51 protein-coding genes and 1 pseudogene (2 of these 52 cut by a window edge) are annotated in these 57671 nt (G+C 55.6%); 37 read left to right on the top strand and 15 right to left on the bottom strand.

All coding sequences use genetic code 11. From position 1 onward, the window contains the following. The 22 genes from atpB to VSX58_RS16350 all read left to right on the top strand — a co-directional run. On the top strand, window positions 1–362 hold the 3' portion of the coding sequence (gene atpB, locus VSX58_RS16455; protein ID WP_327615642.1) for a F0F1 ATP synthase subunit A. Its footprint begins 442 nt before the window's first position; the window shows 362 of its 804 coding nt (coding positions 443–804); its start codon lies beyond the left edge, outside the window; its stop codon occupies window positions 360–362. A gap of 49 nt (window positions 363–411) precedes the next feature. Beyond that, window positions 412–651 (top strand): F0F1 ATP synthase subunit C, encoded by a 240-nt coding sequence (gene atpE / locus VSX58_RS16450; RefSeq protein WP_005976545.1) that lies wholly within the window; start codon window positions 412–414, stop codon window positions 649–651. A gap of 64 nt (window positions 652–715) precedes the next feature. Then, entirely contained in the window at window positions 716–1186 is a 471-nt protein-coding gene (gene atpF / locus VSX58_RS16445) for a F0F1 ATP synthase subunit B (protein WP_327615641.1), read from the top strand. 14 nt (window positions 1187–1200) lie between these two features. Then, a complete protein-coding gene (gene atpH / locus VSX58_RS16440; RefSeq protein WP_327615640.1) occupies window positions 1201–1734 on the top strand; it encodes a F0F1 ATP synthase subunit delta in 534 nt (177 codons plus the stop codon). 12 nt (window positions 1735–1746) lie between these two features. Further along, window positions 1747–3288 carry a F0F1 ATP synthase subunit alpha gene (atpA, locus tag VSX58_RS16435; RefSeq protein WP_327615639.1) on the top strand — a complete coding sequence of 514 codons (1542 nt, stop codon included), beginning with the start codon at window positions 1747–1749 and terminating at the stop codon, window positions 3286–3288. Window positions 3289–3340: 52 nt separating this feature from the next. Continuing rightward, window positions 3341–4204, top strand: coding sequence for a F0F1 ATP synthase subunit gamma (atpG, locus tag VSX58_RS16430; protein WP_327615638.1), 864 nt, complete (start codon window positions 3341–3343; stop codon window positions 4202–4204). A gap of 32 nt (window positions 4205–4236) precedes the next feature. Beyond that, on the top strand, window positions 4237–5619 hold the full coding sequence (gene atpD, locus VSX58_RS16425; protein ID WP_327615637.1) for a F0F1 ATP synthase subunit beta: 1383 nt from the start codon (window positions 4237–4239) through the stop codon (window positions 5617–5619). 28 nt (window positions 5620–5647) lie between these two features. Continuing rightward, window positions 5648–6061 carry a F0F1 ATP synthase subunit epsilon gene (locus VSX58_RS16420; RefSeq protein WP_327615655.1) on the top strand — a complete coding sequence of 138 codons (414 nt, stop codon included), beginning with the start codon at window positions 5648–5650 and terminating at the stop codon, window positions 6059–6061. Between the two features lie 227 nt (window positions 6062–6288). Then, window positions 6289–7659: a bifunctional UDP-N-acetylglucosamine diphosphorylase/glucosamine-1-phosphate N-acetyltransferase GlmU gene (glmU, locus tag VSX58_RS16415; protein WP_327619025.1), complete on the top strand. Its 1371-nt coding sequence runs from the start codon at window positions 6289–6291 to the stop codon at window positions 7657–7659. Window positions 7660–7846: 187 nt separating this feature from the next. Next, window positions 7847–9682 carry a glutamine--fructose-6-phosphate transaminase (isomerizing) gene (gene glmS / locus VSX58_RS16410; protein WP_327619024.1) on the top strand — a complete coding sequence of 612 codons (1836 nt, stop codon included), beginning with the start codon at window positions 7847–7849 and terminating at the stop codon, window positions 9680–9682. Between the two features lie 509 nt (window positions 9683–10191). Then, window positions 10192–11232: a phosphate ABC transporter substrate-binding protein PstS gene (pstS, locus tag VSX58_RS16405; protein WP_327619023.1), complete on the top strand. Its 1041-nt coding sequence runs from the start codon at window positions 10192–10194 to the stop codon at window positions 11230–11232. A 182-nt stretch (window positions 11233–11414) separates the two neighbouring features. Then, window positions 11415–12374, top strand: a complete 960-nt coding sequence (gene pstC / locus VSX58_RS16400) for a phosphate ABC transporter permease PstC (protein ID WP_327615633.1) — start codon at window positions 11415–11417, stop codon at window positions 12372–12374. Continuing rightward, window positions 12374–13261, top strand: a complete 888-nt coding sequence (gene pstA, locus VSX58_RS16395) for a phosphate ABC transporter permease PstA (RefSeq protein WP_327619022.1) — start codon at window positions 12374–12376, stop codon at window positions 13259–13261. Before pstC ends, pstA begins: the two co-directional genes overlap by 1 nt. 50 nt (window positions 13262–13311) lie before the next feature. Continuing rightward, on the top strand, window positions 13312–14088 hold the full coding sequence (gene pstB / locus VSX58_RS16390) for a phosphate ABC transporter ATP-binding protein PstB (RefSeq protein WP_327619021.1): 777 nt from the start codon (window positions 13312–13314) through the stop codon (window positions 14086–14088). 14 nt (window positions 14089–14102) lie between these two features. Beyond that, complete coding sequence (gene phoU, locus VSX58_RS16385; RefSeq protein WP_327615630.1) at window positions 14103–14834, top strand: phosphate signaling complex protein PhoU; 732 nt, start codon at window positions 14103–14105, stop codon at window positions 14832–14834. Between the two features lie 627 nt (window positions 14835–15461). Further along, window positions 15462–16991: an ABC transporter substrate-binding protein gene (locus tag VSX58_RS16380; protein ID WP_327619020.1), complete on the top strand. Its 1530-nt coding sequence runs from the start codon at window positions 15462–15464 to the stop codon at window positions 16989–16991. A gap of 66 nt (window positions 16992–17057) precedes the next feature. Further along, window positions 17058–17975: an ABC transporter permease gene (locus VSX58_RS16375; RefSeq protein WP_327619019.1), complete on the top strand. Its 918-nt coding sequence runs from the start codon at window positions 17058–17060 to the stop codon at window positions 17973–17975. Between the two features lie 9 nt (window positions 17976–17984). Further along, window positions 17985–18917, top strand: a complete 933-nt coding sequence (locus VSX58_RS16370; protein ID WP_327619018.1) for an ABC transporter permease — start codon at window positions 17985–17987, stop codon at window positions 18915–18917. 10 nt (window positions 18918–18927) lie between these two features. Further along, window positions 18928–19923, top strand: a complete 996-nt coding sequence (locus VSX58_RS16365; RefSeq protein ID WP_327619017.1) for an ABC transporter ATP-binding protein — start codon at window positions 18928–18930, stop codon at window positions 19921–19923. Further along, complete coding sequence (locus VSX58_RS16360) at window positions 19920–20783, top strand: ATP-binding cassette domain-containing protein (protein WP_327619016.1); 864 nt, start codon at window positions 19920–19922, stop codon at window positions 20781–20783. The genes VSX58_RS16365 and VSX58_RS16360 overlap by 4 nt, the downstream gene beginning before the upstream one ends. A gap of 31 nt (window positions 20784–20814) precedes the next feature. After that, window positions 20815–22251 (top strand): M20 family metallopeptidase, encoded by a 1437-nt coding sequence (locus VSX58_RS16355; RefSeq protein WP_327619015.1) that lies wholly within the window; start codon window positions 20815–20817, stop codon window positions 22249–22251. Window positions 22252–22473: 222 nt separating this feature from the next. After that, entirely contained in the window at window positions 22474–23403 is a 930-nt protein-coding gene (locus VSX58_RS16350) for a LysR family transcriptional regulator (RefSeq protein WP_327619014.1), read from the top strand. A gap of 22 nt (window positions 23404–23425) precedes the next feature. On the opposite strand, the gene VSX58_RS16345 is transcribed toward VSX58_RS16350, so the two are convergent. Further along, the gene (locus tag VSX58_RS16345) at window positions 23426–24385 is read right to left on the bottom strand and encodes a DMT family transporter (protein WP_327619013.1); all 960 of its coding nucleotides are present in this window, start codon (window positions 24383–24385) and stop codon (window positions 23426–23428) included. A 143-nt stretch (window positions 24386–24528) separates the two neighbouring features. Between VSX58_RS16345 and VSX58_RS16340 the strand changes: the two genes are divergently transcribed. Both VSX58_RS16340 and VSX58_RS16335 read left to right on the top strand, forming a co-directional pair. After that, the gene (locus VSX58_RS16340; protein ID WP_327619012.1) at window positions 24529–25014 is read left to right on the top strand and encodes an Lrp/AsnC family transcriptional regulator; all 486 of its coding nucleotides are present in this window, start codon (window positions 24529–24531) and stop codon (window positions 25012–25014) included. Window positions 25015–25235: 221 nt separating this feature from the next. Beyond that, a complete protein-coding gene (locus VSX58_RS16335) occupies window positions 25236–26252 on the top strand; it encodes a 1-aminocyclopropane-1-carboxylate deaminase (RefSeq protein ID WP_327619011.1) in 1017 nt (338 codons plus the stop codon). A 159-nt stretch (window positions 26253–26411) separates the two neighbouring features. Here the strand turns inward: VSX58_RS16335 and VSX58_RS16330 are convergent, their stop codons facing one another. Then, a complete protein-coding gene (locus VSX58_RS16330; RefSeq protein ID WP_327619010.1) occupies window positions 26412–26921 on the bottom strand; it encodes an Lrp/AsnC family transcriptional regulator in 510 nt (169 codons plus the stop codon). A 331-nt stretch (window positions 26922–27252) separates the two neighbouring features. Here VSX58_RS16330 and VSX58_RS16325 point away from each other — a divergent pair, with 331 nt between their 5' ends. The 3 genes from VSX58_RS16325 (at window position 27253) to VSX58_RS16315 (ending at window position 29675) form a co-directional block, all read left to right on the top strand. Beyond that, a complete protein-coding gene (locus VSX58_RS16325) occupies window positions 27253–28089 on the top strand; it encodes an ABC transporter substrate-binding protein (protein WP_327619009.1) in 837 nt (278 codons plus the stop codon). 114 nt (window positions 28090–28203) lie between these two features. Then, entirely contained in the window at window positions 28204–28941 is a 738-nt protein-coding gene (locus VSX58_RS16320) for an amino acid ABC transporter permease (protein WP_327619040.1), read from the top strand. 2 nt (window positions 28942–28943) lie between these two features. Further along, a complete protein-coding gene (locus VSX58_RS16315; RefSeq protein ID WP_327619008.1) occupies window positions 28944–29675 on the top strand; it encodes an amino acid ABC transporter permease in 732 nt (243 codons plus the stop codon). Between the two features lie 11 nt (window positions 29676–29686). Here VSX58_RS16315 and yieH read toward each other — a convergent pair whose 3' ends face one another. Then, complete coding sequence (gene yieH / locus VSX58_RS16310; RefSeq protein ID WP_327619007.1) at window positions 29687–30352, bottom strand: 6-phosphogluconate phosphatase; 666 nt, start codon at window positions 30350–30352, stop codon at window positions 29687–29689. A gap of 299 nt (window positions 30353–30651) precedes the next feature. Here yieH and VSX58_RS16305 point away from each other — a divergent pair, with 299 nt between their 5' ends. Then, complete coding sequence (locus tag VSX58_RS16305; RefSeq protein WP_327619006.1) at window positions 30652–31989, top strand: NCS2 family permease; 1338 nt, start codon at window positions 30652–30654, stop codon at window positions 31987–31989. A gap of 61 nt (window positions 31990–32050) precedes the next feature. Here VSX58_RS16305 and VSX58_RS16300 read toward each other — a convergent pair whose 3' ends face one another. The 3 genes and pseudogenes from VSX58_RS16300 to VSX58_RS16290 all read right to left on the bottom strand — a co-directional run bounded on the left by VSX58_RS16300 (window position 32051) and on the right by VSX58_RS16290 (window position 34544). Beyond that, window positions 32051–32779, bottom strand: coding sequence for a 4'-phosphopantetheinyl transferase family protein (locus VSX58_RS16300; RefSeq protein WP_327619005.1), 729 nt, complete (start codon window positions 32777–32779; stop codon window positions 32051–32053). Between the two features lie 759 nt (window positions 32780–33538). After that, window positions 33539–33996: pseudogene (locus VSX58_RS16295) on the bottom strand (organic hydroperoxide resistance protein). 149 nt (window positions 33997–34145) lie between these two features. Beyond that, window positions 34146–34544: a winged helix-turn-helix transcriptional regulator gene (locus VSX58_RS16290; protein ID WP_327619004.1), complete on the bottom strand. Its 399-nt coding sequence runs from the start codon at window positions 34542–34544 to the stop codon at window positions 34146–34148. An 87-nt stretch (window positions 34545–34631) separates the two neighbouring features. Here VSX58_RS16290 and VSX58_RS16285 point away from each other — a divergent pair, with 87 nt between their 5' ends. Next, entirely contained in the window at window positions 34632–35483 is an 852-nt protein-coding gene (locus VSX58_RS16285) for an SDR family oxidoreductase (protein ID WP_327619003.1), read from the top strand. Between the two features lie 165 nt (window positions 35484–35648). Here the strand turns inward: VSX58_RS16285 and fumA are convergent, their stop codons facing one another. Together fumA and VSX58_RS16275 are read right to left on the bottom strand one after the other, a co-directional pair. Then, the gene (gene fumA, locus VSX58_RS16280; protein WP_327619002.1) at window positions 35649–37295 is read right to left on the bottom strand and encodes a class I fumarate hydratase FumA; all 1647 of its coding nucleotides are present in this window, start codon (window positions 37293–37295) and stop codon (window positions 35649–35651) included. A 121-nt stretch (window positions 37296–37416) separates the two neighbouring features. Continuing rightward, complete coding sequence (locus VSX58_RS16275) at window positions 37417–38928, bottom strand: anion permease (protein WP_327619001.1); 1512 nt, start codon at window positions 38926–38928, stop codon at window positions 37417–37419. Between the two features lie 683 nt (window positions 38929–39611). Between VSX58_RS16275 and VSX58_RS16270 the strand changes: the two genes are divergently transcribed. The 4 genes from VSX58_RS16270 (at window position 39612) to VSX58_RS16255 (ending at window position 44520) form a co-directional block, all read left to right on the top strand. Beyond that, the gene (locus VSX58_RS16270) at window positions 39612–42389 is read left to right on the top strand and encodes a flavocytochrome c (RefSeq protein ID WP_327619000.1); all 2778 of its coding nucleotides are present in this window, start codon (window positions 39612–39614) and stop codon (window positions 42387–42389) included. Window positions 42390–42452: 63 nt separating this feature from the next. Then, window positions 42453–43418: an FAD:protein FMN transferase gene (locus tag VSX58_RS16265; RefSeq protein ID WP_327618999.1), complete on the top strand. Its 966-nt coding sequence runs from the start codon at window positions 42453–42455 to the stop codon at window positions 43416–43418. Between the two features lie 128 nt (window positions 43419–43546). Then, entirely contained in the window at window positions 43547–44113 is a 567-nt protein-coding gene (locus VSX58_RS16260; RefSeq protein ID WP_327618998.1) for an LOG family protein, read from the top strand. Beyond that, window positions 44110–44520 carry an NUDIX hydrolase gene (locus VSX58_RS16255; protein ID WP_327618997.1) on the top strand — a complete coding sequence of 137 codons (411 nt, stop codon included), beginning with the start codon at window positions 44110–44112 and terminating at the stop codon, window positions 44518–44520. The genes VSX58_RS16260 and VSX58_RS16255 overlap by 4 nt, the downstream gene beginning before the upstream one ends. 96 nt (window positions 44521–44616) lie before the next feature. Here the strand turns inward: VSX58_RS16255 and mnmE are convergent, their stop codons facing one another. The 5 genes from mnmE to rpmH form a co-directional block, all read right to left on the bottom strand. Then, complete coding sequence (mnmE, locus tag VSX58_RS16250) at window positions 44617–45981, bottom strand: tRNA uridine-5-carboxymethylaminomethyl(34) synthesis GTPase MnmE (protein ID WP_327618996.1); 1365 nt, start codon at window positions 45979–45981, stop codon at window positions 44617–44619. 130 nt (window positions 45982–46111) lie between these two features. Then, complete coding sequence (gene yidC / locus VSX58_RS16245; RefSeq protein WP_327618995.1) at window positions 46112–47746, bottom strand: membrane protein insertase YidC; 1635 nt, start codon at window positions 47744–47746, stop codon at window positions 46112–46114. A 2-nt stretch (window positions 47747–47748) separates the two neighbouring features. Next, complete coding sequence (yidD, locus tag VSX58_RS16240) at window positions 47749–48006, bottom strand: membrane protein insertion efficiency factor YidD (protein WP_009115145.1); 258 nt, start codon at window positions 48004–48006, stop codon at window positions 47749–47751. Next, window positions 47970–48329 carry a ribonuclease P protein component gene (gene rnpA, locus VSX58_RS16235; RefSeq protein WP_319605002.1) on the bottom strand — a complete coding sequence of 120 codons (360 nt, stop codon included), beginning with the start codon at window positions 48327–48329 and terminating at the stop codon, window positions 47970–47972. Before rnpA ends, yidD begins: the two co-directional genes overlap by 37 nt. Before the next feature lie 18 nt (window positions 48330–48347). Continuing rightward, entirely contained in the window at window positions 48348–48488 is a 141-nt protein-coding gene (rpmH, locus tag VSX58_RS16230; RefSeq protein ID WP_000831330.1) for a 50S ribosomal protein L34, read from the bottom strand. A gap of 651 nt (window positions 48489–49139) precedes the next feature. Here rpmH and dnaA point away from each other — a divergent pair. The 4 genes from dnaA to gyrB all read left to right on the top strand — a co-directional run bounded on the left by dnaA (window position 49140) and on the right by gyrB (window position 55261). Next, a complete protein-coding gene (gene dnaA / locus VSX58_RS16225; protein ID WP_327614835.1) occupies window positions 49140–50540 on the top strand; it encodes a chromosomal replication initiator protein DnaA in 1401 nt (466 codons plus the stop codon). Window positions 50541–50544: 4 nt separating this feature from the next. Beyond that, window positions 50545–51645: a DNA polymerase III subunit beta gene (dnaN, locus tag VSX58_RS16220; protein WP_327614834.1), complete on the top strand. Its 1101-nt coding sequence runs from the start codon at window positions 50545–50547 to the stop codon at window positions 51643–51645. 94 nt (window positions 51646–51739) lie between these two features. Further along, window positions 51740–52825, top strand: a complete 1086-nt coding sequence (recF, locus tag VSX58_RS16215) for a DNA replication/repair protein RecF (RefSeq protein ID WP_327614833.1) — start codon at window positions 51740–51742, stop codon at window positions 52823–52825. 18 nt (window positions 52826–52843) lie between these two features. Continuing rightward, a complete protein-coding gene (gene gyrB / locus VSX58_RS16210) occupies window positions 52844–55261 on the top strand; it encodes a DNA topoisomerase (ATP-hydrolyzing) subunit B (RefSeq protein ID WP_327618994.1) in 2418 nt (805 codons plus the stop codon). 162 nt (window positions 55262–55423) lie between these two features. Here gyrB and VSX58_RS16205 read toward each other — a convergent pair whose 3' ends face one another. Continuing rightward, window positions 55424–56620 (bottom strand): MFS transporter, encoded by a 1197-nt coding sequence (locus tag VSX58_RS16205; RefSeq protein WP_327618993.1) that lies wholly within the window; start codon window positions 56618–56620, stop codon window positions 55424–55426. Between the two features lie 220 nt (window positions 56621–56840). Continuing rightward, a protein-coding gene (locus VSX58_RS16200) for a methyl-accepting chemotaxis protein (RefSeq protein WP_327618992.1) crosses the window boundary here: on the bottom strand, window positions 56841–57671 show its end. The gene runs 1155 nt beyond the window's last position; only the last 831 of its 1986 coding nucleotides appear in the window; its start codon lies beyond the right edge, outside the window; its stop codon occupies window positions 56841–56843.

The following is a 57671-nucleotide window of genomic DNA, read 5'->3' as shown; positions in this document are numbered from 1 at the left end:
CTATGGCGCTCGGCGTTTTCATTCTTATCCTGTTCTACAGCATTAAAATGAAGGGTGTCGGCGGGTTCGTGAAAGAACTGACCATGCAACCGTTTAATCATCCAGTATTTATTCCTATCAACCTGATTCTTGAAGGTGTCAGCCTGCTGTCTAAACCGGTTTCCCTTGGTTTACGACTGTTTGGCAACATGTATGCGGGTGAGTTGATCTTCATCCTGATTGCCGGCCTGCTGCCGTGGTGGTCACAATGGGTGTTGAATGTGCCTTGGGCCATTTTCCACATTTTGATTATTACGCTTCAGGCTTTTATTTTCATGGTTCTGACGGTTGTTTATCTCTCGATGGCATCTGAAGAGCATTGATTTTCTTACAACACAATAACGTTTTAACTGAAACAAACTGGAGACTGTCATGGAAAACCTGAGTGTGGATCTGCTGTACATGGCTGCCGCGTTGATGATGGGTTTGGCGGCTATCGGTGCTGCGATCGGTATCGGCATTCTGGGTGGTAAGTTCTTGGAAGGCGCTGCGCGTCAGCCTGACCTGATCCCGCTGCTGCGTACACAGTTCTTTATCGTTATGGGTCTGGTCGACGCCATCCCGATGATTGCTGTTGGTCTGGGGCTGTATGTGATGTTTGCGGTGGCCTAAGCAGGCGTGTTTTCTGCTGGGGTTGATACATCGAACTATTTAACTTTGAAAGAGGCATTGTGCTGTGAATATTAATGCGACAATCCTCGGCCAGGCCATTGCGTTCGTCCTGTTTGTCTGGTTCTGCATGAAGTATGTATGGCCGCCGATTATGGCAGCCATCGAAAAACGTCAGAAAGAGATCGCTGACGGTCTGTCTTCTGCTGAACGCGCCAAAAAAGATTTGAACCTGGCGCAGGCCAATGTGACGGATCAACTGAAAAAAGCTAAAGCGGATGCGCAGGTCATCATCGAGCAGGCAAACAAACGCCGCGCTCAGATCCTGGACGAAGCCAAGGTTGAAGCGGAAGCCGAACGCGACAAAATTGTGGCGCAGGCTCAGGCTGAAATTGAAGCTGAACGTAAACGCGCTCGTGAAGAGCTGCGTAAGCAAGTCGCTATGCTGGCTATTGCCGGTGCCGAAAAAATTATCGAACGTTCCGTGGATGAAGCTGCCAACAGCGACATCGTTGATAAACTGGTCGCTGAACTGTAAGGAGGGAGGGGCTGATGTCTGAATTTATCACGGTAGCTCGCCCCTACGCCAAAGCAGCTTTTGACTTTGCGGTTGAGAGTCAGGCCGTTGAACGCTGGCAGACTATGTTGGCGTTTATGGCCGAGGTAGCGAGCAATGAAGAGATTTCCGAGCTGTTGTCCGGTGCTATCGCGCCGACGGAGCTGGCGAAAACTTTCACTGCCGTTTGCGGCGATCAACTTGATGAAGCCGGTCAGAACCTGATTAAGGTGATGGCCGAGAACGGACGTTTACCGGTGCTTCCAGAAGTGCTGGAACAGTTTATTCAACTGAGGGCAGCTCAGGAGTCGACGGTCGATGTCGACGTCGTTTCTGCCAATACGTTGAGTGAGCAGCAGCTAGCGAAGATCGCTGCTGCGATGGAACAACGTCTGTCACGCAAAGTGAAGCTGAATTGCAAAATTGATAAGTCTGTCATGGCCGGCGTGATTATCCGCGCGGGCGATATGGTGATAGATGGCAGCATTCGCGGTCGTCTGGAACGTCTGGCAGACGTCTTGCAGTCTTAAGGGGACTGGAGCATGCAACTGAATTCCACCGAAATCAGCGAACTGATCAAGCAGCGCATTGCTCAGTTCAATGTAGTGAGCGAAGCTCACAATGAAGGTACCATTGTTTCCGTCAGCGACGGGATCATCCGTATTCACGGCCTTGCCGACGTGATGCAGGGGGAGATGATCTCTCTGCCGGGTAACCGTTATGCGATTGCACTGAACCTGGAGCGCGACTCCGTTGGTGCGGTGGTTATGGGTCCGTATTCGGATCTGGCTGAAGGCATGAAGGTAAAATGCACCGGCCGTATTCTTGAAGTGCCGGTTGGTCGCGGTCTGCTGGGGCGCGTCGTTAACACGCTGGGCGCGCCGATTGACGGCAAAGGCCCGCTGGATCACGATGGTTTCTCCGCGGTTGAAGCGATTGCGCCCGGCGTTATCGAGCGTCAATCCGTCGATCAGCCGGTTCAAACCGGGTATAAATCCGTCGACGCCATGATTCCTATCGGCCGCGGTCAGCGTGAGCTGATCATCGGCGACCGTCAAACCGGTAAAACCGCGTTGGCGATTGACGCCATCATCAACCAGCGCGATTCCGGCATTAAGTGCGTCTACGTGGCCATCGGCCAGAAAGCCTCCACCATTTCCAACGTGGTGCGCAAACTGGAAGAGCACGGCGCGCTGGAAAATACCATCGTGGTGGTCGCTACCGCGTCGGAATCCGCCGCGCTGCAATATCTGGCGCCGTATGCCGGATGCGCCATGGGCGAATATTTCCGCGACCGCGGCGAAGATGCGCTGATTATTTATGATGACCTGTCCAAACAGGCCGTTGCCTATCGTCAGATTTCCCTGCTGCTTCGTCGTCCGCCAGGTCGTGAAGCTTATCCGGGCGACGTTTTCTACCTCCACTCCCGTCTGCTGGAACGCGCCGCGCGCGTCAATGCCGACTACGTTGAGGCGCTCACCAAGGGTGAAGTTAAAGGGAAAACCGGTTCTCTGACCGCGCTGCCGATCATCGAAACCCAGGCGGGCGACGTTTCCGCGTTCGTTCCGACCAACGTAATTTCGATTACCGACGGCCAGATCTTCCTGGAGTCCAACCTGTTCAACGCCGGTATCCGTCCCGCGGTTAACCCGGGGATTTCCGTATCCCGCGTCGGCGGTTCCGCGCAGACCAAGATCATGAAAAAACTGTCCGGCGGCATTCGTACCGCGCTGGCGCAGTATCGTGAACTGGCTGCGTTCTCGCAGTTTGCCTCCGATTTGGATGAAGCCACGCGTAAACAGTTAAGCCACGGTCAGAAAGTCACCGAGCTGCTGAAACAGAAACAGTACGCGCCGATGTCGGTTGCGCAGCAGTCTCTGGTGCTGTTTGCCGCGGAACGCGGTTATCTGGAAGACGTTGAACTGGCGAAAATCGGTAGCTTTGAAGCGGCGCTGCTGGCGTATGCCGATCGCGAGCATGGCGAACTTCTGCAACAAATCGACCAGACTGGCGCTTATAACGATGAGATCGAGGGGAAATTGAAAGGCATCCTCGATACTTTTAAAGCAACCCAGTCCTGGTAACGCCCGGCGGCCTGCTGTAAAGCGGGCCGCAAGGCTTTGAGGAGAAGCAAAGATGGCCGGCGCAAAAGAGATACGTAGTAAGATCGCAAGCGTCCAGAACACGCAGAAGATCACTAAAGCGATGGAGATGGTCGCCGCTTCCAAAATGCGTAAATCGCAGGATCGTATGGCGGCCAGCCGTCCTTATGCAAAAACCATGCGCAATGTGATTGGTCACCTTGCGCTGGGAAATCTGGAATATAAACATCCCTACCTGGAAGAGCGTGACGTTAAGCGCGTTGGGTATCTGGTGGTGTCTACCGACCGCGGCCTGTGCGGCGGGTTGAATATCAACCTGTTCAAAAAGCTGCTGGCGGAGATGAAGTCCTGGAATGAGAAAGGCGTCGATGTCGATTTGGCGCTGATTGGATCCAAGGCGGTCTCCTTTTTCGGTTCGGTAGGCGGAAATATTGTTGCTCAGGTTACCGGCATGGGCGATAACCCCTCTGTGTCGGAATTGATCGGCCCGGTGAAGGTCATGTTGCAAGCCTATGACGAAGGCCGCCTGGACAAGCTGTATATCGTGACTAACAGGTTCGTCAACACGATGTCCCAGGAACCGCTGGTGGTTCAGCTGCTGCCGTTGCCGCCTGCGGATGACGGCGAGCTGAAGAAAAAATCCTGGGATTATCTGTATGAACCCGATCCTAAGTCGCTGCTGGATATCCTGCTGCGCCGCTATGTGGAGTCTCAGGTTTATCAGGGCGTCGTAGAAAACCTGGCCAGTGAGCAAGCCGCCCGCATGGTTGCGATGAAAGCCGCGACCGACAATGGCGGCAGCCTGATCAAAGAGCTGCAGTTGGTATACAACAAGGCTCGTCAGGCCAGCATCACCCAGGAACTCACTGAAATCGTCGGGGGCGCCTCCGCGGTTTAAACCAGGTTTACGAATTACGTAGAGGATTCAAGATGGCTACTGGAAAGATTATCCAGGTAATCGGCGCCGTGGTGGACGTCGAGTTCCCGCAAGATGCCGTACCGAAAGTGTACGATGCGCTTGAGGTAAAGAACGGTGCTGAAAAACTGGTGCTGGAAGTGCAGCAGCAGTTGGGCGGCGGCGTTGTTCGCTGTATCGCGATGGGGTCTTCCGACGGTCTGCGTCGCGGGTTGGATGTAACTAACCTGGAACACCCGATTGAAGTACCGGTTGGTAAGGCAACGCTGGGTCGCATCATGAACGTACTGGGCGATCCGGTTGATATGAAAGGCGATATCGGCGAAGAAGAGCGTTGGGCGATTCACCGCGCGGCGCCAAGCTATGAAGAGCTGTCCAACTCACAGGAACTGCTGGAAACCGGCATCAAGGTTATCGACCTGATGTGCCCATTTGCCAAAGGCGGTAAAGTCGGCCTGTTCGGCGGCGCCGGCGTGGGTAAAACCGTAAACATGATGGAGTTGATCCGTAACATCGCTATCGAACACTCCGGTTATTCCGTGTTTGCCGGCGTGGGCGAACGTACCCGTGAAGGTAACGACTTCTATCATGAAATGACCGAATCCAACGTACTGGATAAAGTATCGCTGGTGTACGGCCAGATGAACGAGCCGCCGGGCAACCGTCTGCGCGTGGCGCTGACCGGTCTGACCATGGCGGAAAAATTCCGTGAAGAAGGGCGTGACGTACTGCTGTTCGTCGATAACATTTATCGTTATACCCTGGCCGGTACCGAAGTTTCCGCGCTGTTGGGACGTATGCCTTCGGCGGTAGGTTATCAGCCGACGCTGGCGGAAGAGATGGGTGTGCTGCAAGAACGTATCACCTCCACCAAAACCGGCTCCATCACCTCCGTTCAGGCGGTTTACGTTCCTGCGGATGACTTGACCGACCCGTCGCCGGCCACCACCTTTGCCCACTTGGACGCAACCGTGGTACTGAGTCGTCAGATCGCTTCTCTGGGGATTTATCCTGCGGTTGACCCGCTGGATTCCACCAGCCGCCAGCTGGATCCGCTGGTTGTCGGTCAAGAGCATTACGACGTTGCCCGTGGTGTGCAGTCTGTTCTGCAGCGTTACCAGGAACTGAAAGATATCATTGCGATCCTGGGTATGGACGAGCTGTCTGAAGACGACAAGCTGGTGGTATCCCGCGCGCGTAAGATTCAGCGCTTCCTGTCGCAACCGTTCTTCGTGGCGGAAGTCTTTACCGGTTCTCCGGGTAAATATGTATCGCTGAAAGATACCATTCGCGGCTTTAAAGGTATCATGGACGGCGAATACGACCACCTGCCGGAGCAGGCGTTCTACATGGTTGGTTCCATTGAAGAAGCAATGGAAAAAGCCAAGAAACTGTAACGCCTTGTAGGAGGGTGATATGGCTGCTATGACTTACCATCTGGATGTCGTTAGTGCGGAACAGGAAATGTTCTCCGGTCTGGTGCAAAAAATCCAGGTAACGGGGAGCGAAGGCGAACTGGGTATTTATCCGGGACACGCGCCGCTGCTCACTGCCATTAAACCCGGAATGGTTCGTATTGTTAAACAGCACGGTGAAGAAGAGTATATCTACCTTTCTGGCGGCATCCTCGAGGTGCAGCCGAACATGGTTACCGTACTGTCGGATACCGCCATCCGTGGGCAGGACCTGGATGAAGCGCGCGCGTTGGAAGCGAAGCGCAAGGCTGAAGAGCATATTCGTAACTCGCATGGCGATGTGGATTACGCTCAGGCTTCCGCCGAGCTGTCGAAAGCCATCGCGAAACTGCGCGTTATCGAACTGACCAAAAAAGCGATGTAACAGATAAGCGTTTGATAAAAAGCCAGTCAGCTTACTTAATGCTGACTGGCTTTTTTTATGGTGGGCTACCCTGCCCGCCCGCCGCAAGCAACGAACGTTGAAAATCGCGCCCGGCGTTTTTTATGTCCGCATGTGGGTAAAAATAGGTAGTAATTCTGTGTTATAACAGGTTTACTTTTACCCATCTATTTTGATTGTCCGCCAATCAGTTTTTCGTCAGGATGCTTATGTCGAACAGCGCAATGAGTGTGGTCATCCTTGCCGCAGGTAAGGGAACCCGCATGTATTCCGATCTCCCCAAAGTTTTGCACCCGTTAGCGGGTAAACCGATGGTTCAGCATGTGATTGATGCGGCGATGGCCATCGGCGCGCGGCATGTTCATCTGGTTTATGGGCACGGGGGAGATTTATTGAAGCATACGCTGTCCGAACCGTCGCTGAACTGGGTGTTGCAGGCGGAACAATTGGGTACGGGACACGCCATGCAGCAGGCGGCGCCCTATTTCGCCGATGATGAAGATATTCTTATGCTGTACGGCGACGTGCCGTTAATCTCGCCGGCAACGCTGCAGCGTCTGTTGCAGGCTAAACCGCAGGGCGGCATCGGGCTGCTGACCGTGCGGTTGGACGATCCGTCTGGCTATGGGCGTATTGTGCGTCAGGATGGCGCGGTCGTCGGCATTGTCGAACATAAAGACGCCAGCGATGAGCAGCGTAAAATTAATGAAATCAATACCGGAATTCTGGTTGCCAACGGCAAGGATTTGAAACGCTGGTTAAGCCTATTGAGTAATGATAATGCGCAGGGCGAGTATTACATCACCGATATTATCGCGTTGGCCGCCGCGGAAGGGCGCAGCGTGGCTGCGGTACACCCGGCGCGCCTAAGCGAAGTTGAAGGGGTGAACAACCGCCTGCAGCTAGCGTCTCTGGAGCGTGTTTACCAGCGCGAACAGGCCGATAAATTATTGCTGGCGGGCGTTATGCTGCTCGATCCGTCGCGCTTTGATCTGCGTGGTGAATTACGCCACGGGCGGGATGTTACTATTGATGCCAACGTTGTGATGGAAGGCCGGGTTCAGCTCGGCGATCGGGTTAAAATCGGCGTGGGCTGCGTGATTAAAAACACGATTATTGGTGATGATTGTGAAATCAGCCCATACTCAGTGCTGGAAGACGCGGCGCTGGAAGCCAGCTGTACCGTCGGACCCTTTGCCCGTCTGCGTCCCGGTGCCGCGCTGGAAGATGGCGCGCACGTCGGCAACTTCGTCGAATTGAAAAAAACCCGTCTGGGCAAGGGGTCGAAAGCCGGCCATCTGAGCTATCTCGGCGATGCGGATATCGGCGCCGGAGTGAATATCGGCGCGGGAACCATTACCTGTAATTATGACGGCGCCAACAAGTATAAAACGATCATCGGCGATGACGTGTTTGTTGGGTCGGATACCCAACTGGTGGCGCCGGTTAAGGTGGCGGCAGGCGCCACTATCGCCGCGGGCACGACGGTAATGAAAGACATCAATGATGCGGAGCTGGTTTATAACCGCAAAGAGCAGAATCGCAAAGCCGGCTGGCAGCGGCCGGTGAAGAAGCGTTAATCGGGTTTTGGCCTTCGCCGTCTGCGGAGGCTGTTTTGCCCTGCGTTTTGACCAAAGGTCGCAAGCGTACGGCAAAACATAATAATCCCCACTCTCTACAAGGCTCGGGGAACCCGGAAAAACCGGAATAATCAGGTCAAAGACATCCCTGGTGACACAATATGTCACTTTTATAGGAATACAATCGATGTGTGGAATTGTAGGCGCGGTTGCGCAGCGTGATATCGCAGAAATCCTGTTGGAAGGCTTACGCCGTCTCGAATACCGAGGCTATGACTCAGCGGGTCTGGCCGTGGTGAATAGCGAGGGTCAGGTCGCCCGTTTGCGGCGTTTGGGAAAGGTTCAGATTCTGGCCCAGGCGGCCGAAGAACATGCGCTGAATGGCGGCACCGGGATTGCCCATACCCGTTGGGCAACGCACGGCGAACCTTCAGAGGCCAATGCGCATCCCCATGTTTCTGAAAACATTATCATCGTTCATAACGGTATTATCGAAAACCATGAGCCGCTGCGCGAGCTGATGATTGCGCGCGGCTATCGCTTTGTTTCGGAAACGGATACTGAAGTGGTCGCTCATCTGGTTCATTTCGAGCAGAAGCAGGGCGGTTCATTGGTTGACGTGGTTAAGCGCGTGATTCCGCAGCTGCGCGGCGCTTACGGCATGGTGGTATTGGATAGCCGCGACCCGAGCGTATTGGTCGCCGCGCGTTCAGGCAGTCCTTTGGTGATTGGGCGCGGCATGGGGGAAAACTTCATCGCGTCCGATCAGCTGGCTCTGCTGCCGGTTACCCGCCGCTTTATCTTCCTGGAAGAAGGCGATGTGGCTGAAATCACGCGCCGCGACGTACGTATATATGATAAAGCCGGTAACCTTGCCGAACGTGAAGAGGTTGAATCGAAAGTTAATTACGATGCCGGCGATAAAGGCGTTTATCGTCATTACATGCAAAAAGAGATCTACGAACAGCCGATGGCGATTAAGAACACCCTTGAGGGGCGTTTCAGCCATGGTGAGGTTAATCTCTCTGAATTAGGCCCGCAGGCGGATGAACTGCTGTCGAAAGTGCAGCATGTGCAAATCATTGCCTGCGGAACCTCGTACAATTCCGGCATGGTTTCGCGCTATTGGTTCGAAGCCTTGGCCGGGGTGCCCTGCGATGTGGAAATCGCCTCTGAGTTCCGCTACCGCAAACCGGCCGTTCGCCAGAATAGCCTGATGATTACGCTGTCGCAGTCGGGGGAAACCGCCGATACGCTGGCGGCGCTGCGTTTGTCCAAAGAGCTGGGATATCTGGGCTCGCTGGCTATCTGTAACGTGGCGGGCTCGTCGCTGGTTCGTGAGTCCGATCTGTCGCTGATGACTAAAGCTGGCGTTGAGATCGGCGTGGCTTCGACCAAAGCGTTTACCACCCAGTTGACCGTACTGCTGATGTTGGTGGCGCGTATCGGCCGTTTGCGCGGTATGGATGCCGAGATTGAGCAGGGTATAGTGCATAGCCTACAGGCATTGCCGGCGCGTATTGAGCAAATGCTGTCGCAGGATAAGCTCATTGAATCTCTGGCGGAAGGTTTCTCTGATAAGCATCATGCCCTGTTCCTGGGGCGCGGCGATCAGTATCCCATCGCCATGGAAGGGGCACTGAAGCTGAAAGAGATCTCTTATATCCATGCAGAGGCCTATGCCGCCGGTGAGCTGAAACACGGCCCGCTGGCATTGATTGACGCCGATATGCCGGTAGTTGTGGTGGCGCCGAACAATGAACTGCTGGAGAAACTGAAATCCAATATTGAAGAGGTTCGTGCCCGTGGCGGCGAGCTGTACGTCTTTGCGGATGAGGATGCCGGATTTACCAGCGGCGGCAGCGAAAATATGAAAATTATTCCGTTGCCGCATATTGAAGAGGTCATCGCGCCGATTTTCTACACGGTGCCGCTGCAACTGCTGGCTTACCACGTTGCGCTGATTAAAGGCACCGACGTCGATCAGCCGCGTAATCTGGCCAAGTCCGTGACGGTGGAATAAACCTCGTCGCTAAAAATCCGTCTTGTGGCGCGTGTTCCCATAAGACGGATTCCTGTTTCATCGGCAGATTGCTCTATGCCTTTCATACGGCAAGCGGCAGGCGCTGTGCAAAAGCGTGAACTATTGCGGGTATGCCTCTGTTTTTCTGACCGGCCGCTAGCGCTTTTTTTTGGCTTTTATTTTCTATCGGCGTGTTTTCACGCCGTTCATCTCTAGTCTTACGCTATGGAATCCGCGGGTTTTTTATATCCAGTAAAGATGAAATTTCATTTATCAAATTGATAATAAACTGTTTTTTTTATTTACCGAAATATCAGCCGCACTCTTTTATTGATAGGTGACGTTTTATCCTCCATCCCGCCGGCGGATTTTTCTCTGTTTGTCACATAACTGTAATATAACGTACATTTTACTGTCACTTAATTGTCCTATTTTTCCTCCTGCAAACTACACTCTGATTAATCACGACTCCGGGTCGACACTACTTTTGGTATCCCACAGGAGGGATTATGAAACTTATGCGTACCTCTATTGCCAGTATCGTTGCGGCAACGTTTTCTCTGACGGCGGTCTCTGCTTTTGCCGCTGCCAACCTCACTGGCGCCGGTGCGACATTTCCTGCGCCGGTCTATGCCAAATGGGCTGATTCCTATCAAAAAGAAACCGGTAATAAAGTTAACTATCAAGGTATTGGATCTTCCGGCGGCGTAAAACAGATTATCGCAAAGACCGTCGATTTCGGCGCGTCTGACGCGCCTCTGTCCGACGATAAGCTGGCGCAGGATGGTTTGTTCCAGTTCCCGACCGTTATCGGCGGGGTGGTTTTGGCCGTGAATATTCCCGGCATCAAATCCGGCGATCTGACGCTGGATGGCAAAACTCTGGGCGATATCTATCTGGGTAAAATCAAAAAATGGAACGACCCTGCCATCACTAAGCTGAACCCGAATGCCAAACTGCCGGATCAGGATATCGCCGTAGTGCGTCGTGCCGACGGTTCCGGTACTTCTTTCGTATTCACCAGCTATCTGGCGAAAGTGAATCCAGAGTGGAAGGAAAAAATCGGCTCCGGTTCTACGGTTAACTGGCCGACCGGTCTGGGCGGAAAAGGCAACGATGGGATTGCCGCATTCGTTCAGCGTCTTCCCGGCTCCATTGGCTACGTTGAGTATGCTTACGCCAAGCAGAATAACCTGGCTTACACCAAACTGCTTTCCGCTGACGGTAAAGTTGTTAGCCCGACCGGAGCTACGTTCAGTAATGCCGCCAAGGGCGCAGACTGGAGCAAATCTTTCGCCCAGGACCTGACCAACCAGAAAGGCGCGGATGCCTGGCCTATCACCTCTACGACGTTCATTCTGATACAAAAACAACAGCCTAAAGCTGAACAAGGCGCGGAAGTGCTGAAGTTCTTCGACTGGGCTTATAAGAAAGGCGGTTCTCAGGCTACAGCGCTGGATTACGCTATTCTGCCGGACGAAGTCGTTGAGCAGATTCGCGCCGCCTGGAAAACAAATGTGAAAGATAGCAGCGGCAAGGCATTGTATTAAAGATAATTAGAAAAAGAGTTGCGTAAGAATAAGTGTACTAAAATTGTACTACGTTCCTTGTGTTTGATAGCAAGGCCATTTCGCTGAGTGCAGCAAGGTATAACGGGGGAGGGGCGGTTTCCCTCCCTATCCTTGACTGCCACTTTTGTTATCAAGCATCGCTAAATTAAGAAGAGAGACGCATGGCTGAGTACAAGCCAACTATCAAAGCCCCCGGAAAGCATGGCGATATCATTTTTGGCGCGCTGGTAAAATTAGCCGCGCTGGTGACGCTCATGTTGTTAGGGGGCATCATTGTTTCCCTTATTGTGGCTTCCTGGCCCAGTATTGAGAAATTCGGTTTTTCTTTTCTCTGGACGAAAGACTGGGATGCGCCTGCCGAACAGTTTGGCGCACTGGTACCGATTTACGGCACCATTGTCACCTCTCTTATCGCGCTGATTATCGCCATACCAATCAGCTTTGGTATCGCGCTGTTTTTGACCGAACTGGCTCCGGGGTGGCTGAAGCGGCCTTTAGGCGTCGCTATTGAGCTTCTGGCCGCGATCCCCAGTATCGTTTACGGTATGTGGGGGCTGTTCGTTTTTGCTCCGCTATTCGCCAAATATTTTCAGCAGCCGGTCGGCAATGTGCTTTCCGGCATTCCGATTGTGGGATCGTTATTCTCCGGCCCGGCATTTGGCATCGGCATTCTGGCGGCGGGGGTGATTCTGGCGATCATGATCATTCCTTACATTGCGGCGGTGATGCGCGACGTCTTTGAACAAACGCCGGTGATGATGAAAGAGTCCGCCTATGGCATTGGCTGTACGACCTGGGAAGTCATCTGGCATATCGTTCTGCCCTTCACCAAAAACGGGGTAATCGGCGGCATTATGCTGGGGCTGGGGCGTGCGCTGGGTGAAACCATGGCGGTGACTTTTATTATCGGCAATACCTACCAGTTGGACAGCGCATCGCTGTATATGCCCGGTAACAGCATTACCTCGGCATTGGCGAATGAGTTTGCCGAGGCTGAATCAGGCCTGCATACCGCGGCGCTGATGGAACTGGGTCTGATCCTGTTTGTTATTACCTTTATTGTTCTGGCGTGCTCGAAGTTGATGATTATGCGTCTGGCAAAGAATGAGGGGGCGCGCTAATGTCGGCATTAAGTATGGAACAAGAAAAGTCGCTGCTGCGTTCACGGCAAAAAATGCAGGCCTGGCGGCGACAAAAAAATCGTATTGCCCTGTGCTTATCCATGATTACGATGGCGTTTGGCCTGTTCTGGCTGGTTTGGATCCTGTTTTCGACCATCAGCAAAGGGTTTGACGGGATGTCGCTGGCGTTATTCACCGAAATGACCCCGCCGCCCAATACTGAAGGGGGCGGTCTGGCGAACGCCATTGTCGGCAGCGGTCTGCTTATCCTGTGGGCGACCATTTTCGGCACGCCGCTTGGCATTATGGCCGGCATCTATCTGGCTGAATACGGCCGGAAGTCATGGATTGCCGAAGTTATCCGTTTTATTAACGATATCCTGCTATCCGCGCCGTCAATCGTGGTTGGACTGTTTGTCTATACCCTGGTGGTGGCCAAAATGGAGCATTTCTCTGGCTGGGCCGGGGTGATTGCGCTGGCGCTTTTGCAGGTGCCCATTGTTATCCGTACCACGGAAAATATGCTCAAGCTGGTGCCGGATAGTCTGCGTGAAGCGGCGTACGCGTTGGGGACGCCGAAGTGGAAGATGATTTCCGCCATCACGTTGAAAGCGTCCGTCTCCGGCATCATGACGGGAATTTTACTGGCGATAGCGCGTATTGCAGGGGAAACCGCGCCGTTACTGTTTACGTCTCTGTCCAATCAGTTCTGGAGTACGGATCTGATGCATCCGATTGCCAACCTGCCGGTCACCATATTTAAGTTTGCCATGAGTCCGTTTGTTGAATGGCAGCAGTTGGCCTGGGCGGGCGTATTGCTTATTACCTTATGCGTTCTGCTGCTGAATATCCTGGCGCGCGTTATTTTTTCTGCCAAGAAACACTAATAAATTTAAGATGTTGCTTTGCATCATCCGTGTAAAAGAGAGAAGTCTTGATGAGTATGGCTACTGAGACATCCACCAGTAAAATCCAGGTACGTAATCTGAATTTCTATTATGGGAAATTCCATGCGCTGAAAGACATCACGCTGGATATCGCCGCCAATAAGGTTACGGCTTTTATCGGCCCGTCGGGCTGTGGTAAATCGACCCTGCTGCGTACCTTAAATAAAATGTATCAACTTTACCCGGAGCAGCATGCCGAAGGAGGGATCCTGCTTGATGGCGATAACATCCTGAATGATAAACAGGATATCTCGCTGCTCAGGGCCAAGGTGGGCATGGTCTTCCAGAAGCCGACGCCGTTTCCTATGTCCATTTATGACAACATCGCCTTCGGCGTGCGGCTGTTTGAGAAGCTCTCGCGGGCGGAGATGGATGAGCGCGTGGAGTGGGCGTTAACTAAAGCCGCGCTGTGGCAAGAAACCAAAGACAAGCTGCACCAGAGCGGATACAGTTTGTCTGGCGGCCAGCAGCAGCGTCTGTGCATTGCGCGCGGTATCGCCATTCGTCCTGACGTGCTGCTGCTGGACGAGCCCTGCTCTGCCCTTGACCCGATCTCCACCGGCAGAATTGAAGAGCTGATTTCCGAGCTGAAGAATGATTACACCGTGGTTATTGTCACCCACAATATGCAGCAGGCTGCACGTTGCTCGGACTACACCGCGTTTATGTATCTGGGTGAACTGATCGAATTCAGCGATACCGACACGTTGTTTACTGCGCCACGGCAGAAACAGACTGAAGATTATATCACCGGCCGTTACGGTTGATTACGGGAAGCATCATGGATAATTTGAATCTGAACAAACACATCTCCGGGCAGTTTAATGCCGAGCTGGAAAACATCCGTACCCAGGTGCTAACCATGGGGGGGCTGGTGGAGCAGCAGCTGACCGACGCCATTACCGCGATGCACAATCAGGATGCTGAATTGGCGCAGCGCGTGGTGGAAGCGGACGCCAAGGTCAATATGATGGAAGTGACCATTGATGAAGCCTGCGTACGCATTATCGCCAAACGTCAGCCGACCGCCAGCGATTTGCGTCTGGTTATGGCGATCATCAAAACGATTTCCGAGCTGGAACGTATCGGCGACGTGGCGGACAAAATCTGCCGCACCGCGCTGGAGAAGTTCTCTCATCAGCATCAGCCGTTGCTGGTCAGCCTGGAGTCGTTGGGACGCCATACGGTGCAAATGCTGCATGATGTGCTGGATGCCTTTGCCCGTATGGATCTGGATGAGGCGGTGCGTATCTATCGCGAAGATAAAAAGGTGGATAAAGAGTATGAAGGCATCGTTCGTCAGTTGATGACTTACATGATGGAAGACTCGCGCACCATTCCAAGCGTACTGACGGCATTGTTTTGCGCCCGTTCCATTGAGCGTATCGGCGACCGCTGCCAGAATATCTGCGAGTTTATTTTCTATTTCGTCAAAGGGCAGGATTTCCGCCACCTCGGCGGCGACGCATTAGAAAAACTGCTGGTCGAAAAAGAGAATAAAAAAGAGGAATAACGTTACCTCTCTTCGTATTAAAAACGCCCTGCAATGCAGGGCGTTTTGCTTTTAAATAGTGCAAAAAAGCATGGATATGCACTATTGACGCGCTAACTATCTAAATGAAACGCTTATAGGTAAAAGGCGTAACTTAATTTATTTCCGCGTAGTATTCAAAAATTGCGTACGCCACGTCTACGATTTCTTATTTTTAGAAATCTCTTACCTAAAATCTATAAGGTTATAAATCTGCTGTTGGCTTCACTCTTGCAATGAATATCCCTGCCGTGTACCAGAAGCCCGTTTATTTAAATTATTCGGTGTTTCCCTGGCGCGCCTCTCTTTGGCAGTGACGGCAAGCAATGGCCCGACGGACCTGTTGTTTTGGTCGTTTGTCCTTGCTAATCGGCTGAAATTAAAAAGATATCCCGCCTCTTTTTACGGGATGCGGGCGGCAGGTCAAATTCGTTTCTGACGAATTTGTTATTCATCGCCGTATTGCGAGGTTTATGAATGAACCTCGTTTTAAAGAAGCAACGCTTTGCGTTGTTTGAAACGATAACTTTTTGTTATCCGGTATTCTGAATTTTATTGGGTATACATGGTGGCTATTTAATTTATTCATTAATGAGATGGAGAAATAGCATGGCTCGATCCCTGGCAAGATGGATACAACAATATGTTTTATCTGCATTACTGATTGGATATGCTTCCTATAGCTATGCGGGAAAACAGAATGATACTTTGGTTTATGCCTCGGACAATGAGGTAGAAAATATCAGCCCTTATCATAATAACATGCGGGAAGGCGTGATTATTTCCAACCTGGTATGGGACAGGCTGATCTACCGCGACCCCAAAACCGGCGAATATGAACCCCTGTTGGCGACATCATGGGAGTGGGATTCGCCGGAAATACTGATTTTGCATTTGCGTAAAGGCGTTAAGTTTCATAACGGCGATGATTTTAGCGCCGATGACGTGGTGTACACGTTCAATAATATTGCCGGCGCGCCGGATTCCGTTGTTCCGCAGAGCGTGGAATGGATTAAGGAAGCGGTAAAAGTCGATGACTACACGGTAAAACTGCTGCTGAAAAAACCTTTCCCGGCGGCGCTGGAATATTTGTCCGGCCCGACGCCGATCTTTCCGGCCAAATACTATCAACAGGTTAAGCTGGCCGGCTTCAGTAAAGCGCCGATTGGCACCGGTCCTTATAAAATCACCGGCGTGACCCCGGCGCAGGGCGTCACTATGGAGAGGAACCCCGATTACTTCAAAGACAGCCCGATCGGCCAGCCGAAAATCGGCAAGCTACAGTTTGTGGTTATCCGCGATCCGGAAACCCGTTTGGCGCAGCTGATGACCGGCCAGGTCGACTGGATCTGGCGCGTTCCCTCCGACCAGATGACCTCGCTGGAGGGGATGCCGAATATTGCGGTGAAGAGCGGCGAAACCATGCGTATCGGTTTTCTGGCGTTGAACGTCAATGCCGGCGGGCCGGGCGGCGAGCCGTTCAAAGACCTGCGGGTCCGTCAGGCGGTGAACCATGCCATCAATCGTAAGGGGATGGTCGATAATCTGGTGCGCGGCGGCAGCCAACCTGTCTATTCCGCCTGTTTCCATACTCAGGCGGCCTGTAATACCAGCAAAGTGATTAAGTATGAGTACGACCCGGAAAAAGCCAGGAAACTGCTGGCGGAAGCGGGCTACCCCAATGGCTTCGATACCGATATCTGGGCCTATCGCGAACGCGATTATGCCGAAGCGATCATCGGCGATTTGCGTAAAGTGGGGATTCGCGCGCGCCTGCATTATGTGCAGTATCCGGTGCTGGCCGCCGATCTGATTTCCGGTAAGGCGCCGATGGCGGTACGGACCTGGGGATCCTTTTCCATCAACGATTCGTCGGCTTTCGTTACGCCTTACTTCGGCGGCAAGGGCGACGATATTTGGAAAGATGCGCAGGTCACCAGCCTGTTGACCAAAGCGGATGAGACCATCGACACCAAACAGCGTAGCGCCATGTATGCGGATTTGCTGGGACGCATCTCTTCCCAGGCTTATCTGGCGCCGATGTTTTCCTATTCAACCAATTACGCCTTCACCTCCGATCTGAATTTCGACAGTTGGCCGGATGAATTGCCGCGCTTCGCCATGGCGAGTTGGAAGTAACAATCTGTCGGGGATCGGGCGCGATGGCGATCCCCGCGGACATCTGGTGAGAATGAGGAACCGCTCATGATTATCTATATCCTACATCGGCTTCTGGTCGCGCTGGCGGTGCTGTTTACCGTGGCGGTAGTCAGTTTCTCTCTCCTGCATCTTTCCGGTGATTTAGCCGCGGCTATCGCCGGGCCGGAGGCGACGGCCGAGGTGGTTGAACGTATCCGGGCGCAGTATGGATTGGATCAGCCGTTAACCACGCAGTTTATGCACTGGATGTGGTCGGCCCTGCATCTGGATTTCGGCCGCTCGTTCTATTTCGAAAACACGGTGATGGAGCTGGTGGGGCAGAGAATGCCCGTCACGCTGAAACTGGGGGCGGTTTCTCTATTGCTGGCGCTGCTGGTGGCCATTCCGCTCGGGGTGCTGGCGGCGGTATTTCGCGACACCTGGATCGACCGGTGCGCCACGTTCGTTTCGGTTATCGGCCAGGCGATGCCCAATTTCTGGTTCGCCCTGCTGCTGATTGTCATTTTTGCCGTGGGCCTGAAATGGCTGCCGGTGGCCGGGAACGGCAGTTGGCAGAACTTCGTCCTGCCGGCCGTCGCGCTGGGCTATTACGCCATGCCGTCACTGATGCGCCTGACGCGCTCCGGCATGCTGGATGTCTTGGGCGCCGATTATATCCGCACCGCGCGCGCCAAGGGGCTGAGCTCTTTCAAAGTGATCGTCAAACACGGTCTGCGTAACGCCATCATTCCGGTGGTGGCGCTGGCGACGGTTGAGCTGGGCTTTATGCTGGGGGGATCGGTGGTGATTGAGTCGATCTTTGCCTTGCAGGGATTGGGACAGTTGGCCTGGGATTCCATTTCCCGTAACGATTTTCCGGTAGTGCAGGCCATTGTGCTGATTATTTCGGTGTTCTATATCGGGCTGACATTCCTGGCGGATATTCTCAATGCGGCGCTCGATCCGCGTCTGCGCACCTCATAGGGAGCTTCCATGAAAACCTCTTCATCACTCTCTTCCCCGCTGGCCGTCAAGCCGGCGGCGGCTGAAGCGGCCTTGATTGCGGAACCGGCCCCCTGGCGGCTCTGGGTTCGCAGTATCCTCGGCCATCACAGCATGACGTTCGGACTGATTGTTCTGGCGATTATGGTACTGGCGGCGATCCTCGCGCCGTTAATCAGCCCGCACGATCCCTACGCGCAGGACGTGAGCCAGCGCCTGATACCGCCGGTATGGCATGAGAAAGGCAGCTGGGAGCACATTCTGGGAACGGACAAACTGGGGCGCGACTACCTGAGCCGGCTGCTGTTCGGCGCCAGGGTATCGTTAACCATCGGGCTGGTTTCGGTGCTGGTGGCCGGGTTTATCGGCATTACGCTGGGCGTGCTGGCGGGCTATTTCGGCGGCCGGGTGGACGCGGCGGTCAGCTACATTCTGACGGTTCGCCTGTCTATGCCCATCATTCTGGTGGCGCTGGCCACCGCCTCGCTGGTGGGCGGATCGGTAAAAGTGGTGATCCTGCTGCTGGGGCTGCTGCTGTGGGATCGCTTTCTGATTGTTTCCCGCTCGGTCACCCGCCAACTGCGCGAGGCGGAGTTTATCGCCGCCGCCAAAACGCTGGGGGCGTCCTCCGCGTTCATCATGCTGCGCGAGATCCTGCCCAATCTGCTTGGTCCGCTGACGGTGGTGGCCACGCTGGAAATCGCCCACGCCATTCTGCTGGAAGCCACGCTCTCTTTCCTTGGGCTGGGCGTGCAGCCGCCGATGCCGTCGTGGGGGCTGATGGTGGCGGAAGGCAAGGCATACATGTTCTTTCAACCCTGGGTCATCCTGATTCCCGGCGTGGTGCTGGCTATTCTGGTTTTGGGGATCAATCTGCTGGGAGACGGCCTGCGCGACGTGACCGCGCTGGACGGACGTAACTGAGGATATGGCCATGAATAATGACATTTTGCTGGATGTGAAAAATCTGCGCGTCGATCTGCCGACGCCGCGCGGCACGCTGCATGCGGTGCGCGGGCTGGATTTCTCGGTGCGGCGCGGGGAGATGCTGTGTCTGGTGGGCGAGTCCGGCTGCGGTAAATCCATGACCTCGCTGGCGTTGATGGATCTGCTGCCGCGCAAGGCGGTGCGCGCCGCGGACCATATTCTGTTTAAGGGCGTAGAGCTGCAGACGCTGAAAAAACGGCAAATTACCGCGCTGCGCGGCGACCAGATGGCGATGATTTTTCAGGAGCCGATGACCTCGCTCAATCCCTCCTACACGCTGGGCGACCAGCTGTGCGAAACGCTTCTGGCCCATCGCAAGGTTTCTCCGGCGCAGGCGCGCGAACGGGCGGTTTATCTGATGGAGCGCGTGGGCATTCCCATGGCGGCCGATCGTTTGAAGCAGTATCCGCATCAGCTGTCCGGCGGCCTGCGCCAGCGCATCATGATTGCCATGTCGCTGATGTGCGAGCCGGAGCTGATTATCGCCGACGAGCCGACGACGGCGCTGGATGTCACTATTCAGGCGCAGATTCTGCGCATGTTGCGCGAGCTGCAGCGGGAGTTCGGCATGGCGGTGATTTTCATTACCCATGACCTGGGCGTGGTGGCGCGCATCGCCGATCGGGTCGCGGTGATGTATGCCGGGAAGATTGTGGAGACCGCGCCGGTGATGACGCTATTTAATCATCCCCAGCACCCCTATACCCGGGCGCTGCTTGAGTGCATTCCGGTTCAGGGGAAAACCGTACCGGGCCAGCCGCTGAATGCCATTCCCGGCGTGGTGCCGAGCCTGATCGGCGTACAGCAGGGGTGCGCGTTCAGCAACCGCTGTTCCTATTGCTCGGACGCCTGCGGCCGGGAAACGCCTTACGTCGAGGTGACGGCCCAGCACGCGGTGCGCTGCGTGCGGGCTTTGCCGGTGCGCAATGCGGAGGTCGCATGAGCCAGAGGGTAAACCATGATGCCGCGCTGCCGACGCATATACCGGGCAACGATGATATTGCGCTGGAACTCTGCTCCCTGACGCGGGTTTTTCGCCTTAATCGCGGTCTCTTCTCCCGGGCCGGCGAGATCCGCGCGGTGAACGATGTCTCCCTGCGTATCCGGCGCGGGGAAACCCTGGGGCTGGTGGGCGAGTCGGGATGCGGCAAAAGCACGCTGGCGAAAATGCTGCTGGGTCTGTTGCCGCCGACTTCCGGCAACGTGCTGATTGAAGGGCGCGAAATCGACTCCGGCGATCGCAAGGAGATGGCGGCGCGTATTCAGCCTATCTTTCAGGATCCCTACTCTTCGCTGAACCCGCGCCGCACGGTCGCCGATATCGTGGAGGTCGCCTTGCGTCTGCACGGCATCGGCACGCCGGAGGAGCGCAAGGCGCGCGTTAAGGAGATGCTTGACGTGGTCGGCATGCCCGCCCGCACGCACAGCCAGTATCCCGGCCAGCTGTCGGGCGGGCAGCGGCAGCGCGTCGCCATCGCCCGCGCGCTGATTATGCGGCCCGATATTCTGATCTGCGATGAGCCGACGTCGGCGCTGGATGTCTCCGTTCAGGCGCAGATCCTCAACCTGCTGCTGGCGCTGAAACAGGAGTTTGGGCTGACTTACCTGCTGATCAGCCACAACCTGTCGGTGGTGGAGCATCTGGTCGACCATGTGGCGGTGATGCAAAAAGGGACGATTGTCGAACAGGGGCCGCGTGAGCAGATTTTCCACTCGCCCCGCCACCCTTACACCCGATCGCTGCTGGCCTCGGTGCTTACGCCGGAGCCGGGATTGGGTATTCCGGATATCGAGCACCATTAACCAAACCAGACAATAGGCAAAGAGGACAAATATGACGCGTGAAGAGACTATCCAGGCAGCCGCCGATTATTTCGCTTCAGGAAAATTGGCGCAAACCCTGGCGCGCAGGGTGGCATACCGCACGGAAAGCCAGGATGCCGGCAGCGGCCCTGTTCTGCTCTCCTACCTGACGGACGAAATGATCCCGCTTCTGGAAGCGATGGGGTTTGAATGGCTGCTGGCGGATAATCCCGTTAGCGGCAAAGGGCCGTTCCTGCTGGCGCGGCGTATGGAGCCGGAAGCCGCGCTGACGCTGTTGACCTACGGCCACGGGGATGTGGTTAGGGGCTACGACGACCAGTGGCGCGAGGGATTATCGCCCTGGACGCTGACTCAGGAAGGCAACCGCTGGTATGGGCGCGGCACCGCCGACAACAAAGGACAGCACACCATTAATCTGGCGGCGCTGGAGCAGGTGCTGAAGGCGCGCGACGGCCGTCTGGGCTACAACGTGAAAATTATCCTGGAGATGGGGGAAGAGGACGGATCGCCGGGGCTGGACGACATCTGCGCGCAATATCGCGACTGGCTGGCCGCCGATCTGTTCATCGCCTCCGACGGGCCGCGGATCTCCGCCGCCCGCCCGACGCTGTTTCTCGGATCGCGAGGGGTGTTTAATTTTGAGCTGCGCGTGAACGCGCGCGACGGCGCGCACCACTCGGGTAACTGGGGCGGGCTGCTGAGCAACCCCGGCATCCGGCTGGCTCACGCTCTTGCCGGCATGGTGGACGCCCACGGCCGGATTCTGGTGCCGGGATTGCGGCCGCCGGCGATATCCGAAACCATGCGGCGTATTCTCGCCGATATTGAACTGGGCGGCGGGCCGACGGATCCGGCTATCGATCCCGCATGGGGGGAGCCGGGCCTGACGGCGGCGGAAAAACTTTATGGCTGGAACACGCTGGATGTGCTGGCTTTTGTCACCGGCAACCCGGACAAGCCCGCCCACGCTATTCCGCCGCGCGCCAGGGCGCACTGCCATATGCGCTATGTGCTGGGCAGCGACGTGGATAACTTTGCTCAGCATATCCGCCGCCATCTGGACGCCAACGGATTCGCCGACGTGGAGATAGCCAACGCCATGAGCCATTACGCCGCTACCCGGCTCGATCCCAATGATTTGTGGGTGGAATGGGGCATGGCGTCGATAACCCGCTCCGCCGGCGCCAAAGCGGCGGTGCTGCCGAATTTCGGCGGCGGATTGCCTAACGCCTGCTTTTCGGAAACCCTGGGACTGCCGACGCTGTGGGTGCCGCACTCTTATCCCGCCTGTTCGCAGCATGCGCCCAATGAGCATATTCTGGCGGATATGACGCTACAGGCGTTTAAAATCATGGCCGGTCTGTTCTGGGATCTGGCCGAACAAGGCGCGGATGTCGCGCGCCGGCGTTCGCAGAGTAAAGCGCGCCGGCCGGCGGCGGCCGTTTAGAGGCGATAAACGACGTATAACGATGTTTTGCCTACGCTTGCCGTATCGCCAGGGAGCGGGCGATACGGACGAATGCGGGTTACTTAAGCCGGTTTTTAGGGGAAACGCCGGGACGCCTTCATCCCGGGGTCGCCACGGGTATCTCGATGCTTAAACGATCGGCATTAGGTTATACGGACTTCTTTCCGATGCTTTAGGGTTCGCCAACCGGTGTGAGAGACAATGCATAGCAACGAAATTCGTTACTTTATGGCGGTGGCCAGCACCGGCTCGCTAAGCGCGGCCAGCCAGCAGCTGTTTGTCGCCGTCTCCGCCATCAGCAGGCAGATCCAGCGCCTGGAGACGCGTCTTGGCATGCCCCTGTTCGAACGGCATGCCAGGGGGATGGTGCTCAATGACGCCGGGCATATTCTGGAAAACCATGTGCGGCGCAGCATCGCGGATATGGAGCTGGCGATAGCCGAGATTGAAGGGCTGAAATCGGCGCGCCAGACCACGATCCGGGTCGTCTGTACCGACGGTATCGGATTTAATCTGCTGCCGACGCTGATGGCGAAGTTCCGCCGCCAGTGCGCCGAGGTCAACTTTGTGCTGACGGTGGGCAGCGCCCGGCAGGTTCCCGATCTGATCCGCAACGGCGAGTGCGATGTGGCGCTGAAGTTCAGCCTGGCGCCGGAACACGGCGTGCAGATAATCGCCTCTTTCCCCGCCCCGTTTATGGCGGTGATGCAGGAGAGTCACCCGCTGGCCGCAAGGGATTTTCAGCTTGACGATCTGAGCGCCTATCCGATAGTGCTGCCCGATCAGGCGGCGACGGTGCGTCAACTCTTTGATTTATCGTGCCGGATGAATGGCGTTTTCATCGATCCGGTGTTCACCTGCAACCATTTCTCAACGCTGTACGCTTTCCTGCTGGATACGCCGCAAGCCATCGTTATATGCAGCCATTTTTCCGTGCTGTATAGCGCTCAGCGCGACGGGCTGCAGGTGAAGTCCATCAATATGGAGCAAATAGGCCAGCGGATGTTGCAGATTCAGACCGTGGCCGGTAAGCCGGCCACCGCCGTGCTGAATGATTTTTGCGCCTTTCTGCGCCGGGAGCTGGAAACGCAGGATGCCCTGTTTCGCCGGACGTACCCTTTTCAGGGGTGACGACCGGCAATCTGCGCGGACTTTAGTCCGCTTTGGGGCGCGGCTTGTTCAGGGTGACCACCATCATACCGGCGATAATGGCGACGACGCCGGCGATAAGTCCGGCGGTCAGGGATTCATTAAGAAACAGGATGGAGATAAACAGCCCGACCACCGGTACGCCCAACATGGAAGAGGCCATGCTGGTGCTGGAGATCCACTGGCTGGCGGCGTTAACGGCGCAGAAACAGAACGCGGTGGCCAGCGGCCCGACAAACAGGGATATCTCCCAGAAACGCAGTGAATTGTCGCCGGTGTAGGGGCCCTCTTTACACCAGGCGATGACGATCAGAGGAACGGTGGCGATCAGCATCTGCCAGGGGGCCAGATGATAGGCGCTGGAGGCGCCGCGATGATGGCGCAGGTGCAGAATGCAGATGGCCCAGCAGAGCGATGCGATCAGCAGCAGCGTATTGGCTTGCAGCGCCTGAACGTCCTTCCAGTCCAGCGTCAGCGGATTAAACAGGATGGCGACGCCGGCGATGCCCATCAGCGTGCCGACCAGCTCCCGGCGGGTTACGCGCTGCTTGAAGAACAGAATAGCGCCGGGCAGAACCCACAATGGCGTGGTATAGGCCAAAATCGCGGAGCGCCCTGCCGGAATCTCCGTCATGGCGATGGCGCCCAATGCGGTGAACGTCAGCATTTGCAACAGACCGACGCTGAAAAGCAAAGGAATATCACGGCGCTGCGGCAGTTTCAGGGTGCGGGTGGCTATCTGGATAAAGAACAGGCAGAGCCCGCCCAGCGCGAAACGCAGCGCGGAGAACCAGAGTGGCGTAATGTGCTCCAGTCCGAGTTTCATTACCGGCCAGTTGGCGCCCCACACCACAATCGCCAGCAACAGCAGAATAATTCCGCCAGCCTGGCGTAACGCTAATACGCCGCCGGACTTTTCTTTCTGCCAGATTATTTTCTTATTTCTTAATAAGGAGAAGATCATTTTATATTTATTTCCGTCGGTCACTGGATAGACTCAGTTTATTATTTTCCCGTCGGAAAGTTTTTCCCTTATTTATCGTATTCTTTGAGCCTGCAGGGCGATTTTTCCAACCCCATCGTTATTAACAGTAAAGGTTTTCTTTTATGCGTAAACTGGATAGAACCGATATCAGCATCCTTAATAAATTGCAGGAAAATGCCAAAGTCACGCATGCTGAACTGGCGAAAGCGGTCAATCTTTCAACCACGCCCTGTTTCAATCGAGTGAAGGCGCTGGAGGAGCTCGGGCTTATCCGCCAGCAGGTCACGCTGCTGTCGCCGGAACGGTTGGGATTGCATGTGAATGTGTTTATCCACGTCAGCCTTGATCGGCAGGTAGAAGAAGTTTTGCAACGTTTTGAACAGGCGATTTCCGCGCGGCCGGAGGTGATGGAGTGCTACCTGATGACCGGCGACGCCGATTATCTTCTCCGCGTGCTTGTTAAAAATATCAATGAGATAGAAAGTTTTATCCTCAATCATCTGACGCGCATTCCCGGCGTCGCCAATATCCGATCCAGCTTTGCGCTCAAGCAGGTGCGCTATAAAACCACCCTGCCTTTGCCGGCGGAAGGCATGCTGTTGCCGTAGGTTTTTTATGGGGTTAATTTTGTTTCGTCATGACGCGTTTTTTGTGAATTAATCCGTTTTTTTGCGTTTTTTTATAAAACTTATATGAAAAAAACGGATGAATTTAGAAATTTAAATTCATTTTTTTTCAGGTAATGTTATGGGCATGGGACGACGGTATTTCCGAACGGAATATTGACAACCTGCGGCTATCATTTCTTATTATTTACCGGAGCGCCATTATGAATCTGGAGAAATTTCCACGTTATCCATTAACTTTTGGACCTTCCCCCATTACGCCGATGAAAAGGCTTAGCGAATATTTGGGCGGAGATGTAGAAATATATGCCAAGCGTGAAGATTGTAATAGCGGTCTGGCTTTCGGCGGCAATAAAACCCGTAAATTGGAATATCTCATTCCCGAAGCGCTGGCGCAGGGGTGCGATACGCTGGTTTCCATCGGCGGCATTCAGTCAAACCAGACGCGTCAGGTCGCCGCCGTCGCCGCGCACCTGGGAATGAAATGTATTCTGGTGCAGGAAAACTGGGTGAATTATGCCGATGCGGTATATGACCGGGTGGGCAATATCGAGCTGTCGCGGATTATGGGCGCCGATGTTCGTCTGGACGCCGCCGGTTTTGATATCGGTATTCGCGAAAGCTGGAAAAACGCCATGGAAGAAGCGGCGCAGAATGGCGGCAAGCCCTTCCCCATCCCGGCCGGCTGTTCCGAACATCCTTACGGCGGGCTGGGATTCGTCGGCTTCGCCGAGGAAGTCCGCCAGCAGGAAAAAGAGCTGGGCTTCAAATTTGACTATATCGTCGTCTGTTCGGTTACCGGCAGCACCCAGGCCGGCATGGTGGTCGGTTTCGCCGCCGATGGCCGCGCCCGCAACGTTATCGGCATCGATGCTTCGGCGAAACCGGAAAAGACCAAGGCGCAGATCCTGCGTATCGCGCAAAATACCGCCGAACTGGTTGAGCTGGGCCGGGAAATCACCGAGGAAGACGTGGTGCTGGATACCCGCTACGGCGGCCCGGAGTATGGTCTGCCGAACGAAGGCACGCTGGAGGCCATCCGCCTGTGCGCCCGTATGGAAGGGGTGATGACCGATCCGGTGTATGAGGGGAAATCGATGCAGGGCATGATCGGGATGATCCGCAACGGCGAATTCCCGAAAGGTTCTAAAGTGCTTTATGCCCACCTGGGCGGCGCGCCCGCGCTGAGCGCCTACAGCTACATTTTCCGTAACGGCTGACAGGCCCGATAGCGCCCGCCAGTCCGTCTAATGACCGTCAATCCCTGCGAAAGCGGGGATCTTTTTTAGCTCACGTATTGATTAAAAGGTTCCCGCAAACGCGGGATTAACGGTTTGGTCTGGCAGGGTTTTGTCCGCCAACCTTCGCCTATTGCCACCTCAAAACGTCAGCTGTGTGGTGGAAAGCACCTCGCGCAGGCCGATAAAAGAGCGGATCTGGCGTACGCCGGGCAGGAACAGCAGCTGTTCGGCGTGCAGCCGGTTAAAGCTCTGATTATCCTTGGTGCGGATCTTCAAAATGTAATCGAACTCGCCGGTTACCACCTGACACTCCATACAGCCGCTAATCTGCTGTACGGAGGCCTCGAAGTCTTTAAACGAACTGGGCGTCGAACGGTCCAACACCACGCCGATCAACACCACCAGACCGGCGTTTAGCGCCTCTGGGTCAAGCAGCGCGACCACGCCTTTAATCAGGCCAATCTGTTTGAGGCGTTCGACCCGGCGCAGACAGGCGGGCGGGCTGAGATTGACTTTTTCCGCCAGCGCCACGTTGGATATGGAAGCGTCGGCCTGTAAAAGACGCAGGATGGCGATATCGAAGCGATCCAGATCGTTGCGCTTCTTCTCCTCGGCGACGGGCGTGACGATGGGGGCTTTCGCTTTCATTGGGGGGTCCTCACATCCATATCTGATGGCGTATTATGACAATAATTTTGCCATCGGGATTTTTTTTGCAATCAAATAATAAGGAAATAGCTAAACGGTGATTAATATTTAGCTTAACAGAGAAATAATAGAATCTTCGGCGGATTAAACCATCGAGGAAAGAGCGAACGACGCCGTCGGCGCGTAGCGGCGAAATACGCTTTTTCGGCAGTATAATCTGCCGGAAAGCGGATGTAACATAAGGTTATATTATAGTTGTTTATATTATTTTCCCCTTTTTCACTCCATTGATAGCCTATAATCAATACGTTAACTGGTTTAGGGGCAGGGAATGAAGAATCGTATCGTGGCATTAACGTTGCTGGCGGGATTGGCATCGGTTTCCGGCGTCGCTCAGGCCGATAAGCTGGATGATATTCAAAAAGCGGGCGTGGTTAAAATAGCGGTATTCGATAGCAATCCGCCGTTCGGCTACGTCGATCAGCAAAGCAAAAAGCTGGTGGGGTACGATGTGGATATCGCCGAAGCGATCGGTCAAGCGTTGGGGGTGAAGGTGGAACTGCGCGCCACCAATCCGGCTAACCGTATTCCGCTGTTGAGTTCCAAAAAGGTGGATCTGATCGCCGCAAACTTCACCATTACCGATGAGCGTGCCAAACAGGTGAACTTCAGCATTCCCTATTTCGCCACCGGACAGAAATTCATCGCCCGCAAAGGCGTGCTGAAAACCCCGGAAGATATTAAAACGTTGCGCATCGGCGCGGATAAGGGCACGGTGCAGGAAATCACCCTGCGCGAGCATTATCCCACCGCCAAGGTGATCTCTTACGACGATACGCCGCTGGCGTTCGCCGCGCTGCGTAACGGCAACGTGCAGGCCATCACCCAGGATGACGCCAAGCTCGTCGGCCTGCTGGCGAACGTGCCGGACGCCCAGAAAGCCGACTTCGAAATTTCGCCTTTCAGCATCACCAAAGAATATCAAGGGATCGGCATTCCCAAAGGGGAAGAGCGCCTGACGGAAAAAGTAAACGAAACCTTGCTGAACCTGGAAAAACAGGGCGAAGCGAAAAAGATCTACGATCGCTGGTTCGGACCGGAGACCAAATCGGCCCAGCCGCGCGGCGACTTTACTTTTGCTCCGTTGGAGAATCAGCCCAAAGCCTGATTTATTGCTCGACGCAGGGTAAACCATCCCGCATTTCAGCCCTCTGCACCGCAGAGGGTGTTTTTGTTTGTAATGTCTGAAAATTTATAAAAACGGCTTATGAAACTGACAGATATGGCGCTGCACTATATTGAAGAGTGGCTATTGGCTCCTCAATATCTCGGCTGGCTTTGGCAGGGGTTTCTGGTCACCCTATGGATCTCCTTCTGTACGATAATACTGGCGACGACGCTGGGATTCCTGCTGGCGGCGGCGCGGGATAGCCAACTGCGCCTGTTGCGCTGGCCCGTCATGGCTTACAGCTCGCTATTCCGCAATACGCCGTTGCTGATACAACTTTTTTTCTGGTACTTCGGCGCCGGCCAGCTATTTCCCTCGGAGATGATGCAGTGGCTCAACATGCCGCATGCGTTCTCACTATTGGGGATGCATGCGGCGTGGCCTTCGTTTGAGTTTCTGGCCGGACTATTCGGCCTGACGCTCTATTCCAGCGCCTTTATTGCGGAAGAGATCCGGGCCGGCATCGGCGGCGTGGCGCGCGGGCAAAAGTATGCCGCGTTGGCGCTGGGGCTGACCGGATGGCAATCCATGCGCTATGTGGTACTGCCGCAGGCGTTGAGAATCGCCCTGCCGCCGCTGCTGGGACAGTACATGAACGTCATCAAGAACTCATCGCTCACCATGGCGATCGGCGTGGCCGAGCTCTCTTATGCATCCCGCCAGGTGGAAACCGAAACCCTGCGTACCTTTCAGGCGTTCGGGGTCGCGACCGTCCTGTATATCGCCGTCATCGCGCTGATGGAAGGCTGGGGCGCGTGGCGGCAGCAGCATAATACGGCCGTGGAGCGCTGAAGATGGATTTTACGATTATTCGCGATAACTTCGCTTATCTGATGTGGGGCGCCTTTCCCGATGGTCCATTGGGCGGCGCCGCGTTGACGCTGGCGATTAGCCTGCTGGCCGGCATCGCGTCCGCCGTGTTGGGAACCGTCATGGGCGTTGCGCTGGCGATGTCCCGCGGCTGGTGCGCGGCGCTGCTGGCGACGATCCTCGGTTTCTTGCGGGCGATTCCGGTCATCATGCTGATCTTCTGGACTTACTTCCTGCTGCCGATTCTGTTCGGCGTTGAGATTCCGGAAATTACCACGGTGGTCTGCGCGCTGGCGCTGATTGCGTCGGCCTATCTGGCGCACGGCGTGAAAGCCGGGATTGCCGCTATCGGCCGCGGTCAGTGGCAGGCCGGGTTATCTCTGGGGTTCGGCCGCTGGCGGGTGCTGTGGCATATTGTGTTGCCGCAGGCGTTAAGGATGATGGTGCCCTCGTTTATCAACCAGTGGATTTCGCTGATTAAAGATACCTCTCTGGCGTACATTGTCGGCGTCGGCGAGCTGACTTTTTTAGCCACCCAGGTGAATAACCGCAGCATGGTTTATCCGATGGAGGTTTTCCTGTTCGTCGCGCTGGTCTATTTTGTTTTTTGCCTGTCTCTGGAGCTGCTGGCGAACGGCGTTAATCAGCGGTTTGGCCGGCAAGGAAAAGCGCCGAAACGCCTATGGCCGCGGCTGAGGCGCAATAAATCGGCCTGAGTCTGAGGGCGTTATTCGGTAATATTCCAGCCTTTTTCGCGCCATATCTGCGGCAGCGCGTTCATATCGTCAAACATGGTGACCAGCGGATGATGAATCGGCGTGTTATGCGGATCGGCGCAGTAGTAGAACACCGGAATACCGGCGGCGATACCGGCCTGAACGCCGGATGTCGAATCCTCCACCAGAATACAGTGTGCGATCGGCACCCGCATTTGTTCGGCGGCGTAGAAAATAACGGCGGGATCGGGCTTCCATTTTTGCAGGTCGTAACCGCTGTACAGGCGATCGCCGAAAAATTCGAGCATATCGGTCAGCCCCAGCGAGTGCTGCATCTTGCTGACCGGCCCGTTGGACACCACGGCTATCGGCGTTTTAATCAACGAAAGCAGCTCGCGCGCGCCTTTGATCGGCTGCAGCGAGTCGTCAAATAGACGTTTTATCTCCTGGCGGTAATGGCTTATCGCCTCTTCCATGGAGACGGTTACTCCGTACTTCTGGCTGATGCGGGTAATGATTTCATGCAGTTTCATGCCCTTGTAGTTCTTTATCACCTCTTCCAGAGATAATTTGACGCCATAGGGAATAAAAACATTTACATAGGCCTGACAGCACAACACTTCGCTATCTACCAGCGTGCCGTCACAGTCAAATAAAACGCATTCAATACGGGGCATGAAGGATCCTTGTCGATGGCGTTAACGGTTTCTCCGCCTACTTTAACCAACTGACCGGATATTGCGACATATTACCTTCCCTCTTTTTCCCGTTGACCCGCTGCGCACGCCGGTATCCGAACTTAAATAACGCCTGAATGCGTGACATTCAACGGGCTGATACGGGGAAGCTGGCGAGCCGATTTACCCTTTCGATAGCTTGTTCTTATAGCAAGAAAAAAATGGCGAATCCGCGTCAATGCGCGCCATTTTGTTATAGGATACCCGCAAACAATCCCCCCTTCTTTGGAACGTAAATCATGAACAAATCGCAACCCGATCATGCTGGCGAGCAGGGCGTGCTGGAGCGCGTGTTTAAGCTGACGCAGCACGGCACCACCGTACGGACGGAAATGATCGCCGGTATCACCACCTTTTTGACCATGGTGTATATCGTTTTCGTGAATCCGCAGATATTAGGCGTCGCAGGCATGGATACGCAGGCGGTGTTTGTCACCACCTGTTTGATTGCCGCGTTTGGCAGCATTTTTATGGGGCTGCTGGCTAATCTGCCGGTTGCGCTGGCGCCGGCGATGGGGCTGAACGCCTTTTTCGCTTTTGCCGTCGTCGGCGCGATGGGGCTGTCGTGGCAGGTGGCGATGGGGGCGGTTTTCTGGGGCGCGGTCGGCTTCCTGCTGCTGACCATTTTCCAGATCCGTTACTGGATGATCGCCAATATACCGCAGAGCTTGCGGCTGGGCATCGCCAGCGGTATCGGTCTGTTTATCGCCATGATGGGGTTAAAGAACGCCGGCATCATCGTTTCCAACCCTGAAACGCTGGTTACGGTGGGGAACCTGACCTCCCACAGCGTGTTGCTGGGCGCGCTTGGCTTCTTCATTATTGCGGTTCTGGCGTCAAGAAATATTCATGCGGCGGTGCTGATTTCCATCGTGGTTACTACGGTCATCGGCCTGTTTTTGGGGGACGTTAAGTTTAACGGCGTTTTCTCCATGCCGCCAAGCGTGACCGCCGTCGTTGGGCAGGTGGATTTGGCGGGGGCGCTCAATTTGGGGCTGTCCGGCGTTATCTTCTCTTTCATGCTGGTTAACCTGTTCGACTCCTCCGGCACCCTGATTGGGGTAACGGATAAGGCCGGCCTGGTGGATGCGCGCGGTAAGTTTCCCCGCATGAAGCAGGCGCTGTACGTGGATAGCGTCAGTTCGGTCGCCGGGGCGTTTATCGGCACCTCTTCGGTCACCGCCTATATCGAAAGCTCTTCCGGCGTTACCGTCGGCGGACGCACCGGCCTGACGGCGGTGGTGGTCGGCCTGTTATTCCTGCTGGTCATTTTTCTGTCGCCGCTGGCGGGCATGGTGCCGGCTTATGCCGCGGCGGGCGCGCTGATTTACGTGGGCGTACTGATGACTTCGAGCCTGGCGCGGGTGAAGTGGGATGATTTAACCGAGGCCGTTCCCGCCTTTATTACGGCGGTGATGATGCCGTTTAGTTTCTCGATCACCGAAGGGATCGCGCTGGGCTTTATCTCTTATTGCGTCATGAAGCTGGCCACCGGGCGCTGGCGTGAAGTCAGCCCCTGCGTGGTGGTGGTGGCGCTGTTGTTCCTGTTAAAAATTATCTTTATCGACGCGCATTAAGCCTATAAGACTCCAGGGATAACGCCTGGTGTCTCGCCATTCACGTCGCCGAGCGGACCGCCTATAGCGGTTTTTCCGCGGCGTGGCTGGTTAGCTTCATATAGCGTAACGACTGGCGCTGCTGCTGTACGATTTCGCCGGTTTTCTTCATGCCCGCCTCGGCGGAGTAGCTCCACATCACCAGACGGTTTAGCGTTGGGACATGGGCGCAGGCCCAGGCCAGGTAATCGTCAATGTCGCTCATAACCTCAACGGCGGGAAGGCAGTTGGAGCTCAGCCGCCCGGAAGCGGGATAAAGGCGCAAATTTTCTATGCGGCACGTATGCGAACGCGGTATTTTCATCAGGGAATGACGAATCGTACCCAGCTGCGTCGCCGCTTCCAGCGGATCGCGCTGCGCTTCAATCCAGGCTTTTTCCGCCGGGCTCTGCGTCTGCATGGCCGCCATCGTTTGGTGGTTCGATCTCACATGAACGATCTCGATATCCACGCCGACGCTCCCCTCTTCGCTCAGCAAAACCGCGATGGTATTTCCGGCATAGCCGACGCTGAAATTAGGCAGGTCGGGATCGGCGAAATAAGCGCGTCCATCCGGGGAGACAAGCAGTTTGGGGAGCTGCCGATGACCAAAAAAATAGAACATCATCTCAGCCAGCAGCGCCCGGCTTTTTAAATAACGCTCGCGGCGTTTAGCCGCCATGCCTTTTGTCGAAGAGACGAGTTCATCCGGCAATCTTTGTAGATTGGGAAGCGTTTCCTTGCTGGTCCACCGGACAAAATGGCAGGACATTGTTCACTCCGTGATGATGGTAAAAAACCGAATGCCTCGTTTTAAGCCCTGCTTAAGGTGATGTGTCCTGATTGCCTTCAATCTGCCGCAGTATCGGCGTCCCGGTTTGCTTGCCGGGCGTTTGCTCCGTTGCCGTTCGAGCGCATTTTGAAAGGGATTTTGCTTAGTTTATCAGACAAAAATATGAACTAAAGAAAAATAAATGGATAAATCGGCGATTATTATTTAGTAATCATAATTATCTTCTGAAGATCTGCTTTTTATCGAAAAAATAACATATAAGATAATGTCATGCGTCTTTTCGTAAAAACCGCAGTATATTTTAATTTTTAGGCTGATGTTTGATATATCGTTCTGTTCCGATGCCGGTCGGTTAGCTCATCATGGTTGGTTTTCCCTGGAGAGGTCGGCGGGCGTTTTTGTCCTGCAACTTGAAGTATGACGGGCATATCATCCTAATGATTTTAACTGACGATAATCTTGATATAGGACAGGTAACAGGAGCGGAGATTAATCGAATTATTTAATCGATTCAGCCGGTTGCGTATTAACGGATGGTGATTGCTCAGGCTGATGACAACATCTTTGAAGGTCGCTTGCGGCGGCGGCTGAAAGCGGTAACCCATCAGAGATGAGATTCCTACTGCCTTTGATGTTAATCGGTTTTCCGGGGGGAGTTCCCGCAAGCCGTTCATTCCCGCCGCTCGGCAATAATCCGAAGCCCGTTTTCAGGCTTCGGATTCATAAGCCGTAATACGATTAGATAACCGTCAGCGTGACGTCAATATTGTTTCGGGTGGCGTTCGAGTACGGGCAGACCACGTGGGCTTTCTTCACCAGCTCTTCGGCCTTCGCTTTATCAAAGCCGGGGATCGAAATTTTCAGCTCCGCTTCAATGCCGAATCCCGTCGGGAGCTTACCGATGCCGACGCTGCCTTCGATAGACGTATCGGAGGGCAGCGAGATTTTCCGATAGACGTATCGGAGGGCAGCGAGATTTTCTCGCTAGCGGCGACGCTCTTCAGCGCGCCAAGAAAACAGGCGGAGTACCCGGCGGCAAACAGCTGTTCTGGGTTGGTTCCTTCGCCGCCTTTACCGCCCAGCTCTTTCGGCACATCAAGCTTTACGTCAAGATGCTTATCCGAGGAGACCGCGCGGCCGTCGCGTCCGCCGGTAGCTTTGGCATGAGCGACATAGAGAACTTTTTCGATAGACATATTTTCTCCTGTAATGACGAATGCATAACCAAGCCTAGACCATAACGGCGGATAACGTCGGAATGAAATGATGAACAAAAATGAATAGTCGGTTAAATAATCTGTATTAGCTTAAATTCGACTCGACGCTTTGGAAAAATATCCGTGGATTATCGCTCTTGGTGCGCCGTCTGCGCCGCTAATATTGTGGCGATATTGTCTTCTATCCACTCAGCCAGAATTTTGACATGCTCGCTGACCTCTATGCCCAGCGGCGTCAGGCTGTATTCAACATGCGGCGGCACGACCGGATAAGCGGTGCGCAGTATGAATCCATCATTTTCCAGCCATTGCAGCGTTTGCGCCAGCATACGCTCGCTAACGCCGTCGATTTTGCGCCGCAGCTGGCTGAAACGATGGGTTCCATCCCGCAACGCCACTAAGATCAGCACGCCCCAGCGGCTGGTGACATGGGTAAGAATCTGACGGGAAGGGCATTTTTTCGCGAACAGATTGCCGTGCAACGGCGTAGCGGGCGATGAAGCGGCGGCGGTGATTTTTTCTGGCACGATACTTACCTTTATGTGCGTACTTACTTAAAATTAGTTTGTCGACTATTATGCCTGTTAACGACAGTCAAAAAAAGGAGCTTGGTGATGATTGCAATTACAGGTGCATCCGGCCAGTTGGGCCGTCTAGTTATTGAACAGCTGCTGGAGAAACTGCCGGCAGGCGAGATTCTGGCGTTGGCGCGAGACGTCGATAAAGTCGCTGATTTGGCCGCACGCGGCGTTCAGGTAAGGGCTGCGGATTACAATCAGCCGGATTCTCTGAACGCCGCGCTGCAAGGCGTGGATAAATTATTGCTGATCTCCTCCAGCGAGGTGGGCAAACGCACGGCGCAGCATCGCAATGTGGTGGAAGCGGCGGTACGGGCCGACGTCGGCCTGTTGGCGTACACCAGCCTTCTGCACGCCGATAGCTCGCCGCTGGGTCTGGCGCAAGAGCATCGCGAAACCGAAGCGTTGATCAAAGCCTCCGGCTTGCCTTATGCGCTGCTGCGCAATGGCTGGTATAGCGAAAACTATGCGGCCAGCATTCCGGCGGCGTTGCAGCATGGCGTGTTCATCGGCAGCGCCGGCGAGGGGAAAATCGCTTCCGCCGCGCGCGCCGACTATGCCGCCGCCGCCGCCGCGGTGCTGACGCAGGATAATCAGGCCGGCAAGGTTTATGAGCTGGCGGGGGATCAGTGGTACACGCTGGCGGAATTGGCCGCCGAGGTGAGCCTTCAGTCGGGTAAGCCGGTTAGCTACCGGAATTTGCCTGAGGCGGAATTCAGCGCGGCGCTGGTTGCGGCGGGCCTGCCGCAGGCTATCGCCGATGTGCTGGCCGATTCCGATATCGGCGCATCCAGGGGCGGTCTGTTTGACGACAGCCGTCAGCTGAGCCGCTTGATTGGCCGTCCCACCACTCCGCTGGCGAGCGTGGTGAAATCGGCCATCCAATAAGTGGGATGGGCGTAATCGAAAGTTGATTAGATGGATGCGGCGGGCGTCGGGGCGTCCTCGCCAGGGTCGCGCCGCTTGCGACGGCCCACAGGGGCGGGGTAGGAGAGCCCTCCATAAAAAAGGCTTGCCCGCCGCGGCAAGCCTTCTGCGTTATTTATTCAGCAATTATTTCGTGCAGTTAGCGCATTGATTCTGCTGAATCTGCTGGAAGAAATCGTTGCCTTTGTCATCCACCAGGATAAACGCCGGGAAGTTTTCCACTTCGATTTTCCAGATGGCTTCCATTCCCAGCTCCGGATACTCCACGCATTCCAGGCTCTTGATGCTCTGCTGGGCCAATACCGCGGCCGGACCGCCGATGCTGCCCAGATAGAATCCGCCGTGTTTATGGCAGGCATCCGTCACCTGCTGGCTGCGGTTGCCTTTGGCCAGCATAATCATGCTGCCGCCGTGGGATTGCAGCAAATCGACGTAGGAGTCCATGCGTCCCGCGGTGGTTGGCCCCAGTGAGCCAGAGGCGTAGCCTGCCGGCGTTTTGGCCGGGCCGGCGTAGTAGATCGGATGATCCTTCACGTACTGCGGCAGATCTTCGCCGTTGTCGATACGCTCTTTCAGCTTGGCGTGAGCGATATCGCGGCCCACGATGATGGTTCCGCTTAGAGAGAGACGGGTAGAGACCGGATACTGGGAAAGCTGGTCCAGAATCTCCTTCATCGGGCGGTTTAAATCGATATGCACCGCGTCGCCTTCGCCCTGCTGACGCAGGGATTCGGGAATATAGCGCGCCGGATTGTGCTCCAGTTTCTCGATCCAGATGCCTTCGCGGTTGATTTTGGCCTTGATGTTGCGGTCCGCGGAGCAGGATACGCCCATGCCGACCGGGCAGGATGCGCCGTGGCGCGGCAGGCGGATCACCCGGATATCGTGCGCGAAATATTTACCGCCGAACTGCGCGCCCAGTCCCAGATTTTGCGCCTCGGCCATCAGTTCCTGTTCCAGCTTCACGTCGCGGAATGCCTGACCGTGCTCATTGCCCTTGGTCGGCAGGCCGTCATAGTATTTGGCCGACGCCAGTTTTACCGTTTTCAGCGTGCTTTCCGCGGAGGTGCCGCCGATCACAAAGGCGATATGGTACGGCGGGCAGGCCGCGGTGCCCAGCGTACGCATTTTTTCCACCAGGTAGCTTTTCAATTTGCCGGGGTTAAGCAGCGCCTTGGTCTCCTGATAGAGGTAGGTTTTGTTGGCGGAACCGCCGCCTTTGGCCACGCACAGGAATTTATATTCGTCGCCATCCACGCTGTAGAGATCGATTTGCGCCGGCAGGTTGGTGCCGGTATTCACCTCTTTGTACATATCCAGCGCGACATTCTGGGAGTAGCGCAGGTTGTCCTCGGTATAGGTGTTGTATACGCCGCGGGTCAAGGCTTCTTCATCGCCGCCGCCGGTCCAGACGCGCTGACCTTTTTTCCCCATGATGATGGCGGTGCCGGTGTCCTGACAGGTCGGCAGCACGCCTTTGGCGGCGATTTCCGAGTTTCTCAGGAACTGCAAGGCGACATATTTGTCGTTTTCGCTGGCTTGCGGATCGTTAAGAATGGCGGCGACCTGCCGCTGGTGGGCCGGGCGCAGCATAAATGCGGCATCGTGGAAAGCCTGCTGCGCCAGCAGCGTCAACGCTTCCGGCTCAATTTTAAGCACCGGCTGACCTGCAAATTCGCTCACGGATACGTGTTCGCTGCTGAGCAGGTAATACTCGGTGTCATCTTCGGCAAGCGGGAAAGGCGCTTGATAGACAAAAGGTTTATTCGACATTGTTTTCTCACTTAATAATTTTATTGCTGCCGTATATCGGCATTTGCAGGAATAACGCGGCGGCATCCGTTTCGATGCGCCGGCGGCCGGCTCTTCGGCGCGAGGGGCCGGCCGCCTATAATCAGAACATCATCGACATCCAGGGGTAGCCGATAACCAGCAGGGCGACCAGGAATATTGCACCAAAAATAGTGCCCAAACGCCAATAGTCCGCCGCCGGCAGGTAGCCGCTGCCGTAATAAATCGGGCTGGGGCCGGTGCCGTAAGGGGTGATGATGCCCATGATGCCCAATGACGTCACCATCAGCAGACAGAAGACCTGCATGTTCATCCCCGGGATAGTGGCGGCGATGGTCAGCATGGCGGGCAGCAACGCCGTGGTATGCGCGGTGGTGCTGGCGAACAGATAGTGCAGCAGATAAAACGCGACCAGCAGCACGATGGTGGCGACGCCGGGGGAGATGCCGGCCAGGAGTACGCCGCCTTCTTTACCCAGCCAGCCGATAAATCCGGTGGAGGAGAGACCGTCGGCCAGCGCCACCAGGGTGCCGAACCAGACAAAGGTATTCCATGCGGCTTTGTTGCCGGTGATATCGCCCCATTCCAGCACGCCGGTCCACAGCATCAGGCCGATAACCAGCAGAGCGGCCAGCGCGGGTTCAATCCAGTTGGCGGCGAAAATCCACATCACCAGCGCGCAGCAGACGAACACCAGCAGAAGAATTTCATTGCGCGACAGTTTGCCGAGCTTCTCCAATTCCTGGCTGGCCCAGCGCGGCACTTCATCGTTGACTTTGACTTCAGGCGGATAGAGCCAGTAGGCCAGCAGCGGCATCGCCAGGATCAGCAGGATACCCAGCGGCAGGAAGGCGAGGAACCAGGTGCCCCACGAAATGCTGATGCCCACCGTACTTTTAACCAGCGCCAGCGCCAGCAGGTTCGGCGCGAGCGCGGATAAAAACATGGAGCTGGTGATGCAGGCGGCGGTAATCGCCACCCACATCAGATAGGAGCCTATCTTGCGGGCGCTGGGGGCGTTCGGCTTGGAGCCGTACAACGGCGGCAGGTTGGCGATGATGGGGTAAATGGTGCCGCCGCTGCGCGCCGTGTTGGACGGTGTAAACGGCGCCAGGAGCAGGTCGGCGAAGGTGATGGCGTAGCCCAGCGTCAGGCTGCGGCGGCCGAGATATTTCACCAGAATCAGCGCTAGGCGGCGGCCGAACTGGGTTTTATCGTAGCCGGCGGCGAACATGAACGCGCCGAAGATCAGCCAAACGGTCGAGTTGCCGAACCCGCTCACCGCCCATTTAAAGGATTGAGAGGCGAGTTTGAATTTGGGATCGGCCAACTGCTCGGGGCTGAACAGCAGCCACTCGCCGCCCAGCGAAATGATGACCAGCCCGGTCAGGCCGATTACCGCTCCCGGCAGCGGTTCGAAGATCAAACCGACGATAACGCCGACAAAGATGGCGAAGAAACGCCATGAATAAGGTTGTAATCCATCAGGCACGGGGATTAATAACAATCCCGCTGAAACCAATACCATCAATAACATATATATCAGGTGGTTTTTCTTCCCGCCTGAGGCTTTTTTAACCTGAGGCGGATTGATGCTCTTTGATATTACGCTCATATTTATTTGTCTATAGTAGTTAAAAATCTCTTGGGCGCGTAAAAAATATCTCCGCTTTATTTAGTTTTTTTAATTTATATTATTATTTAACGGCGATATTTTGAACGTCATATTTTCATCGTTTATGGTAGATAATTTATACGATCTACGGTGTGCGTGTGTTTATATAATGCGTTTTTCATATTTATTGCCGTTGATCTTGATCAAAAGATCGCGGTGATATTTCGTGTTTCTAAAACCGTAATGAAGCATGTTTCTATATTTTTATTTTATGTAATTTGCCGGTTTTCTTATTTTCTATACGGGTAATTGTGAGGGGAAATATGGCATTAGACTCCTTGTGGATATCGGTTAATAACATCGATATGAGTGTGTCTATTTGCCGGGATCAGTCGTGGTGCGGCTTGTGGCGGAAAGGTTGCGTAAGGTTTTTATTATTCCCTACTGAAGTAAATGAAAGGTTATATTAATTTAACACTATGTAATGTTTTTTATTTAAAAGTAATAAAACGAGTGAATTATCATCTAGCAAATAGTTAATTAACTAAAAATAATGATTTTTAAACTAAATATAAAGTTATATTGATAAGATGAGATCGGTAGCGAATTAAAACCAATAAATAATAAAAACCGATAACGAATTCAAAAGATTTTTAAATATTTATATTTTGGAGTTGATTATTATGACCAGTAACGATCGCATACTTAGTCCATTCACCTTGCCGAATGGCGTTCAGGTAAAAAACCGCCTTTTAATGGCGCCGATGACCACCTGCACCGGCTTCTATGATGGCTCCGTAACCAATGAATTGGTGGAATATTATCGGGCGCGTTCCGGCAGTATCGGTACCGTTATCGTCGAATGTTGCTTTATCGACGATAAAGGCCTGGCGTTTCCTGGGGCCATTGGTATTGATAACGACGATAAAATTTCCGGCTTGGCGAAAGTGGCCGAAGCGATTAAATCCAAAGGTTCAAAAGCCGTTTTGCAGATCTACCACGGCGGCAGAATGGTAGAACCAAAACTGATCGGCGGTCAGTCTCCCGTCGGCCCGAGCGCTATCGCCGCGCCGCGCGACGGCGCGCCGATCCCGACGGCCTTAACTACCGCAGAAGTGGCGGGCATGATCGCTAAATTTGGCGCGGGCGTGCGCCGCGCCATTGCGGCCGGATTCGACGGCGTGGAAATCCACGGCGCCAATACCTACCTGATTCAGCAGTTCTATTCGCCAAACTCCAACCAGCGCGACGACGAATGGGGCGGCAGCCGCGAAAACCGGGCTAAATTCCCGCTCGCGGTGCTGGATATTACCCATGAGATGGCGCGCAAGTACGCCGACTCTTCCTTCATCATCGGCTACCGCTTCTCGCCGGAAGAAATCGAAGAACCCGGCATTCGCTTTGCCGACACCCTGTATCTGCTGGAAAAACTGGCCGAGCGCGGTCTGGATTATCTGCACTTCTCCATGGGGCATACCCTGCGTCCGTCGATCGTCGATACCGCCGACCCTACGCCATTGATTGATAAATATATCGCCATGCGTTCCGCAACCCTGGCGCAAGTCCCGGTTATGGGCGTGGGCGGCGTGGTTAACAAAGAGGATGTCGAACTGGCGCTGGAGCACGGCTATGACCTGGTCGCGGTTGGCAAAGCCTGCATCGCGTATCCGGATTGGACCGATCGCATCGCCGACGATCGGCGCATTGAACTGTTCATCGATAACACCAAGCGTGAAGAGCTGATTATTCCGGAACCGCTGTGGCGCTTCTCGCTGGTTGACGCGATGATCCGCGATATGAGCCTGTCGTCGAAGAAATTCAAGCCCGGCGTATTTCAGGAAAAAGCGCAGGATGACGCCAACGAACTGATTATCAACGTCAGCCTGGAAACCGATCGCATCGCCGATATCGAACTGGATGCGAGCTCCGAGCTGGATGTCTCTTTCGTCACCAGCTTTGAGGTTATCCGCTCGCGTATTCTTGACGCCAACAGCCCGCATGTCGATGCCGTTACCGGCGCCACCACCCAAAGCGAAGCGGTGAAAAAAGCCGTCTCCAAGGCGCTGGCGAAATCCTGCAAGGCCCAGATTCTGGAAGAGGGCGGCAACCCGGCCACGCCGCAAAGCTACGACGTCATCGTCGTCGGCAGCGGCGGCGCCGGTCTGGCGGCGGCGATTCAGGCCAGCGACGAGGGCGCCAGCGTTCTGATTATTGAGAAGATGCCGAGCATTGGCGGCAATACCATCAAGGCGTCGGTGGGGATGAATGCGGCGGAAACCCGTTTTCAGAAAATCAAAGGCATCGTCGACAGTAAAGAGCTGTTCTATCAGGAAAGCCTGAAAGGCGGTAAAAACAAAAATAACCCGGAACTGCTGAAATGCTTCGTCGAACACGCGCCTCAGGCGGTGGAATGGCTGGCGGATCACGGCATCGAGCTGAACGATATCACCATTACCGGCGGGATGAGCATCGACCGCACCCACCGCCCGGCGGACCGCTCCGCCGTCGGCGGTTTCCTGATTAGCGGACTGACGAAGAACATCAATACGCGCAATATCGATGTGATGCTGGATACTTCCGTTACCGATATTCTCTACGAGGCCGGCGCGGTGATCGGCGTGCGCGCGGTTAACGAGGATGACGAAGCCCTGACGATCCTGGCGAAAAGCGTTATCGTCGCCAGCGGCGGATTCAGCGCCAACCGGGATATGGTTGTGCAGTATCGCGCGGATCTGGATGGCTTCGTCACGACGAACCACAAAGGCGCGACGGGCGACGGCATCGCTATTCTGGAGAAGATTGGCGCCGGTACGGTCGATATGGGCGAGATCCAGATTCACCCGACGGTAGAGCAAACCACCTCTTACCTGGTTTCCGAGTCGATTCGCGGCGGCGGCGCGATCCTGGTGAATCAGGCAGGCAAACGCTTCTTCAATGAGATGGAAACCCGCGACAAGGTTTCGGCTCAGATCATCGGCCTGGCGGAAAAATACGCTTACGTGATTTTCGATGAGCAGATCAGGATGCAAAACAAAGCTGCGGACGAATATATTGCACGCGGATTTGTCATCAGCGCCGACTCCCCGCGCGAGCTGGCCGCCAAGCTGGATATCGATCATCACACCTTCCTGGCGACGCTGGAACGCTACAATGTCTTTGTTGATAAACGGAACGATGAAGATTTCGGCCGTAAAACCGCCCTGCGTCAGCCTATCAATCAGGGACCGTTCTACGCCATCCGCATCGCGCCGGGGGTTCACCACACCATGGGAGGGGTGACGATCAACACCGATACCGCCGTGCTGGACGACCGGCAGCAGGTTATTCCCGGCGCCTACGCCGCGGGCGAAGTGGTCGGCGGGATCCACGGCGGTAACCGCATCGGCGGCAATGCCGTCGCCGATATCATCATCTTCGGCATTCTGGCCGGGCGCAACGCGGCGGCGCACGCCTTGCGGTAACCGGCGTCAGCCTGTACCTTGGGCTACCCGAGGTACAGGTTCATCATTTTTAGGTAATCCGCTATGCCGCCAGACGATCGTGTCTATGCTTATTCCGCCGTTTTGATGGGTTCCCCCATTCTCCTTAAGCTATTTGAGCATAATGAAAGTCTGGCTTCTCGCGTCTTCAGGCTGATAAAACAGCAGGAGAACCGCTTAACCGTTAACCGGGCCCACTCCGACGTTATGGATGTCAACCATGCCGCCGGCAGCCATCCGGTGGCGGTCAATCCGTCGGTGTTTAATCTTATCAAACGCGCCAAGGCGGCGAGCCTGCTGGACGATAGCTGTTTTAACCTGGCTATCGGCCCGCTGGTTAAACGCTGGAAAATCGGCTTTAGCGGCGACAGCCTTCCCCCCGCCGCCGAGCTACGGGCGCTCTTGCCGCTGACCAACCCCGCCGACGTGATCCTCAATGAGCGGGAGCGCTCCGTCTTTCTGGCAAAGGCCGGAATGGAGATCGATCTGGGGGCGATCGCCAAAGGGTATATTGCCGATCTGGTCAGGGATTTTCTGCATCAGCACGCTATCCGCCACGCCTTGATCAACCTGGGCGGCAATGTTCAGACGCTCGGCGCGCCGCCGGCAAACGGGATGAATGCCTGGGCGGTCGGACTGAAAAAACCGTTTTCCGATCCCGACGATCTGCTCGGCGTCATCAGTGTGAACAGTAAGTCGGTGGTGACATCCGGTATTTACGAACGCTACTTTGAGCTGAACGGCCGCTGTTATCACCATATTCTCGATCCGCAAACCGGTTACCCGCGGGATAACGAGCTGTTAAGCGTGACGATTATTTCCGATGACTCCATCGACGGAGATATCTATACCACGCTGCTTTACGGCATGGGCGTAGAAAAGGGGCTCGCTTACCTCTCCGGCATACCGCATATTGAAGCGATCTTCGTCACCCGCGACCGTCGGGTCGTTCTCTCGTCGCAGCGCCAGTTCTCCTTCTCCCTGCTGGATAACCATTATCGCATAGGGTAAGGGCCCGAACGCCAGCTGATCCGGCTCCTTGCGCCGCCGGGTTTTTATTGTCATCCGCCGACAGTAAAATAGCGGAAAATTGCAGAGCGGTTCGATCACTTAACCGCGCGATAATGTAGGAGAAACGAATGGTTATTAGTATTTTTTGCGGCTCGGCCTCCGGCAATACGCCGGACTATCTCAACAAGGCCAAAGAAGCGGCGCGGTTTCTGGCGCAAAGCGGCGTCGATATTGTCTATGGCGGCGGAAAGGTGGGCATTATGGGCGCCGTCGCCGATGCCGCGCTTTCCGCGGGGGGACGCGTCATCGGGATTATCCCCAGGGCGCTTGCCGAAAAAGAGATCGCGCATACCGGTCTTACGGAGTTACACGTTGTGGAGACCATGCACGAGCGGAAAAATAAAATGGCGGAGCTGTCCCATGCCTTTATTGCCCTGCCAGGCGGCGCAGGAACGCTTGATGAGATATTCGAACAGTGGACGTGGGCGCAGCTGGGCATTCACGAAAAGCCCTGCGGCTTTCTTAATATCAATCGCTATTTTGAACCGCTGCAGGCGATGACGGAAAAGATGGTGCATGAAGGTTTTCTCCATAGACGGCATGGCGAAATGCTGCGCTTTGCGGACAATATCGATGAGTTATTGCGCTATTTCAAAACGTATCAGCCGCCGGAGAGGAAATGGACCACAAAATGAGAACCCAGATCGCGGTCAGCGCGGCCTGCCTATTTAATTCCGCCCATGAACTTCTGTTGGTGCGTAAAGCAGGAACGCAATATTTTATGCTGCCGGGAGGAAAACCGGAGCTTGGGGAGGACGGTCAAAACGCGTTACTGCGCGAGCTTAAGGAAGAGCTGGGGCTAACCCTGGAACCGGAGCAATTACCCTACCTAGGGATATGGACGGCAACGGCGGCGAATGAAAATAACGCCGATGTACAGGCAAAGGTCTGGCGCGCCGAGATCGCCAATACGGTAAGCGCGTCGGCGGAAATTGAAGAGGCCGTCTGGTATAGCCTCTCCCATCGTCCCGATATTACTTTGGCGCCGCTTATCACGGAGTGCATTCTGCCTTTCCTGACGGCGGAGGCAAGGAAACAATAAGCGCCGCGGATTGATAAACAAAAGCCGGAGAAAATCCCGCATAACAAGGCGCTATACGGGATCGGTGGAAGTGAGTGGACGCTTACAGACTCAGCGTTACTTGCCGATACAGAAGCTGGAGAAAATCCGTCCTAACAGGTCATCGGAAGTGAATTCGCCGGTGATCTCGCTTAAACACCGCTGCGCCAGCCGCAGCTCCTCGGCTAACAGCTCGCCTGCGTAAGCGCTGACTAACTGCTCTTTGCCCTGCATCAGATGCCCGGCGGCCTGTTCCAGCGCCTGCAGGTGGCGGCGGCGCGCCAGAAAGCCGCCTTCGGTATTGCTGGTGAATCCCATACTTTGCTTAAGGTGCTCGCGCAGCGTCTCGACGCCTTCGCCGGTGCGCGCCGATAGGCGAATAAGTGAGTAAGCGCCCACGTCTTCTATGCCTAGCGTCTCTCCTGTGATGTCGGCTTTATTGCGCACCACGGTAATGGGTAAGGCACTGGGCAATCGGGCCATAAATTCAGGCCAGATGGCCGTGGGCTCAATGGCCTGGGTGGTGGTGCCGTCCACCATAAACAGCACGCGGTCGGCCTGTTCGATCTCCCGCCAGGCGCGTTCGATGCCGATACGTTCCACTTCATCGTTGGCGTCGCGCAGGCCCGCGGTATCGATGATATGCAGCGGCATACCGTCGATGTGGATATGTTCGCGCAATACATCGCGGGTGGTGCCGGCGATATCGGTGACTATCGCCGCCTCCCGTCCCGCTAATGCATTGAGCAGGCTGGATTTTCCGGCATTCGGGCGTCCGGCGATCACCACTTTCATGCCTTCGCGCAGCAGGCTGCCCTGATGGGCTTCGGCTCTGACGGCGTCCAGATCGGCGATAACCTCGTTTAATTGCGCTTCGATTTTGCCGTCGGAGAGAAAATCAATCTCCTCGTCCGGAAAATCGATCGCCGCCTCGACGTAGATTCTCAGGTGAGTAAGTGCTTCCACTAGACGATTGATGCGGGCACTAAACGCCCCTTGCAGGGAATTGAGCGCGGAACGCGCGGCCTGTTCCGAGCTGGCGTCAATCAGGTCGGCGATGGCTTCCGCCTGCGCCAGATCGAGTTTGTCATTGAGGAATGCGCGTTCAGAGAATTCGCCGGGGCGCGCAATACGCACGTCGGGCAGCGTCAGGATACGCTGCAGCAGCAAATCAAGAATAACCGGGCCGCCGTGTCCCTGAAGCTCCAGCACGTCTTCGCCGGTAAACGAGTTGGGGCCGGGAAACCATAGGGCGATGCCCTGGTCGAGCACGGTCCCGTCGGCATCGCGGAACGGCAGATAGTCGGCGTAACGCGGCTTGGGCCGTTTACCGAGGACGGCCTGCGCCGCCGCCGCCGCCGCGGGGCCGGAAACGCGTAAAATACCTACCCCGCCGCGTCCTGGCGGCGTCGCCTGGGCGACGATGGTGTCGGAATGGCTCATGTTGTTCTCTTTGCGTCGAAGCCTGTCTGGCTGGCTATTTTACGTGGCGTTGAGTAATAAAACAGCCGTTAAAAAAATAAGGCGGTCATTGACCGCCTTACGCTGTGTAACAGGTTAACCGTCCAGCGGATTATTTTTTCTCGCGGCTATGCAGGCCACGTTTTTCCAGACCGCGGTAAATCAGCTGCTGCTGAATAATGGTCACCAGGTTGCTGACGATATAGTAAAGCACCAGACCGGACGGGAACCACAGGAAGAACACGGTGAAAATCACCGGCATGTAGGTCATGATCTTCTGCTGCATCGGGTCGGTAACGGTGGTCGGCGACATCTTCTGGATGAAGAACATCGTCACGCCCATCAGGATCGGCAGAATGTAGTAGGGGTCCTGCGCCGACAGGTCGTGGATCCACAGGGCGAACGGCGCATGGCGCAGTTCAACGGAGCCCATCAGCATGTAGTACAGCGCCAGGAAGATCGGCATCTGAATGACTAACGGGAAACAGCCGCCCAGCGGGTTCACTTTCTCTGACTTGTACAGCGCCATCATCTCTTGGCTCATGCGCTGTTTATCGTCGCCGATACGCTCGCGCATCGCCTGCAATTTGGGTTGCAGCATGCGCATTTTCGCCATTGAGGTATATTGCGCTTTGGTCAGCGGGTACATGATGCCGCGCACGATAAAGGTGATGGCGATAATGGAGAAGCCCCAGTTGCCGATAAAGCCGTGCAGGAATTTCAGCAGCTTGAACAGCGGCTGGGAAATAAACCACAGCCAGCCGTAATCAACGGTCAGATCCAGATGCGGGGCGACCGCGGCCATCTTGTCCTGAATTTCCGGACCAACCCACAGCGTGGCGTTCAGGTTTTGCTGGCTGCCGGCAGGCACAACCACCGGTGTGGATTTAAAGCCGATAGCGGCCTGTCCGTTCCCCAGGTTGCTGGTATAGAAGGTATTGACGCCCGCGGTGGTCGGGATCCAGGCGGTAGCGAAGTACTGCTGCAGCATCGCTATCCAGCCGCCGTTAGTGGTGATATTCAGGTTCTCGTCCATATCGCCGAAGCTGTATTTTTTATACTTGTCTTCGCTGGAAGAGAACGCTGCGCCGCGGTAGGTGTGCAGCGCAAAGTTGCTGCTGCCGGTGTCGCGGTGCTTGGGTAAATTGATGGATTGCTTCAACTGGCCGAACAGCGTCAGCTCCAGCGGCTGCGCGCTGGTGTTGTTGACGCTGTAATCAACCGTCAGCGCATAGTCGCCGCGTTTCAGGACAAAGGTTTTGGTGTAGGTTACGCCGTCGGCGGCGGTATAGGTCAGCGGAATACGCAGCTCGCTTTGACCGTCGGCCAGCTCAAAGCTGTCCTGAGCGGCGGTAAACAAGGGACGCGGACCGTTCGCCGGGTTATCCGGACCGTTTTTGCCCGTCAGGCCGCTCTGCGCCTGATAAACGAATTCGGGGGTGGTTTCCAGCAGCAGGAAAGGTTTGTCGGAACCCAGCGTATCCGGGTAGGCCAACAAATTAGCCTGCTCGATGTCGCCGCCACGGGTATTGATGGTCAGAGACAGTACGTCGGTTTTAACCGAGATCGGTTTGCCCTGACCGCTGGCGGGTACGCCCTGGTTACTGGCATCACCGGATGCTGCGTTCGTCGCCTGCTGTATGGCCTGCGTGGTCGCCGGCGGAGTTTTGTCCGTTTCCCAGGCTTGCCAGATCATAAAGGTTACGAATAGCAGAGCGATGAGAAAAAGATTGCGTTGCGAATCCATCGTTAATGTTCTCTGTTATTGTCGGTTTTTGGCGGTACGGGATCATCACCACCAGGGTTCAAAGGGTGGCATTTTAATACGCGTTTAAGCGTCAACCAACTGCCTTTTATCATGCCGAACCTGCGAATTGCTTCAATACCGTATTGTGAACACGTCGGCCGGAACCGGCAATGTGGTCCAAGTAACGGGCTGATAACGAGTTGATAACCGCGTATCAACCCGATCAGCAGGCGAGAGCCAAACGACAGTGCCGACGCCATAATTTTTCCAACGCTTCCGTCAGTGTTCGGTTATCCAGTTCAGACACCCCTTTTTTGGCGATCACCACGAAATCCATTGCCGGCAATGAATGTTGATGCAGGCGAAAGCTTTCGCGCGTCAGACGTTTAATCCGATTGCGTTCATGAGCACGTTTGACATGCTTTTTGGCGACGGTAAGACCGATGCGGGGATGCCCCAGCGTATTCAGGCGGCCGAGGATGGTAATTTGCGGCGTGCCGGCGCGCTGCGGCTGCTGGAAGACGAAAGTGAAATGGCTGGGAGTTAACAAGCGTAACTCCCTGGGAAAAGCGAGCTTAACCACTCGGTGGGTTAGCTTTTATTACTTGGAAACGGTCAGACGAGCACGGCCTTTCGCACGACGGCGGGCCAGAACCTGACGACCATTTTTGGTGGCCATACGAGCACGGAAACCGTGGCTACGGTTACGCTTCAATACGGACGGTTGGAAAGTGCGTTTCATGGCGATTTCTACCTAAACTTGAATAATTAACTTCACAGTAAGCGCGTTCGGCTACTCGGCGTGAACATGACCGACGGCCTCAATCGCATATAGTCATACAGAAAGAGGCGGGATTGTAATAATTGTACAGTCCTGAGTCAATTAACATCACGCTTTACCTGCCAGCCATTCCAATCATTTTGGGGTTTCTGTCTGGCCGAGCACAGAAACAGGCATTGACGCGCGGGCAGGGAATTATACGGACTCTGGCATAAAGCGCAAGGATCCTGCGGCGATCCTCTCGGCGGGATCATGATCGATGTCACCGTAACGCGTTCGCCGTCGGGGTTATTCTGAAACCCATTTCGCCGCCGCGTCAAGAATAAGATTCTTCCGATCTTCTGGGTAAAAAAAGGCGCTGTTATAAGAATAGCCTGTGGATAAAAAGGATCAAAACTGTGCGGAAGGGGAGGATCTCTTGCCTGGTTTAGGTTATGATCCGCCGTCCCGTTAGCGATCCTTCTTCGGGATCGTCACGGTAAACCGCAGCGGTTGCGCGGTGCATCTGTCGTCTTTTTTGTGGACGGGGGACAGGTGCCAACATCATGAGTCATATAAATATCGTACCTTATTCTATTCTTTTTGATCGTTCTTGTTCGAGTGGAGTCCGCCGTGTCACTTTCGCTTTGGCAGCAGTGTCTTGCCCGTTTGCAGGATGAGTTACCTGCCACAGAATTCAGTATGTGGATACGCCCGTTGCAGGCAGAACTGAGTGATAACACTCTGGCGCTCTACGCCCCGAATCGTTTCGTACTGGATTGGGTTCGCGATAAATATTTAAATAATATCAATGGATTGTTAAATGATTTTTGTGGGATGGATGCCCCGTTGCTGCGTTTTGAGGTGGGCAGCAAACCGCTGGTGCAGACGATAAGCCAGCCGGTCAACCACCATAGCAGCGGCAACGCCAACGTCGCGGCGGCCGTCCAGGTTCGTTCCGCGCCGGTGCGCCCAAGCTGGGATAATTCGCCGGCGCAGACGGAGCACACCTATCGTTCCAACGTCAACCCCAAGCACACCTTTGATAACTTCGTTGAAGGTAAATCGAACCAGCTGGCGCGCGCCGCGGCGCGTCAGGTGGCCGACAACCCCGGCGGCGCTTATAATCCCCTGTTCCTGTACGGTGGGACCGGGCTGGGTAAAACGCACTTGTTGCACGCGGTCGGCAACGGCATCATCGCCCGTAAAGCCAACGCGAAAGTGGTTTACATGCACTCCGAGCGTTTTGTGCAGGACATGGTGAAGGCGCTGCAAAATAACGCCATCGAAGAGTTCAAGCGCTACTACCGTTCGGTCGACGCTTTGCTGATCGATGATATTCAGTTTTTTGCCAACAAAGAGCGTTCGCAGGAAGAGTTTTTCCACACCTTCAACGCGTTGCTGGAAGGGAATCAGCAGATCATTCTGACTTCGGATCGCTACCCGAAAGAGATCAATGGGGTGGAAGATCGTCTGAAATCCCGTTTCGGCTGGGGGCTGACGGTGGCCATCGAGCCGCCGGAGCTGGAGACGCGCGTAGCGATCCTGATGAAAAAGGCGGACGAAAACGATATTCGCCTGCCGGGAGAAGTGGCGTTCTTTATCGCCAAGCGCCTGCGTTCCAACGTGCGCGAGCTGGAAGGGGCGTTAAACCGCGTCATCGCCAACGCCAACTTTACCGGCCGTTCCATCACCATCGACTTTGTGCGCGAGGCGCTGCGCGATCTGCTGGCGTTACAGGAAAAACTGGTTACTATCGACAATATCCAGAAGACGGTGGCGGAATATTATAAAATCAAGGTCGCTGATTTATTATCCAAACGCCGTTCCCGTTCGGTGGCCCGTCCGCGTCAGATGGCGATGGCGCTGGCCAAGGAGCTGACTAACCACAGTTTGCCGGAGATCGGCGACGCGTTTGGTGGCCGCGACCATACCACGGTGTTGCATGCCTGTCGTAAGATCGAACAGCTGCGTGAGGAAAGTCACGACATCAAAGAAGATTTCTCCAATTTAATCAGAACATTATCTTCATAATATTATGAAATTCATTGTCGAACGCGAACATCTGTTAAAACCGTTGCAACAGGTCAGCAGCCCGCTCGGCGGCCGACCGACCCTGCCGATTCTGGGCAACCTGCTGCTGCAGGTTAGCGAAGGGCAGCTATCGCTGACCGGAACCGATCTCGAAATGGAGATGGTCGCCAGGGTGGCGCTGACGCAAGCGCATGAGCCGGGCGCCACAACGGTTCCGGCGCGTAAACTGTTTGATATCTGCCGCGGTCTGCCGGACGGCGCGGAAATCACCATTATGCTGGATGGCGATCGCATGCTGGTGCGGTCCGGCCGCAGCCGCTTTTCGCTGTCGACCCTGCCCGCCGCGGACTTCCCGAATCTGGATGACTGGCAAAGCGAGGTTGAATTCTCGCTGCCCCAGGCCACGCTGAAGCGTTTGATTGAAGCGACGCAGTTCTCTATGGCGCATCAGGACGTGCGTTACTACCTTAACGGCATGCTGTTTGAAACCGAAGGCGAAGAGCTGCGTACGGTGGCGACCGACGGCCACCGTCTGGCGGTGTGCGCCATGCCGGTGGGGCAGACGCTGCCGTCGCATTCGGTGATCGTGCCGCGTAAAGGCGTGATGGAGCTGGTGCGCCTGCTGGATGGCGGCGAAACGCCGCTGCAATTGCAAATCGGCGGCAACAATATCCGCGCCCACGTCGGCGATTTTATCTTTACCTCCAAGCTGGTCGACGGCCGTTTTCCGGATTATCGCCGTGTGTTGCCGAAAAATCCGGATAAGACGCTGGAAGCCAGCTGCGATCTGCTGAAGCAGGCCTTTTCCCGCGCCGCCATTTTGTCGAATGAGAAATTCCGCGGCGTGCGTTTGCACCTTATCCAGAATCAATTGAAGATCACGGCCAATAACCCCGAGCAGGAAGAGGCGGAGGAAATTCTGGATGTGCAGTACGACGGCAGCGAAATGGAAATCGGCTTCAACGTCAGCTATGTGCTGGACGTGCTGAATGCGCTGAAATGTGAGGATGTTCGCCTGTTGCTGACGGATTCGGTCTCCAGCGTGCAGATCGAGGATAGCCTCAGCCGGGCGGCGGCCTATGTCGTCATGCCGATGCGTCTCTAGCCTATGGCGGGCGATGTTACCTGCCGGTCCGGGCGCCGGTGCGCGCCCAATCGGTCCGCCGCGCTAACGATCGCCGATCGCAAGAAATAGTCGCATGGCTCTCACTCGTCTTCTTATTAAAGATTTCCGTAATATTGCGGCGGCCGATTTGGCGCTGGCGCCCGGCTTTAATTTTTTGGTCGGGGCGAACGGCAGCGGCAAAACCAGCGTGCTGGAGGCGATTTATACGCTGGGGCACGGGCGGGCGTTTCGCAGCGTGCAGGCGGCGCGCGTTATTCGTCACGAACAGCCGGAATTCGTGCTGCACGGTCGTATCGACGCGCCCGAACGGGAGCGCTCGGTCGGGTTGAGCAAAAACCGCCAGGGCGACGGCAAGGTGCGCATCGACGGCAGCGACGGCCACAAAGTGGCCGAACTGGCGCAGCTGTTGCCGATTCAGCTGATCACGCCGGAAGGCTTTACGCTGCTGAACGGCGGGCCGAAGTATCGCCGCGCTTTTCTCGACTGGGGCTGTTTCCATAATGAACCCGGTTTTTTCTCCGCCTGGAGCAATATGAAACGCCTGTTGCGCCAGCGCAATGCGGCGCTGCGCCAGGTCGGCCGCTACGGGCAGCTGCGGGCGTGGGATCAGGAGCTGGCGCCGCTGGCCGAACGCATCAGCGAGTGGCGGGCGCAATACGCTGAGGCGATTGCCGATGATATCGCCGCGACCTGTACGCAGTTTTTGCCTGAGTTTTCTCTCAGCTTCGCTTTCCAGCGCGGCTGGGATAAAGAGAGCGACTATGCCGAACTGCTGGAGCGGCAGTTTGAACGCGACCGTATGCTGGGCTATACGTCGCTGGGGCCGCATAAAGCCGACTTTCGCATCCGCGCCGGCGGCGTGGCCGTCGAAGATATGCTGTCTCGCGGTCAGCTAAAACTGCTGATGTGCGCGTTAAGGTTGGCCCAGGGTGAGTTTCTCACCCGTTGCAACGGGCTGCGCTGTCTGTATCTGATAGATGATTTTGCTTCCGAGCTGGACAGTACCCGCCGCCGTTTGCTGGCTGAACGGTTGAAAGCCACCCGCGCGCAGGTTTTCGTCAGCGCCATCGGCGCCGAGCAGATAGCCGACATGATGGGTGAAAATGGCAAGATGTTCCGCGTGGAACAGGGTAAAATAACGGTTCAATCACAAGACTAAAATGAGCGAGAAACGTTGATGTCGAATTCTTATGACTCCTCAAGTATCAAGGTATTGAAAGGGCTGGATGCGGTACGTAAACGCCCAGGTATGTATATCGGCGATACGGATGACGGTACCGGTTTGCATCACATGGTATTCGAGGTTGTGGACAACGCTATCGACGAGGCGCTCGCTGGCTATTGTAAAGACATTGTCATCACCATCCATGCCGATAACTCGGTCTCGGTGCAGGATGACGGCCGCGGTATTCCCACCGGTCTTCATGAGGAGGAAGGGGTCTCCGCGGCGGAAGTGATTATGACGGTGCTGCACGCCGGCGGTAAATTTGACGACAACTCGTATAAAGTTTCCGGCGGCCTGCATGGCGTTGGGGTTTCCGTGGTTAACGCCCTGTCGGAAAAGCTGGAGCTGACTATCAGCCGTGAAGGCAAGGTTCATCATCAAATGTATCGCCACGGCGTGGCGCAGGCGCCGCTGAACGTGGTGGGCGAGACCGATAAAACCGGCACCACCGTGCGTTTCTGGCCGAGCCTGGAAACCTTTACCAACGTAACCGAGTTCGAGTACGACATTCTGGCCAAACGCCTGCGCGAGCTCTCCTTCCTGAACTCCGGCGTTTCCATTCGCCTGATCGATGAGCGGGTGAAGGATAAGGCGGACCATTTTCACTATGAAGGCGGGATTAAAGCCTTTGTGGATTACCTCAATAGAAACAAGACGCCGATTCATCCGACGGTGTTCTATTTTTCCACGGTGAAGGATGACATCGGCGTGGAAGTGGCGTTGCAGTGGAATGACGGTTTCCAGGAAAATATTTACTGCTTTACCAACAACATCCCGCAGCGCGACGGCGGTACCCACCTGGCCGGTTTCCGCGCCGCCATGACCCGTACCCTGAACACCTATATGGACAAAGAGGGCTACAGCAAGAAAGCCAAAATCAGCGCCACCGGCGACGATGCGCGCGAAGGGCTGATCGCCGTGGTTTCCGTTAAAGTACCCGATCCGAAATTCTCCTCGCAGACCAAAGATAAGCTGGTGTCGTCGGAGGTGAAGACCGCCGTCGAATCGCTGATGAATGAGAAGCTGGTGGATTACCTGATGGAGAATCCGTCGGACGCCAAAATCGTGGTGGGTAAAATCATCGACGCCGCCCGCGCCCGCGAGGCCGCCCGCAAGGCGCGCGACATGACCCGCCGTAAAGGCGCGCTCGATTTGGCCGGCCTGCCGGGCAAGCTGGCGGACTGTCAGGAGCGCGACCCGGCGCTGTCCGAACTCTACCTGGTGGAAGGGGACTCGGCGGGCGGCTCCGCCAAACAGGGGCGCAACCGCAAGAATCAGGCGATTCTGCCGCTGAAAGGCAAGATCCTCAACGTCGAGAAGGCGCGCTTCGATAAGATGCTCTCTTCCCAGGAGGTGGCGACGCTGATCACCGCGCTGGGCTGCGGTATCGGCCGCGACGAGTACAACCCGGACAAGCTGCGTTACCATAACATCATCATCATGACCGACGCCGACGTCGACGGCTCCCACATTCGTACGCTGTTGCTGACGTTTTTCTATCGTCAGATGCCGGAAATCGTCGAGCGCGGGCATGTCTACATCGCACAGCCGCCGCTGTACAAGGTGAAAAAAGGCAAGCAGGAACAGTACATCAAAGACGACGACGCCATGGATCAGTACCAAATTATGCTGGCGCTGGACGGGGCGACGCTGCACACCAACGCCGCCGCGCCGGCGATGGCGGGCGAGCCGCTGGAAAAACTGGTCGCCGAGCATTACGCGGTACAGAAAACGATTAACCGCATGGAGCGCCGTTTTCCGCGCGCGTTGCTGAATGGTTTAATCTATCAGCCGACCCTGACCGAAGCGCATTTAAGCGATCGCGAACAGGTTCAACAGTGGATTGAAACGCTGGTCACGCGTCTGAATGAGCAGGAGCAGCACGGCAGCGCCTACAGTTTCGTTATCAGCGATAACCCGCAACGGCAGATGTTTGAACCGGTGCTGCGCGTGCGGACCCACGGCGTGGATACCGATTATCCGTTGGATTATGGCTTCGTCACCGGCGGCGAGTATCGTAAGATCAATCAATTGGGCGAGAAGCTGCGCGGTTTGATTGAAGAAGACGCTTATATTGAACGCGGCGAACGCCGTCAGCCGGTGGCCAGCTTCGAGCAGGCGCTGGACTGGCTGGTGAAAGAGTCCCGTCGCGGCCTGGCCGTGCAGCGTTATAAAGGTCTGGGTGAAATGAACCCGGAACAGCTGTGGGAGACGACGATGGATCCGACCAGCCGCCGTATGCTGCGCGTTACGGTTAAAGACGCCATCGCCGCCGATGAGCTGTTTACCACGCTGATGGGCGACGCGGTGGAGCCGCGTCGTGCGTTTATCGAAGAGAATGCGCTGAAAGCCGCGAATATCGATATCTAATCGGGTAAATCGTCCGCTTTACTCCACCCTAACCCTCCCCCTGCCGGGGAGGGAATCAAGCCGGCTCTCTTCTGAGCCGGCTTTTTTATGGCTGACGTGCTGCCGCCAGCCACCCTTCGGGCCGTCGCCAGCGACGTTTAAAATTACTTCCGGCTAAGATTTTTATACCGCGACGGCTCGTTGTCTGGCGCTGAGCAGCTCCTGGCGCAGCGCGATCAGCGCGGTAATCAGCATAAAAATAACCGCCGACCAGAAGATGGCCTGCGGATGACCGTGGTCCAGCAGCCAGCCGAACAGCACCGGGCCCGCCGCGCCGCCGATATTAAATCCGGTGGAGACAATGCCGAAAACCCGCCCTTCGGCGCCGGCGGGAGAGGCCGCGCGCACCAGCATATCGCGCGAAGGCGCAATCATACCGGAGAGAAAACCGGCGGCGCTCAGCAGCGGAATTAACGCCGCAACCGGCAGCGGGTAGATGGCGACCAGTGTGATTAACCCTGCGGTTATGGCCAGCGCCGCCGTCGCCACCAGCCCGTGGCGTCGGGTTTTATCCGCCAGCGCGCCGCCGGCCAGTACGCCGAAGGCGCTGGAGAACAGGAAGAAGGTCAGCACCACATTGGCCTGCGACAGCGTCAAGCCATAGCCGGTCACAAACGCCGTAACCGAAAAGTTCTGGATTGACGCGGTGCTCAGGTTTAGCAGCAGGAATAGCGTCAGCAGCGCCATGATGGGCAGCGTAAAAAGCGCGACGCGGCGGCGTTCGCCCGGCTGCGCGCTCCCCTGCACGGCGCTCCGGCGTTGGATCGGCTGGTCGCGTTCGCTTAATAACAGGGGAATCGTCAGCAGCCCTATCGCGCCGGCCACGATAAATGCGCTGCTGGTCCCGGCGTAGGCGGCTACCGCCAGCAAGATCCCCGGGGCGATGGCGGTACCGAAGAAGCCGGAGAAGGTATGAATCGAGAAGGCCCGCCCCATGCGTTTTTCATCGATTCCGCGCGACAGCAGAGCGTAATCGGCGGGGTGATAGACCGCATTCGCTACGCCCGCCAGCGCCATCGCCGCCACCAGCCAGACGTAGCTGCTGGAAAAACTTAACGAGAGAAAACACAGGCTGCCGAGCGTCAGCCCGGCGGTCAAGGTGCGGCGCGCCCCGATGCGGTCTACCATAAAGCCGATCGGCGTCTGCACGCAGGCGGAGACGATGTTGAATACGCTTAGCGCGAAGCCCAACTCGACGAAGCTGATATTGCGCTGTTCGGATAGCAGCGGGATAAGGGCGGGCAGCACCATCATGTGAAAATGGCTTACTAGGTGGGCAAAGGAAATTTGAGCCAGCAAGGGAAGCTTTATTCGTTTCATTTTTCGTCGTCAGCAGGCGATGGTGAATTTACATGCATCTCTTCTTGTGAAAGAGGGTGCGGCAAGAGGGCGTCGTTTCTTGAGGGCGCTAAGAGGCAATATTATCATATTGCTCATATTATTAGCGTTCGATCTTTTTATCGCCGCCGCGACTCTTATCGGCGGATGATTGAATCGGCGCAGCGGGCCGGCGACGCCGGCCCGCTGTCCTGATGGCTAGTCAAGAGAGTTTGAATACCCGCACGGCCTGGGTGAGCTGTCTGGCCTGGTCTTCCAGCGAAGCCGCCGCGGCCGACGCTTCCTGCACCAAAGCGGCGTTCTGCTGCGTAACGCCATCCATTTCGTGCACCGCCTGCGTGACCTGGCAGATGCCGCGCGACTGCTCGTCCGACGCCGAGACAATTTCATCCATAATGTCTTTCACCGACGTCACCGCGCTCAGCATGTCCCGCATGGTGGCGCCGGCATTTTGCACCAGCCCCACGCCGTTTTCGACGCGCCCGGCGGATTCGGCGATCAGCGCGGTGATATCTTTCACCGCGCTCGCGCTGCGCTGGGCAAGGTTGCGCACCTCATTGGCCACCACCGCGAAACCGCGTCCCTGTTCACCGGCCCTGGCGGCTTCCACCGCGGCGTTCAGCGCCAGAATATTGGTCTGGAAGGCGATGCTGCTGATGATGCTGGTGATATCGGCGATCTTTTTCGAACTCTCATCGATTTCTCCCATAATATTGACGACCTGACCGACGATCGCATCGCCTTTTTGCGCGATCTGCGCGGCGTTCTGCGCCAGGCGCGTGGCGTTATGGGCGTTATCCGCGTTCTGTTTCACCGTCGCGGTGATTTGTTCCATGCTGGCCGCCGTTTCTTCCAGCGCGGCGGCCTGCTGTTCGGTGCGGGAGGCCAGATCCGTGTTGCCCGCGGTGATTTCGCTGGCGCCGTGGCTGACGGAAGCGCTGGTGGCGAGCAGTTGCTCTACGATATCCCTCAGCCGCGTCTGCATGGTATGCATCGCGTAAAAAATACTGTGATCGTCTTTGGCCTGCAGCGG

The sequence above is a fragment of the Brenneria populi genome (genome assembly GCF_036016195.1).
GTDB classification, from domain to species: Bacteria; Pseudomonadota; Gammaproteobacteria; order Enterobacterales; family Enterobacteriaceae; genus Brenneria; species Brenneria populi.
Note: the sequence above shows the minus strand (reverse complement) of the source record. Positions and strands in the feature narration are given on the sequence as shown.

Coding starts and splice junctions, on each gene's coding strand:
- atpE (WP_005976545.1), top strand. CDS start 412: ATGGAAAACCTGAGTGTGGATCTGCTGTACATGGCTGCCGCGTTGATG.
- atpH (WP_327615640.1), top strand. CDS start 1,201: ATGTCTGAATTTATCACGGTAGCTCGCCCCTACGCCAAAGCAGCTTTT.
- atpA (WP_327615639.1), top strand. CDS start 1,747: ATGCAACTGAATTCCACCGAAATCAGCGAACTGATCAAGCAGCGCATT.
- atpG (WP_327615638.1), top strand. CDS start 3,341: ATGGCCGGCGCAAAAGAGATACGTAGTAAGATCGCAAGCGTCCAGAAC.
- atpD (WP_327615637.1), top strand. CDS start 4,237: ATGGCTACTGGAAAGATTATCCAGGTAATCGGCGCCGTGGTGGACGTC.
- VSX58_RS16420 (WP_327615655.1), top strand. CDS start 5,648: ATGACTTACCATCTGGATGTCGTTAGTGCGGAACAGGAAATGTTCTCC.
- glmU (WP_327619025.1), top strand. CDS start 6,289: ATGTCGAACAGCGCAATGAGTGTGGTCATCCTTGCCGCAGGTAAGGGA.
- glmS (WP_327619024.1), top strand. CDS start 7,847: ATGTGTGGAATTGTAGGCGCGGTTGCGCAGCGTGATATCGCAGAAATC.
- pstS (WP_327619023.1), top strand. CDS start 10,192: ATGAAACTTATGCGTACCTCTATTGCCAGTATCGTTGCGGCAACGTTT.
- pstC (WP_327615633.1), top strand. CDS start 11,415: ATGGCTGAGTACAAGCCAACTATCAAAGCCCCCGGAAAGCATGGCGAT.
- pstA (WP_327619022.1), top strand. CDS start 12,374: ATGTCGGCATTAAGTATGGAACAAGAAAAGTCGCTGCTGCGTTCACGG.
- pstB (WP_327619021.1), top strand. CDS start 13,312: ATGAGTATGGCTACTGAGACATCCACCAGTAAAATCCAGGTACGTAAT.
- phoU (WP_327615630.1), top strand. CDS start 14,103: ATGGATAATTTGAATCTGAACAAACACATCTCCGGGCAGTTTAATGCC.
- VSX58_RS16380 (WP_327619020.1), top strand. CDS start 15,462: ATGGCTCGATCCCTGGCAAGATGGATACAACAATATGTTTTATCTGCA.
- VSX58_RS16375 (WP_327619019.1), top strand. CDS start 17,058: ATGATTATCTATATCCTACATCGGCTTCTGGTCGCGCTGGCGGTGCTG.
- VSX58_RS16370 (WP_327619018.1), top strand. CDS start 17,985: ATGAAAACCTCTTCATCACTCTCTTCCCCGCTGGCCGTCAAGCCGGCG.
- VSX58_RS16365 (WP_327619017.1), top strand. CDS start 18,928: ATGAATAATGACATTTTGCTGGATGTGAAAAATCTGCGCGTCGATCTG.
- VSX58_RS16360 (WP_327619016.1), top strand. CDS start 19,920: ATGAGCCAGAGGGTAAACCATGATGCCGCGCTGCCGACGCATATACCG.
- VSX58_RS16355 (WP_327619015.1), top strand. CDS start 20,815: ATGACGCGTGAAGAGACTATCCAGGCAGCCGCCGATTATTTCGCTTCA.
- VSX58_RS16350 (WP_327619014.1), top strand. CDS start 22,474: ATGCATAGCAACGAAATTCGTTACTTTATGGCGGTGGCCAGCACCGGC.
- VSX58_RS16345 (WP_327619013.1), bottom strand. CDS start 24,385: ATGATCTTCTCCTTATTAAGAAATAAGAAAATAATCTGGCAGAAAGAA.
- VSX58_RS16340 (WP_327619012.1), top strand. CDS start 24,529: ATGCGTAAACTGGATAGAACCGATATCAGCATCCTTAATAAATTGCAG.
- VSX58_RS16335 (WP_327619011.1), top strand. CDS start 25,236: ATGAATCTGGAGAAATTTCCACGTTATCCATTAACTTTTGGACCTTCC.
- VSX58_RS16330 (WP_327619010.1), bottom strand. CDS start 26,921: ATGAAAGCGAAAGCCCCCATCGTCACGCCCGTCGCCGAGGAGAAGAAG.
- VSX58_RS16325 (WP_327619009.1), top strand. CDS start 27,253: ATGAAGAATCGTATCGTGGCATTAACGTTGCTGGCGGGATTGGCATCG.
- VSX58_RS16320 (WP_327619040.1), top strand. CDS start 28,204: ATGGCGCTGCACTATATTGAAGAGTGGCTATTGGCTCCTCAATATCTC.
- VSX58_RS16315 (WP_327619008.1), top strand. CDS start 28,944: ATGGATTTTACGATTATTCGCGATAACTTCGCTTATCTGATGTGGGGC.
- yieH (WP_327619007.1), bottom strand. CDS start 30,352: ATGCCCCGTATTGAATGCGTTTTATTTGACTGTGACGGCACGCTGGTA.
- VSX58_RS16305 (WP_327619006.1), top strand. CDS start 30,652: ATGAACAAATCGCAACCCGATCATGCTGGCGAGCAGGGCGTGCTGGAG.
- VSX58_RS16300 (WP_327619005.1), bottom strand. CDS start 32,779: ATGTCCTGCCATTTTGTCCGGTGGACCAGCAAGGAAACGCTTCCCAAT.
- VSX58_RS16285 (WP_327619003.1), top strand. CDS start 34,632: ATGATTGCAATTACAGGTGCATCCGGCCAGTTGGGCCGTCTAGTTATT.
- fumA (WP_327619002.1), bottom strand. CDS start 37,295: ATGTCGAATAAACCTTTTGTCTATCAAGCGCCTTTCCCGCTTGCCGAA.
- VSX58_RS16275 (WP_327619001.1), bottom strand. CDS start 38,928: ATGAGCGTAATATCAAAGAGCATCAATCCGCCTCAGGTTAAAAAAGCC.
- VSX58_RS16270 (WP_327619000.1), top strand. CDS start 39,612: ATGACCAGTAACGATCGCATACTTAGTCCATTCACCTTGCCGAATGGC.
- VSX58_RS16265 (WP_327618999.1), top strand. CDS start 42,453: ATGCCGCCAGACGATCGTGTCTATGCTTATTCCGCCGTTTTGATGGGT.
- VSX58_RS16260 (WP_327618998.1), top strand. CDS start 43,547: ATGGTTATTAGTATTTTTTGCGGCTCGGCCTCCGGCAATACGCCGGAC.
- VSX58_RS16255 (WP_327618997.1), top strand. CDS start 44,110: ATGAGAACCCAGATCGCGGTCAGCGCGGCCTGCCTATTTAATTCCGCC.
- mnmE (WP_327618996.1), bottom strand. CDS start 45,981: ATGAGCCATTCCGACACCATCGTCGCCCAGGCGACGCCGCCAGGACGC.
- yidC (WP_327618995.1), bottom strand. CDS start 47,746: ATGGATTCGCAACGCAATCTTTTTCTCATCGCTCTGCTATTCGTAACC.
- yidD (WP_009115145.1), bottom strand. CDS start 48,006: ATGGCGTCGGCACTGTCGTTTGGCTCTCGCCTGCTGATCGGGTTGATA.
- rpmH (WP_000831330.1), bottom strand. CDS start 48,488: ATGAAACGCACTTTCCAACCGTCCGTATTGAAGCGTAACCGTAGCCAC.
- dnaN (WP_327614834.1), top strand. CDS start 50,545: ATGAAATTCATTGTCGAACGCGAACATCTGTTAAAACCGTTGCAACAG.
- recF (WP_327614833.1), top strand. CDS start 51,740: ATGGCTCTCACTCGTCTTCTTATTAAAGATTTCCGTAATATTGCGGCG.
- gyrB (WP_327618994.1), top strand. CDS start 52,844: ATGTCGAATTCTTATGACTCCTCAAGTATCAAGGTATTGAAAGGGCTG.
- VSX58_RS16205 (WP_327618993.1), bottom strand. CDS start 56,620: ATGAAACGAATAAAGCTTCCCTTGCTGGCTCAAATTTCCTTTGCCCAC.